The following is a 47,091-nucleotide window of genomic DNA, read 5'->3' on the forward strand; positions in this document are numbered from 1 at the left end:
CGCGCTCGGCGCGGCCCGGCGCAGCCTGCGCTGCCAGCTGTTCGCCTCCGCCTGTTACGTCGGCGGTGGGCTCGGCGGGGCGGCCGTCGCCGGCACGGTCGGCTCGGCCTGGGGCGTCGCCGCCGCGACCGTCAGCGGCTCCGCCGTGTGGTGGCTGCAGCTGCGGTCCGCCCTGCGCGAGCACCACCACAACCCCCTCCCCGAAGTGAGGACCTCATGACCGCCCAACCCAGGCTGAGCATCGGCCTGCCCGTGTACAACGGCGAGGAGTACCTCGCCGAGTCGCTCGACGCCCTGCTCGGCCAGACCTACGAGGACTTCGAGCTGGTCATCTCCGACAACGCCTCCACCGACGGCACCCAGGACATCTGCCGCAAGTACGCCGCGCAGGATTCACGCATCCGGTACCTCCGGCTGCCCCGGAACATCGGCGCCACGCCGAACCACAACCGTGTGTTCGCCGAGTGCCGCGGCGAGCTGTTCAAGTGGGCCTCGCACGACGACCTTTACGCCCGCGACCTGCTGCAGCGCTGCGTTCAGGCGCTGGACGAGCGGCCGGACGTGATCCTCGCGCACACCGACCAGGCGGTCATCGACGGCGACGGTCAGGTGAAGGTCCCGTACGAGTACACGCTCGCCACCGACTCGCCGCACCCGCCGGAGCGCTTCCGCAGCATGCTGTTCGAGCCCGGCGGTGACGACTTCTACGGGGTGATCCGGGCCGACGCGCTGCGCCGGGTGAAACCGATGGACAGCTACCACCACGCGGACCGCACGTTCGTCGCCGAGATCACCCTGCACGGGCCCTTCCATCAGGTGCCGGAGCTGCTGTACTTCCGCCGCGACCACCCCACCCGCGCCGAGCGGGCGAACCCTTCCAAGCGCTCCCGGTGCGTCAACCTGGACCCGCGCCGGGCAGGCCCGCTGCACCCGACGCCCCGGCTGCTCGCCGAGTACATCTGGGGCTTCGCCTCGGCGATCCGGCGGGCGCCGTTGTCCCCGGCCGACCGGCGCGCGTGCTACCGCCACCTGGCCGCGTGGATGACCAGCCGGGTCCGGCCGGGCGCCGGCGAGCGGGTCGAGGACCGCGCCCCGGTCGACCCGGCCCTGCTCACGGTCTCCGTCGACGCCCTCGTCGCCGGCCGTGAGGGGAGGCAGGCATGACGTCCGCGGACGAAACTCCGGTGCGCGTCGGGGTGTTCGGCCTGCTCGGCTCCGGCAACCTCGGCAACGACGGGTCGCTCGAGGCCGTCCTCGGGTACCTCCGCGCCGAGCACCCGGAGGCGGTCGTGGACGCGCTGTGCGGCGGGCCCGAGGCTGTGACGACCCGGTTCGGGATCCCCGCCACGCGGCTGCACTGGAATCGCGCGGAGTACCGGACCGCGTCACGTGCGGGCGCGATCGCGGCGAAGGGTCTGGGCAAACTCGTCGACGTCTTCCGCACCGCCGCCTGGGTGCGCCGGCACGACGTGGTGATCGTGCCGGGCATGGGCGTCCTGGAAGCCACACTGCCGCTGCGGCCGTGGGGCTTCCCGTACGCGCTGTTCCTGCTCTGCGCGAGCGGCCGGCTGCTGCGTACCCGGGTCGCGCTGGTCAGCGTCGGCGCCGCCGAGATCGGCAACCGGCCCACTCGGGCCCTGGTGCGCTGGTCGGCGCGGCTGGCCACGTACCGGTCGTACCGGGACGCCCAGTCCCGTGACGCGATGCGGGCGATGGGCGTGGACACCGCGCGCGACGAGGTCTACCCGGACCTCGCGTTCGCCCTGCCGACGCCGCGGGAATGGGGTATCCCCTGCTCGGAGCTTGTCGGAGAGCTTGGGGAAGCGCCCTCGGGCCCGCCGGGCGCGGTCTGCGTCGGCGTCATGGACTTCCACGGCGGCAACGACGACCGCGCCCGGGCCGAGGAGATATACCGGCGCTACCTCGACGGGACGATCCGGTTCGTCCGCACGCTGGTCGAGGAGGGCAGGCCGGTCCGGCTGCTCACCGGCGACGAGTGCGATGCGTCGGTGGTCGCCGCGATCCTCGACGCGGTGGACTCACCGCTGGTCACCGCTGCCGAGCCGTCCTCACTGGCCGACCTGATGAAGGAGATGGCGGCTGCCGACACCGTGGTGGCGATCCGGTACCACAACCTGATCTGCGCGCTGAAGACCGGCACGCCGGTGCTCGCCCTCAGCTATGCGGCGAAGAGCGACGCGCTCATGGACCGGATGGGGCTGGGCGCGTACTGCCACCCGGCGCGCGAGGTCGACGCCGACCGGCTGCTCGAGCAGTTCCGGGCGCTGGAGAAGCGATCGGCCGAGCTGCGGCAGACCCTCACCGAGCGGAACCTGGCCGCCGCCCGGCAACTCAAGCACCAGTTCACCGCCTTGACCGCGGCCCTGTTCCCGGCGGCCGACCACGCCCACGCCTTGCAGGAGGCTCCATGAATGCGCCCGGAATGAAAGCGACCGAAGTCCCGGCGATCGTCGGCGCGTACCTCTTCGAGCCGACGCCGTACGCCGACGAGCGCGGCTTCTTCTGCCGCACCTTCGACGCCGACGTGGTCCGCTCGGTGGGCCTCGACCCGGACACCTTCGTCCAGGACAGCGTGTCCCGCTCGGTCCGGGGCGTGCTGCGCGGCCTGCACCTGCGCTCCGGCTCGGGCGAGGCCAAGCTGGTGCGGTGCTCGTACGGGAGGATCTTCGACGTCGTCGTGGATCTGCGGACGGACTCGCCGACCTACCGCAACCGGGCCTTCTTCGAGCTGTCCGACGAGACGCAGACGACCCTGTACATCCCGGCGGGGTGCGCACACGGCTTCCAGGCGCTGACCGAATCCGCCGACACCTCGTACCGGATAGACCGCCCGCACGATCCGGCCGAGGACGTGACGATCGCCTTCGACGACCCGGAGCTCGCCATCCCCTGGCCGCTGCCGGTCACATCGATGTCCCAGCGGGACCGGGAGGCGCCGAGCCTCGCCGAGGTCCTGAAGCAGAAAGAGAGCTGAAGTCAGCGTGGAGACCGAAGAGTTCCTCCTGCCCCGGTCGCGGATCGCGAACGAGCGGCTGCACGCCATGATCCCCGGGGGCGCGCACACCTACGCCAAGGGCGACGACCAGTACCCCGAGAACCTGGCCCCGGTCATCAGCCACGGCCGCGGTGCCCACGTGTGGGACATCGACGGCAACCGCTACATCGAGTACGGGTCCGGCCTGCGGTCGGTCAGCCTCGGCCACGCCCACCCACGCGTGATCGAGGCGGTGCGGCGGGAACTCGACCGCGGCAGCAACTTCGTCCGGCCGTCCATGGTGGAGGTCGAGGCCGCGGAACGCTTCCTGGCCACGGTGCCGACCGCCGAGATGGTGAAGTTCGCGAAGAACGGCTCCGACGCCACCACCGCCGCGGTGCGCCTCGCCCGCGCCGCCACCGGGCGCCCGCGGGTGGCCATCTGCGCCGACCATCCGTTCTTCTCCGTCGACGACTGGTTCATCGGCACCACACCGATGTCCGCCGGTGTTCCGGCGGCGACCAACGAACTCACCGTGGCGTTCCCTTACGGGGACCTGGCCGCCACGGAGGAGCTGCTCACCCGGTACCAGGACGAGGTCGCCTGTCTGATCCTCGAACCTGCCAGCCACACCGAGCCACCGCCCAGGTACCTCGCCGGCCTGCGCGAGCTGGCCGACCGGCACGGCTGCGTACTGATCTTCGATGAGATGATCACCGGCTTCCGCTGGTCCGAGGCGGGCGCTCAGGGCCTGTACGGTGTCGTGCCCGACCTCTCCACGTTCGGCAAGGCGCTGGGCAACGGGTTCGCCGTCTCCGCGCTGGCCGGGCGCCGCGAGCTGATGGAGCGGGGCGGGCTGCGTCACTCCGGCGACCGGGTGTTCCTGCTGTCCACCACGCACGGTGCGGAAACGCACTCGCTGGCCGCCGCGATGGCCGTGCAAACCACCTACGTCGAGGAGGGCGTCACCGCGCGGCTGCACGCCCTCGGCGACCGGTTGGCCGCCGGTGTCCGCGACGCCGCGGCGAGCATGGGCGTCGGCGACCACGTAGTCGTCCGGGGCCGGGCCAGCAACCTGGTCTTCGCCACCCTCGACGAGAACCGGCAGCCGTCGCAGCAATACCGCACCCTGTTCCTGCGCCAACTCCTCGCGGGTGGGGTGCTGGCCCCGTCGTTCGTGGTGAGCAGCGCGCTCGACGACGCCGACATCGACCACACCGTCGACGTGGTGGCCCAGGCATGTGCGGTATACCGGAAGGCACTGGACACCGCTGACCCCACCCCCTGGCTGGCCGGACGGCCGGTGAAGCCCGTTTTCCGCCGCTTGGCGTGACGTGACGTGACGTGACGTCAGCGACGCTGCCGCTGACCGGCGTCGGCCGTCCGATCGACCAGCCAGTCGGCCATCCGGTCGACCAGCCACGCGGTCGCCGGTATCACCGCCAGCGCGGTGCACCAGCCGCCGAGGACGTCGGTCGGATAGTGCGCGCCCAGGCCGACCTGCGCCCAGCCCATGGCGGCGCCGCCAACCAGCGCCGCGGCGAGCACGAGCAACGTGCCGGCCGTCCTGCCGAGGCCGAACCGGCCGGTCGCGAGCAGCGCCACCATGAGGGCGAGCGCGGTGAGGAAGGCGGTGTGCCCGCTCGGGTAGGACAGGTTGCCGTCGCCGTGGATGGTGCGTCCTGCCAGGTGCTTGAGCAGCGTCGCCGTCCCCACGGTCATGCCGGCACCGGCAACGACGAGCACTGCCGCGCGAGGACGCCGAAGCAGCAGGCAGCCCGTCACGGCGGCCACGACCAGCGTCGCCGCTCCCACGGGCTCCCCCAAGAAGTCCATGGCCAGAGCGACGTACCGCCACGGCGGCCGCAGACTGTCCGCCGTCGGCTGGATGATCCACCTGTCCACCACGCCGGGCTCGCTGTGGCCGGCGTACAGGACCCCGAGCGCGACGACCACCAGCGCGGCGAGGGCCGTGATCAGCCCGAGCCACGGGCGCAGCGACGGGGGCAGCACCGCGGGCCCCGGTCGGCCGGTCACACGCCCACCGCGCCCGGTCGACCTGCGGTAGCTTGCCATGAAGGGCAGATGGTGTTCCGGATCTTGACTTCTTGAGGCAGGGTTAGGCTGCGGCCCTTCATCCGACCGGTGGGCAGCCATGAATCAGCGCCTTCCTGTTTCCCCTGCGGCAGGCACTCTTGAAGACTGCCCAGCCGGCTTTCGGTGACCTTCTTGTCTGCCATGCGCAGCAGTGGTTTGTGTGCCAGTTCCCGTGGGACCACGAGCCGGTCAACGACCGGCGGATCGACCTGCTGATGCCCGCGCCGGCGACCGCGCCCCACGACGGCGGGGCGTTGTTTCCGGACGGCTCCGGTGACCGTAAGTCCGGGCACGCCACGGCCTATGTGTCCCGTCCGTACCTCGGCTCCCGCGGGCCGGTCGGAAACGGCATTGTCGCGGCCACCACCGCCCGGGCCGATGAGCGCGTGCACTACCCGCCACACACCGTGCACTACCCGCCGCACACCGTGCCCTACCAGCCGGCTCCGACCCTGCCCCAAGGTCCTACCAATCCGGCGTTTCGCACCAAGGGCCAACTGGCTGCCCACCTGGTGGCCCGGGCCCGCGCCGCGCGCATCGCGTTTCGGGCTCTGGTCGCCGACTGCCTCTACGGCCCCAGCAAAAGCCCGCACTTCATCGCCGAACTCGACCGCGCCGCGACCCCCTACGTGGTGGCGGACGAGCCGAACACCCCGCTCATGACCAAGACGGGGGAAAGCCCGCACACCGTCGCAGACCATCCGGCAGATGCGATGCACCTCCCCCTCCCGTCGGGGCCGTTGACGCCATGCCACCCGCCGCTACCGCGATGCCGTGCCCCCGACAACTGCCCGCTGCCGCCCGCCGACATGGCCGGGATCGTCAGATGTACGGGCTGCGCGGCTGGACCGAGCAAGATCGCAAACACGTCGAGCGCGAACTGGCCTGGGCCGACTCGACTTCCAGGTCCGCTCCGGCCAAGCGATCCAACGCCACTGGACGCTGGTCGACGTAGCCTTCGGCTTCTTCTGGCGCCAACTCCCCACCAACGAGCCCCCGTCGTGTCGGACTTGGCCCGCGCGGGCGCCGTCAGCATGTCCATCACCCTGGCCAAGGGCATCGGAATCAGTCTCCACTTGCCACCCTAACCAACATCCGGTCGCGGCAAACCGCCGTCGGACAGTCCGCGTGTCAACACTCCGCGAATTTTGGTTCTGGATCGCCTTTCCGTGCCCGAAAGCGGGCCGCTGCACCCCCTCACCTCAGACGAGGAGGGCATGGCCGCTACCGTGTTCGGGCATATCGCCTCCCATTACGACCAGGTCCACCTCACCTCCCACGCCTCGCGGCCCACTGCCCTCGGCTCCTGCACCCAGTCGTCCCTGGCAGCCGTCGGCGACGCCAGCGGGGCGGTACACCTCTGGTCTCTGACCGAGTACCGCCCAATGCCGAAATCCCGCCGCCTCCATACGGTCCCGGTTACGGCCGTCGCCTGCCTGCGACTAGCCGAAGAAGATCTCACCTTCGTCATCAGCGCCGCTTTCGACGGATCGATCCGCATGTGGGAAACCTCCCAAGACCCGATGGAATCACCCGTCGACCAACGGCCGGCCCTCGTTACGGCCCTCGCCGCCGCCGACACCCCCGCCGGCCCGCTGCTCGCCGCCGCATGGAACGATGCCGAGATCCACGTCTGGCACCTCACGAGCGGGAACGTCCGGACTCTGCCGATGCTCTACCGCTGCAGTGCCCTGACGCTCTCCTCTGCCGGACAGCTGACCGTCGGCGGCCCAGACGGCGTCCACGCAACGCGACTTGACCTCGAACGCCTCTGGGACTGATCACAACCCCTCAAATCACCGAGAGGCAGTTTCGTCCCCGGATTTCTGTTTGGCTGCGGAGCGATGCCGTGGATGGTTGTGGGGTGTTGGTCCACGTAGAGGCAGTACACCAGGTTCCATCGGGGCCCATGAGGGCCCGCGTTCACTCGGCGGCGGGCACTGCTGTGGTGCTCTGGCGGGGCGCCCGGAGGAGGTGGGCCGCGAGCACCATGACGAGTGGACCCTCGGTGAGGGCTTCGTCTGAGAAGGCAACACTCGGGCGACGGTGACGCCCGTCACAGGACGTCCATGTCACAACTCGCCGAGCTGCCCCGTCAAAGGTGTGTAACCGCCAGACAACGGCAATGGAGCGCATCATGGAAGCACGTCTGAACCCCTTCACCAACCCGGTCCTGGGCAAGGTCTTCAAGCACATCATCGCCGCAGGCAAGGTGCTTGAGGGCTCGACCTTGCCGGCCTCGACGCAGGAACTGGTGAAGCTCCGCGCCAGCCAGATCAATGGCTGCGGCTTCTGCACAGACATGCACTTCAAGGACGCCGTGCACGCCGGAGAGTCCGCGGAGCGCCTCAACTTGGTCGCGGCTTGGCGGGAGGCCACGGTGTTCACCGAGGCCGAGCGCGCGGCGCTGGAGCTGGCGGAGGAGGCCACTCGCATCGCTGATGCGGCCGGCGGCGTCCCGGACGAGGTCTGGGCGAACGCCGCCAAGCACTACGACGAGGACCAGCTCGCCGCCCTGGTGGGTGTCATCACCGTCATCAACGCCTTCAACCGCGGGAACGTCATGCTCCAGATGCCCGCCGGCGACTACCAGCCCGGCCAGTTCGGATAACCAGGAGTGCCGTCTGAGGCGACCGGGTCTGCCCCGGACCCGGTCGGCAGCCGGCAGGCGGCTGCGCCCCAGCCGCGCAGAACAACTGCCGCGGTTTCGGTACCTTCACCCCGCCCGCAGAGCCGTTCGCGAGCGCCGCCGACAGCCGGTCCAGGCCGTCCGTCATCCGCCGCTTCAGGCCGGCGACGAACGCGGGGTGCCGGTGAGAACCGTGTCACCAGCCGCAAACGGCGGTGTTCAGTCCTCTGACCTGGAGAGCCGGGGCAGTTCTGCCGTGTTGGTCGCCTCAGTGAGCGCGAGGCGGCCACCCTTGAGTTCGGGCACGTACTTGTAGATGGTGTTGCGGGAGACGCCGAGGAGCTTCGCGATGGAGGCGACGGTGTTCTCCGGGCGGGCGAGTAGGTCGCGGACGTGGCGGATCTGCTCAGTCATGGCCGGCGGGCGGCCGAGCCGGGCGCCGCGGGCCCGCGCGGCGGCCAGGCCCTCGTTGGTGCCCTGGATGATGAGTTCACGGATGAACTCCGCGAGCGCGGAACCTCAGTCGGTGGCCTTGTGACCTCTCGCTGTGAAGGTTGAGCGTTCCTCATCGAAGGCTGGTGACGGCAGTTCTTCTCACCGATGGTTAAGCGCGCAGGTCAGAGCGTTGTGTCGAACGCCGTGGCGAGGCGGCCGCTACGGCTCCAGCACCATGCGCCGGCCGTGTCGCCACTTTCTGAAGGGGCCGCACACTCCTCTGACCTGCGGCGCGCCCGTCACTCAACGTTCGGCGAGAACGCTCAGGCTTCGCTGCGAGAGGTCACCTTGGCGGCGGGGTCCGGCGTGCTGTGTCGAGTGAACGCCCACAGCACGAGCCCGAGGCAGCTGAACGCGGCACCCAGTGCGCATACGGCGCCCCAGCCGGCCACCGTGTAGAGGGAGGTCGCGGCGATGGCGCCGGTGGCGCTGCCGATCGAGTAGAAGACCATGTATCCGCCGATCAGCCGGCTGCCCGCGTCCGGGTGCAGCGCGTAGATCAGGGTCTGGTTGGTGACATGGACCGCCTGCACGGCGAGGTCGAGAAGGATCACCCCGACGACCAGGGCCCAGAGCGAGCTGCGGGTGAAGGCCAAGGGCAGCCACGAGGCGGCGAGCAGTGCCAGGGCGATGCCGGTGGTCCGCCGGGAGAGTCCGCGGTCGTTCAGGCGGCCCGCCACGGTCGCGGCCAGGGCGCCGGCGACACCGATCAGCCCCAGTGCCCCGATCGCGCTGTGGGGCAGGAAGTACGGGGCCTGACTGAGCGGCAGCGCGACGCTGCTCCACAGGGTGCTGAAGGCGGCGAAGATCAGCAGACCGAACAGGGCCCGGAGCCGCAGCAGTCGTTCCCGTGCGAACAGGGTGATCGTGGAGCGCAGGAGCTGTCCGTAGCGCAGGGTTGTCGGCGGAGCGTCACTGTGGCGCGGCAGCACTCGGTACAGGACCAGGGCGAGCAGAGCGGTGAGCGAGGCCGAGGCGAGGTAGACGGAGCGCCAGCCCGCGAGATCGGCCATGAGGCCGGATGCGGTGCGGGCGAGCAGGATTCCGATGACCACGCCGCTGGTGACCAGACCAACCACCCGTCCGCGCCCGGCGGGAGGGGCCAGTGATGCCGCGAAGGCCACCAGCGTCTGCGTGACGACCGCGAGAAGCCCCGTCGCGGCCATGCCCGCGAGCAGGATCGCCGCCGTGTGGGCGGCGGCTACCACGGCCAGCGCCACCACCAGGAGCAGCAACTGGGCCACGATCAGCCGTCTGCGGTCGGCCACGTCGCCCAGCGGCACGAGGAAGAAGAGTCCCAGCCCGTATCCGACGTGCGTGAGGGTGACCACGCTGCCGATGAGTGCCGGGCTCATGGCGAGGTCGTGGCCCATGGTCACCAGGAGCGGCTGGGAGAAGTAGACGTTGGCCACCGCGGCCCCGCAGGCGACGGCGAACAGTATGACGACGCCACGGGACAGGACGAACGCGGAACCTTCCCCGCCTCGGGCCTCGGTCCGTCGTGTCACAGCCTCACCGTTGCCGGGCATCAGCACTCCTCCGCATATCTGGTTTCATCTTGCTACCAATGGCGACGCGGCGACGGTAACCTTTTTGGTAGCATGTTGCAACCGTCGTGAGAGTGAGGGACGCCATGGTGACCAGGACGCGCTTCGACGACAGTGAATGTCCCGTCGCCCGGTCGGTGGACGCGATCGGCGACTGGTGGTCCCTGCTGATCGTGCGGGACGCCTTCGACGGAAGCCGGCGTTTCGGGGAGTTCCAGCGCAGCCTCGGCGTGGCGAAGAACATCCTCACCGCGCGTCTGCGCACCTTGGTCGCCGGCGGTGTCCTCGAATCCGTCCCCGCCTCGGATGGCAGCGCCTACCGCGAGTACGTACTGACTCCGAAGGGCAAGGCGCTCTTCCCCGTCATCGTGGCACTGCGGCAGTGGGGCGAACAGAACTTCTTCGCCCCCGGCGAACCACACTCACAGTTGGTCGACCGCCAACAGGGACATCGCCTCCGCGCACTGGAAGTGCTGTCTGCGGACGGGCGACGGCTGAACCCCGACGACACCACCGTCCACAAGATCTCCACCCAGTGAACTGAGCCGGAGACCCGGCGCCGACACGCCGCTCTGCCGATGATTCCGAGGCCGGGTGGGATGAACGGCGCGAAGGGTTGCGGCGCGTGCTGCGGAAAGCGTCCGGGGCCACCGGCCACCGGCCACCGGCCAGTCGCCTCGCTCATTGCCCTGTGCTGGCCGGGGTTCGGGCCGGTGCTTACCGCTCGGAAGGGCTGACGGCCCACACGTCCTCAGCCGGTGCCCGATCGCCTGCGGTGCGGGGGCCGGGCACCGTTGCCACTGCGAGATCGAGGCGGGCGGCCATGTCGAGGTTCACCTCGCCGTACGGCCGTACATGGGACCAGAACAGCGGGGTCAGGCCGCGCAGGTCGGCGGGGGTGAGCAGGTCGGCCCACTCCGGCTCGTCCAGGATGTCTTGGAGCATCAGGGTGTTCACGTAGACCAGGGCCGACTGCAAGATTCTGAGGCAGAGTACGAACATCTCCTGCTCGTCGCGCCGGTTCGAGGCGATCTCCCCGCCCTTGCCGTAGGCGATCACGGAGTTCGCGCCGTTGGAGGACTCCATCACGTTCTGGCCCTCCTCGATCTCCCGCTGGAGGTCCCGCAGCCGCAGGTAGCGGGCCATGAAGGTGGTCTTCTGCGCGCGGCCGACCTCCAGCGTCGCCGCGTAGGTGGGGTGGGAGGCGTTGCGGGTCAAGCGCCGCAGGATCGCCTCGGTGGACGCGGTGCGCGCGCGGATCGCGATCGCATACTTGATCATCTGGTCGTACTGCTGAGTGATGAGCTCCCAGCGGATCGGCCGGGTCAGCGCCGGAGTCAGTAAGCGTCCGGTTCGCCGACCACCGGCCGTTACAGCTTGACCTTGTTGATCCGCTTAATCCTGGGCAGCAGGTCGAAGTTCAGCAGTCTCGTGATGCCGAACCCGATTTCCGACTGGCCTTGCGAGTCGGTGTAGTTGGCTTCCACGACCATGGTGGTGCCGTGCCGCATGGCGCCTTCGATCATCGCGGCCCCTCGGACACGGTGCAGTTGATCAGCTGGGAGTGGATGGCCAGGGACTTCTTCTCCACATGCCAGTAGATGAGCACTCCTCGGCCTCCGTAGCGCGAGTGCCACTCGGTGAACAGGTTCTGATCGTAGGCGCGGACATGGGTGGAGTCGGAGGCGACTGCGGTCGAGCCGTGGCCCCACCACTCGGTGCTGCGGGCGGTGAAGGCGGCGTTCGCGATCTGGACGGCGATGGCGCGAGCGGCCTCGGCGGACAGATACCGCCGCCGTACGTACCGCAGCTCGTCCTCGGTGTGCCCATGGTCCCTGGACGCCACCGCCTTGATCCCGGAATTCGTGCCGTAGGCGTAGATGACCAGCAGCAGGCGTTCGGCCAGCACCTCCGCCGACAGGCTGCCGCCGGAGACGGAGGTGACCGCGTTAAGGGAGCCGGTCCGCAGCACCGCTTCCTTCAGCATGTCGATCAGGGGCACGATGCCCCACCGCCTCTGTACCTCGCCCTTGATCCTGCGCAGGTTGCGCGGCTCAGGCTGGAGCCGGATCGCCCCGGACTTCCGCTCGGCGATGTCCAGCCAGGACAGCTTGGGCATCTTGTCGTTGAGCAGGGTCAGTTTGGCTTCGGTCACTTTCAGCAGCAGCGTTTGGCCATGAGATTCAGCAGCAGTTGGCGACCGCGGATCTCGCGAATGTTCACGAGAAATGACGTCGGTCCGTTCGCACCTCGCTCAACGCGCCACGGACGGGCTCAGAGCAGCAGTGTGCACCCTTGTTGGCCTTGACGTTGGCCTTGACGTTGACCTTGACCTGTTGAAATGCCTCCCACACCATCGACTTGGGGATGTCAAACGACTTGACCTTGACCTGCGGCCTTGAACCGTTCATCTGGCTCCTCCCGGGAACTCCGGTTGACCACCAAACAAGATCGGGACAACCCGCCCCCTTTGCTCCAGCCCCATTACAGGGACTTCAGCGCTACTACGAGGCGGTCCGTCCCCCTGCCACGCATCGGTACTCCGCCCCTCACAGTTTCAGCTGCTTGGGGTTCTCCCTTATCGCCAAAAGGATCGCCCGCAGGTCCGTTCACGTTGGCGGCAAACCGCCTCGATGTCCAGTCCAACTTGCCCTCCGGTTCCGAAGTTGAGTCGGAGTCTCTTTCACAGAATCACCTGGTTCACGTCAACTCCCTTGCGGGCCGGGTACCAAGTCCCGTATCCGGCCAGTTATGCGGGAGACCACTGGAAGCCGTGGCAACTCTCCCGGTTTCCTGCTGCCTTTCGGCCGCCGGCGTTCGCTTTTTGAACCATCCTGTCCCACTGGGGATATCCGCCTCCCTCTCGGTTGGCCTACCAAGAACGGCGTATGCCGACTTGGACCCCAGCCGGGGTTTCCGTGTTCCGCACGTGTGAGATACGACCGGGGTGGGTGCCCTTTATATCCTGGGGGCGGTGGTGTCCTTCCGGGCGAACGGGAGTGGCCCGCCCGGCACCTGCCGTTTCGCAACGGCCAGCCCTACTGCCCTGCTGACACAACCCATCGCAGAGGTCCTCAGTCTCGAGACATCAACCAAGGGTTCAGTCACCTTCACCCGCCCGGCCTTCCCCTCGCCCGTAACTCCCGGATGGAACGGGAGCCCTCCGGCTTTCCCCCGAGCTCCGCACCCTGCCGTTACCAGCAACGCACGTCGGGGTGGGGACTGATCACATGGACACTGATCAGGACCTACACCATCGACATCGTCGAACCTCCAAAGGTGCAATCACTCACAACGTGCGACCTCACGTCGCACCACCGCCTTGAGGAGTGCCCTCCTCTGTAGGCGCAAGTCGGCCGCGGTCGATCACGCCAGCCTTCAACCATCCCGAGATCAGGTCCCTGGCGGGGAACTGGCCGAGCATGGTCATGAGGTGGTCGTGGTCGATGCGGTCGAATGCCGCCGATAGGTCCGCGTCCAGGACCCACAGACGTTTCGGGTTCTTGCCCTTCGCCGTCCGGAAGATCGCGGATATCGCGTCCTGGCAGCTGCGGCCGGGCCTAAAGCCATATGACCTCGGCTCGAACCGCGCTTCCTGCTCGGGCTCCAGCGCGTTCTTCACGCGGGCCTGGAGGACCCGGTCACGGATGACCGGGATGCCGAGCGGTCGCTGTTTCCCGTTGCTCTAGCGGATGAACACTCGTTTGACCGGCCTGGCCTTCCAGTGCTTCGACGACCGGTGGATCCCGGCCGCCAGCTCGCCCCTCGCCTTAGGGGTGAGGGCTCGCTCCCCGTCGATGCCAGCGGTCTTGCGACCACTGCTCTGCTGCGTTATCCGTTTCACGCTGACCAGCGTGTTGCTTCGGCTCCGCAGCATGAGCTTCTGCAAGTTGCGGACCTTCTTCCAGTCCTCTTCCTGCGTCGCCTTGAAGATCCTCTGCCTCAGCCGCCGTACGTTCTCTTCGCGAGTGGCCCAGTCGATCGACCTCGGTGTCGGGTCGATAGTGGGGTGCTGCTCACGGCAACCATCGCACTGGGGTCACCCGGCGGATGTGGATGAGCACGTCGAATGCATCGGCAAGGGAAGCAACGGCGAGGTGCTCGTCGGCGTCGCGGGACGGGTCGTAGACGCCGCTGATAACGCGGGCCTTCGCCGGTCCGTCCCAACGGCGACGCACCGCGTCGCGACGCAGGTCCAGCCAGTGGGCGGGCAGATCCGTCTCGCCGAGCCTCGCGTCGATCAGATCTCCGGCCGGCTCCGGGACCACGGCGACACCGAGGTCTCCGTGATGGAATCCGATCGCCACGGAGACGTACTGCGCGCCGTACCACTTGCGCAGCAGGCTGCCTTCGCTGGGCTGCGGACCACGCTCGGGAGCCAGCGGGCTGGTCACCGCGGTCGCCGAAGTGTGACCGATCCCATCCCAGTAGACTATCCGCAGACCGGTCCGACGCTGGTAGTCGCCGATGGCACCAGCCCATACGGCGACATCGTCCGTGGACAAGCCTCGCCCGGCGACGCTGCGTTCGTGGAAGTCGACGATCATACGCATCCGCGCCAGGATGCCGTCGGCGTGGTCGGCGTCGAGCAACGGCCGGATCAGCGCGAGCGCTTCGCGGGCATGGTCGGCGAACGGGCGCCCCGGGTGGATTCCCCGGGCGCGCTGCACGTGCTCATCGGTGTGGTGAGCTGTCCGGATCGGTGCCAGGTGGGACGCCACCTCCGCCAGCCGTTCCGGGGCCGACCCACGTACGTGATCCAGGACGGCGTCGTAGTCCTCGGGCTGCGCCTGCACGGGTTTCACACCGAAGATCCGGATGGGGTCGTTCGGGTGCTCCCGGTTGAACGCCCGGATCCACTCCAATGTCGCGGCCATCTCGACGGTGCGCCAGGGGCGCCAGGCGCCGTCGAGGGCGGATGCGGCATCACCCTCGCCTGCGTGCACGTACCTGTCGAGGTCAGCGGCGACGCCGGCGCTGTCCTGTATGGCCAGCGCCCGGAACCCGTGGCGCTGGACCAGCCTGCGGAAGAGTTGGTCCCGTACCCCGAAGGTTTCCCGGGAGAATCGGGTGGACTCCCCGATGCCGACGATCGTTGTCGCAGCGGCGATCTTCTCGGCAAGCTCATCGAGCGTGGCGTCGGACAGCAGGCCGATGTCGGCTTGCTGCGGAGCGGACGATCCGGTGTGTGAAGGAAAGGAGCCATGGGGAGCGGCGGTGTTGTTTGTCATGCCTCCCAGGCTCCTACCTAAAGTTCGGTTGAGGTCAAGGAGGTTGGTGTGGCCGAGCCTCCAGGTTGGCCCGCGGGGTGTCGGGCGTCACGCCTGCCTGGAGCCAACCACGACGCTCAGGCGGGCCAACTCAGCCGCGAAGGGCCAGCTCAAGCGGTCAGTCACAGACGTGCCGGCGCTGGATCCCGCGCTGCCAGGAGAACCAGCGCATCGGATGAGTGCCCATCAAGGGCTTGAGCATCAGCTCCCGCACCGAACATGAGACGCTCTCCCCGCTGGACTTCCAGGACGCCGCTCATCGACCAGGCCAGCCCTCACCGAGCTCCACCCCCGCCCGGCTCCTGTTAACCGGCTCAGGGCGAAGCAAGTCTTCCCAGAAGTCCTGGTGTGACGACAACGGCACGGCCGGACTCAGGTCGGCCGGGGGAGCTGCCCCGCAATGACCTTCGCTCTGTTCCACGCCTTCAGGAGCGCAGCCACCTCTGTCTCCAGAGCCCAGTCTTCGGAACTGATGCCAACGAGGTTGACAATTGACCGCTTGGTGCCAAAAATCTTGGCGATTCGGTTCCAACTAGCGTGTCACACGCGGCGAGGAAGCCCAGGTCACTGCAGCCGACTGGTTCCAACTGCCGTGTCACGTCGTCACAGCCGCCCAGGGGTGTCGGGTGTGGCTTTGAGGACCTGCCCGGTCGATCAAGTTCGTAGCCAGATGGCGAGAGCCGCTGCAGTGGCGGTGCCGAGAACGACGTAGCCGCGCTTGTCGTAGCGCGTGGCGACCGCGTGGGACTGCTTCAGGCGGTTGATCGCCCGTTCGACGGTGTTGCGTTTCTTGTAGCGGTCCTCGTCGAAACCGGGTGGCCGTCCGCCGCGTGAGCCTCTGGGCAGGCGGGCGGCCTGGCTGTCGGTCTTCTCAGGGATGGTGTGGTGAATGCCCCGCCGTCGAAGGTACTCGCGGAGGGGGCCGTTGCTGTAAGCCTTGTCGGCCGCGACGCTGTCGGGTTTCTTGCGGGGCCGGCCCAGCCCGAGCCGGGGGCCCCGGACCTTCTCCAGCACCGGCACGAACTGGGTGCAGTCTGCCCGCTGACCCGGCGTGACGATCAGGGACAGCGGGCGGCAGCGTCCGTCGGCGCTCAGGTGGATCTTGCTGCTGAAGCCGCCGCGCGAGCGGCCCAGGCCCTCACCTCGCTCACCACCTCCACCAGCCGGCCGGCCAGGCTCTGCCACGGTGTCTCATCCTGGTGTTCTGCCGCCTCGTCCCCCTGTGGCGCGGCGGGCGCGGACGGCGGGTCGGTACGTGCACCGGCCGCGTGCTGATGCGCCCGCACGATAGTGGAGTCCACTGAGACGTCCTCGTCGATCTCACCCGCCGCGTCGGCCACGGCCTGAACCTGCTGCAGCAGCCGTTCCCAGGTGCCGTCGGCCGACCCAGAGCCGATGGCGCTCGTAGACCGTCTTCCACGGCCCGAACCGCTTCGGCAGATCGCGCCACGGTACTCCGGTCCGCACCCGGTGCAGAATCCCGTCGATCACCTGCCTGTGATCACGTCACCGCCCACACCGCCCGTTGCTCACCGGCAGGAACGGCCGCAGCCGTTCCCGCTCCGTATCCGACAGATTGCCGCGTTCGTCCCGCCGCACGCTCAGGACAACGGTCCGACCAGGCGACAGTCACATGACCGATCGGACAACTCTTGGCTCAGGGGCCGACGTATTCGTACACACCCCCGTGAGGGTGCCGCAGCACCGCTCGGTGACCGTTGGGGGTGGGTTGCGCCGGCATCAGCACGGTGGCACCGGCTGCAACCCCTTCCTCGACGGCAGCGGCCAGATCTGCGACCGCCAGAGTGGCACTCACTCCGGCGACCCTCTGCACTGCCTCGTCCGGACCGCAGAACAGAAGGAAGGGCCCGACACTCGCCAGATGCACACCGGCGAAGTTGAAGCGGTCGGCCGTCTGGCCGGTCAGCCGCTCGTAGAAAGGGATGGCCGCTTCCAGGTCGTCAACGCGCTGTCGTGCAATCACCGAGTCGATCTTCATCGGCATGCTGGAGCACCTCGTCAGGGTTAGGGGCTGTGTTCAACACTGTCGCGTTTATCGCAATCATCGTTTCGATCCCGGGGTGGCTGGCGCCGGACGACGCCAGCCACCCCGGGCCTACGAACGCTCAGCCATCGCCACGGCTTTGCCANATCGCCACGGCTTTGCCAGGCTGCGCGCTGGCGCAGCGAGATCCGGTTGCCGTCCGGATCCACTGCCTCGATGCGGACCCCGAACCCGTAGTCCTCCGGTTCGGGCTGGTCGAAGGTCACGCCGCGGTCGCGGAGCACCTTGAAGTCTGCCCGCAGGTCGTCCGATTCGAGGAAGAGCGGACCGGGGGTGACGCCCGGCTGCCGCTCGGCCGGCTGGTCCGAGGCGGCGGCGTGAGGCCAGAGCATGATCTCGATCGGACTGCCGGGGACGCCTACGGTGAGGAAGCGTCCGTCGGGGCCCGGGTAGTCGACGCGCTTCTCCAGGCCGAGCTGTTCCGTGTAGAACCTCAGCGCGCGGTCCTGGTCGGTGATATAGAGCGTCACGTACATGATGTTTGTCAGCATCGTGTTGTCCTTCCCTCTGTCGGTCTGCGTTACTTCACTGACGGGCCCCGACGGGAGAACGTGACGGATGGACGGAGAAATCTTTCCGAACGACGGCTTCGAGGATTACCGGGCCCACCTCGCAGGCGGTCGCGAACCGGCTGCTGGGGTCGCAGACCAAGGCCGATGACGCCATCCAGCAGACCTGACTGCGCTCCACCGCCCTGGTCACCTGGCTTCGCACATGATCGGCCGGACAGCTCCTAGTTTCTAGAGCCTGTCTGTTGGATCACTTGGTCCAGAGGAAGATTGCTGCGATGTACAGCGCGGGCGATGTACAGGGCGGCTTGGTAGATGCGGACGGTCTTGTCGAAGCCCGGTGGCTGCCGCCGGGGCGCCTGCTCCGCCTGGATATCCCGCGCCGACCGGCTGTAGCGTCGGACCTTATGAGTTGGCTGCCTGACGACTTCGTCCACCCCGTCCACGTGCCCGTGCCCGACACCGCGGTTCACCTGCGGCCGATCCGGGAGGCGGACACCGCGCTCGACTACCCCGCCGTGATGGGCTCCCGAGAGCGCTTGTGGGAGATCTTCGGCCCGGCCTGGGCTTGGCCCAAGGAGACGATGACCTATGAAGAGGACCGCATCGACTTGCTGCGGCACGAGAAGGAGATAGCCGCGCACCAGTCGTTCAACTACGCGCTGCTGGACGAGGAGGAGACGGCGATCCTCGGCTGCGTCTACATCGACCCGCCCGAGCGCACCGGCTCCGACGGAGAGGTCTCCTGGTGGGTGGTGGACGACCTCGCCGGCGGCGAGGTGGAGCGCGCGCTCGAAGCGCTGGTGCCGCAGTGGATCGCCGCCGACTGGCCCTTCCAGCAGCCCCGTTATCTGGGCCGCGACATTACCTGGCAGGACTGGCTCGCGCTGCCGCGCGCCTCGTGACACGTCCGAGGTGGTGCCTGGATCGTGTCTTTAAAGATCGTCTGATCGTTGTGTGGATGTGCCGTTGACGGATGCCCAGTGGGCGTGGATCGAGCCATTGCTCCCTGACCGGTCGCCGCGTCGCGGCGGCCGGTGGCGCGATCACCGGCAGGCGATCGACGCGATCGCATGGAAGTACCAGGCCGGCGCGCAATGGCGGCGCCTTCCGCCGGAGTACGGGTCCTGGAAGGGCGTTTACACCCGGCTGCGCAACCGGGCGATCGACGGGACTTGGCAGAAGGTGTTCACCGCGTTGGTGTCCCGAGGAGATACCGGGGGCCAGCTCGATTGGGTGTTGGCCGTGGACTCCACCATCGTTCGCGCTCGGGTGTCGGTGCGGCTGATGTTGAGGCAGGCCGGGTTGCAGCGGGAGTGGTCGGGGTGGACCGGCCGGCGCCGAGGGGGCGGCTGCGGTCCGGGTTGCACAGGGCGGTGAACGCCTCGTGATTGCAGGTCAGGAAGGCTCTGGGGTCTTCCTAGGCATGGAGGCGGGGGTAGCGACCAAGGCCCGCAGCTCGCGCTCGCCGATGTAGGTCCCGGCGTAGCGAAGGGAGAACTCGGCAGCAGCGGCGCGGTAGCGGTCGGCGGCAGGTCAGGTGGCCCTCTCCACCGGCGGCGATTCGCTCGCTGGCCTCGGTCAGCATCGAGTCTGCCGCGGGGGGACGGTGAGCATGGTCCGGTAGGTGGCGGCGTCCTCGGATTCACCGACGCGTTGGCCGTCGGCCTCGACCCAGGCATGGGCGGCGAAGGGCGGTGTGCGCACTCCGGTGCACCAGGTCGGCCATGCGCCGCGCAGACGACACAACAGGGCGGTTGCCAGGGAACGTTGAAGGCAGTATCGGCCGGAGCACAGGACGCTGACGGCTGTTACATCCTGGCGGGCCTGGAGAGTGGTGGTGTAGTCGGCGGGCCCGACTCCACGCCGTGCCACGCGCAGGACGGCTTGCAACCGCTTGGGCGGAAGATGGGCCAGCAGCCGTGCCGCGGCTACCGCCGAGCAGGCGGCGATACGGCGACGTAGCGGAGGCCGAATCCCGTCGGTGTCGAGGACCTGGTTCACCGGGCGTCCGCCGTCAGCCCGGCGCGGGTGAGGTGGTCGATCAGGGCCGCGACGTCGGCCGCGGCACGCTCGCCGGTGACGGGGCGGGCGGCGGCGAGCCTCTCGGAGACCTGTTGAGGGGTGGCACCGCCCAGGAGGGCCCGAAGGACGGTCGCGCCGGTAGCGTTGAGCTGCCAGTAGCGACCGTTGCATTCGTCGAGCAGGACCATGCCGTCCTCGGTGGAACAGCTGGAGACATCAGAGCGCAGCCGTATCAACGGGGTCCTCCTCCTGGGGGTGGCGGGCGGTGAGGTGGGCGGGGACGGGATGGGCCGCCAGGTCGCGCAGCCACGCCTCGGTGCCCAGGGTGTTCTCCAGTTCAGGTGCACCGCCCCCGCTCTGCAGTCCGGGGTTGAGCAGTACACGTCGCAGCTCGTTCTCGTCGGCGATGCCGGCGGCGACCAGGTGCGAGGTGTCAGCCCAGTCGGCGAGCTGGCGGCGGTGGGCCTTCAGTCCGTGGTACCAGTCGGGGCCACAGTGGTCCTTGGTGGTGCGGGCCAGGAGGTACGGGGGGACCAGGCCGTCCATGGCCGCGGCCAGCAACGGCTTGTAGGACCGGGGACCGCCCGCCTCCTCGGGCCGGACCGCCAGGCAGGCGTTCATCACCGAGTCGTCGCAGAACGGGCTGTCCACCGGCAGGTCCATCGAGGTTTCGGCGTCGTGGAGCAGTCCTGCGATCCGTCCGGCTTCGCGCATCTGGTGGATCCAGGCGTGCTGGCCGAAGTCGGCTGCCAATGGCCGTGTCTGGCCGGCGGCGGAGAGCAACAGCGCAGCGAGCTGGTCAGCGGCCTGCTCGCTCGCCCACACGGGAAGCACTGGCCGCGCCCCCCACGTCTGGGGCTCGGTCGCGTCCACTACGGGCTTCCGTAACCGGGCTCCGGCCGTGGTGAGCCAGGACGGGTAGGGGGCCGCGCCCAGCAACATGCGCGCCGTTGCCCCGAGCGGCCACCGCGAGCGCGCCTTGAAACCCGCCGCATGCCGCAGTGCCGTGCGCGGACTGCGGCGTAGCAGGGCGTGGACGTAGGCGGAGGGGGGCACCACCGTGTGGTCGCCACCGTATCCCGAGAGACGGAGCACGGCTCCCCGGGCACGCATCTCGCGGGCCGTATGCTGCCGCCGGGCCAGGTCGCGCAGCGTCGCCGCGGGCTCCTGCCCGGGATCGCGCCGCTCGTCCAGACCGGTGAAGCAGGCGGGCAGTTCGGCCGAGGGGAAGACCAGGGCTTCGACGCGGGGCAGGTGCTTCGCCGCGTACGCGGCGTAGTGGTGGTCCTGGTTGCCAGGCGCTTTCCAGTGCAGGGTCGAGGTGACCAGCGACGCTCCGGCCTCAGCGGCCAGGAAGCACAGAGAGGTCGAGTCCATGCCACCGGACAGATCTGCTCCGAGCACCTGCCCGGGACGCACACGCAGTGCCACCGCATCGCGCAGGACCTCGCGTAGGCGCAATGCCCCTTCGGCGAGGGGAAGTTCAGCAGGCGGTGGCTGCCACCACGCGGCCGTACGACAGGCCCCGTCGGGCTCCAGGTTCAGTGCCTCGCCCGGCGGGACGGTCTCCACTCCGGTCCACATCGCGGCGTCGGCCAGTGGGTGCGGCAGATGCGGGGCGGCGAGGCGAGCGGAGAGCTGGGCGATGTCCGGTTCGTTGCCCGTGAGCCAGGCCAGCGTGCTCGCCCGGTCCGCGCACACTGTCACCCCTGCTACTGCCGCCCGGTAGAGGCGGCGGGCCCCGGAGGCACTACCGCGTACATATCCACGCCCGTTCAGCGACGCGGCCACATGAAAACTGCCCTGCACGCCGTGCAGCGCCGCCTCCAGGTCCGCGACCATACCCACGCTCTTCAGCCGAGTCATCAGATCGGCGGCGGTGGTCGAGGACGTACCAACGACGGCCAGCAGCCGCTCACCCGCCGACACCGTGGCCATCTCCTCCGCCGCCCACGAACCCAGCAGCCAGGCCCGCCCCGACGGATACAACACTGCCCCGGTGGCCCGCTCCCGCAGCCGCGCTGACAAGCCCGACGGCAACGGCCGGTCCGGGAGCACCACAAACCAGCATGCCGGCGAAACACTCACCACGCAGTCAACCCCTCCGATACAAGACACCCGCCCGAACTTCGCTCGCCACAACGAACACCGCTCCCCGGCGGCCCTCAAAAGACGGGACCGCCGGGGAGCGACGGGGCCGGCCTGCACTGCACGAGGGCCACGCAGGGGCAGCCGTACATCAGGTCAGGCCAAGAACCAGAAGCCGCCGCCCTCGGGCCAGTTGCCGAAATTGCCGCCCTGGGTGAGATCGGCGAAGTCCCCGGCCTCGACCAGCACCGGGGCCTCGTACACGTCATCGGTCTCGATGTTCAGCGTCTCGATCAAGGTAAGTGCCCTCCAGATCAGCGCGGGTGGACGATCCCCCTTACCCACAGTGACCCACAGGCCAGACCCGCCACGCCATAGCGCCCTAAGATATCCACCCATTCGGAGTACACCGAGCCATCCAAACCTCAACTACGAGTTAAAGTGGCGCACTTGTTAAAGTGACGCACTTGATAAATGCGCCCCCTGCCCCTGCCACGCCCGGCTGATCCGGCCTTCCCCTTCCGCCCTGATGCTCGATGAGGCTGTGGTTGCGCGCCGCCGCGGCCGTAATCTGCGCCCACTCCTCCCGAGCGCGAGTACGGGTACAGGTGCGGGTACAGGTGCCGTACCCCAACAGCCCACGGAAGAACGGTCATTGGCCTGATCGCCTTCCCCCGTACCGCCGTCAACCCCCCACTCAACCCCCACTCAACCCCTGATCTACGGCTTCCGGGATTTCCGGGGCTTCTGGGACGACTGGCTCACCGCTTCCACGCTCGTACTGCCGCTCACTCTGGCGTGCTTCTACACCCTCACCATCCCGGCGGCCCTGGCCGTCTCCGCCGTCCTGCAGGCAGCCTCGGATTGCCGAACGCCCAGGGAGTGGTTCCATGGAATTAGGTGTTGTGTTACGGCGCGGGCCCGAGGGCTGGAGACGCCGTCGAGCCGCGGTACCCGGGGCGCGCGGCGTCCGAAATCTGGCCGATCGTGCCCGCGAGCATCTCGGCAAAGGAGGCGACCATGACGCGCACGATGTTCGACGCGGTCACGCCCAGCAAAATCCCGTCCACCGCGACGATGGTGGCTGGGTACGCCGATGGCAAGTTCGCCAACATGAACAAGATGGCGGCGCGGTTCCCGCACGCGAAGCGGGTGTCGATCGCGATCAGCCGCAAGACCAGGGCGCAGGTCCTGGACGTGGAGCCCGGCTGTGCCGATCCGGACGGCGCGGTCTTCTGGTGCACCCACACCATGGCCGACACACCCAACAAGGAGCTGACCGTCTACTGCAACACCTCCACATTGCCCACGGTGCGTGAGAAGTTTCGCCGGAGCGGGGTCACCGAGCCGAACTACTGGGTGGCGCATTTCGACGGCGTGGCCCAGATCCCGGGCGGCGCCATCGCCAAGCAGTTCGAGAACACCCCTGGATTTGACAGGTCGGTCGTGGCGGATTTCTGGCCCGGCGTGGACGGGCCGAGCACCGAGCACGGGGAGCAGCCGACGACCAAGCCGCAGTTCGAGCCGTTCCCCGGTGCGTCGTTCTTCCACACCGGACAGAAATCGCCGATCATCGCCGCGATGCACAAGCGGCTCGTCGCCGAAGGCTGCGATCGATACGAGTCCACCAGTAACACCGACGTGTGGGGCTCGGGCGATGTGAAGTCCTACGCCGCCTGGCAGCACAAACTCCACTTCTCGGGCAGTGATGCCGACGGCGTCCCCGGCAAGTCCAGTTGGGACCGGCTGCGCGTCCCCAACGTCTGACTGACCTCGCCTGAAGAGCGGGCGAAGGCGTCCTTGTTCCCGCGGCTCACAGCCCATGCCGGGCGAGGAACATCTCCACCAACCCCAGCCATTCCTCAGGTCGTTCGGCCACAAGCCTGGTCCCCAGCTACCCGCCTCCACCCCCGTAACCCAATTCACTCCAAGTTTCAACTTTCTCGCGTGTCTCCCTTGCGGCCGCCGACCCCGCGAAGGATCCTCGTGTGCACGGCGTTCGGGGGAGCGGCGGACGGATGAGCACCGGGGGATGGCGTGCTACGAGTGCACTTCGCCGCGCAGGATCTGCTCCGTACGAGAGTGGCCGACGGGGCCGACCCGCTCTGGGAGACCGTGCTGAGCCTGCACAGCCTGCGCGAGGGCCGGGCCGAGCCGGCGCTCGCCGCCTGGCGGCAGCATGCGGTGCGGCACGGTCCCGGACCGTTGCGCACCTTGCTCCCGTTGGTGCCGCAGCACGGCTACTTCCCGGACTTTCTCACCCCGTTCGAGGCCTCGAACGGGGTCGCGCCCGGCCTGGAGGCCGTGATGAGCACCCCACGGAAGTAGCTGCGCGCCGAGCTGACCCTGCTGGCCGGCGGTCCCTGAGGCGCGGCACGAGACCTTCATGGTCGAAGTGCATCTGGCCGCGCCTCCGGGCGCGGTCTTCGAAGCCTTCGCCGACACACCGGTCCGGCGCCAGTGGTTCAGACTGCCCGGTCGCCAAGTGTCGTACCACCACGACTTCAACGGTGAACGGAGGGGAGACGGCGTCCAGCGTCTTCACGGTTCCAGGAGCACCCCCGGAACGGCTCGCCTACGAAGCCCGGTACCTCGACCTCACGTCGGGGTCGAGGATCGTGTACGCGTACACCTCCCGCGTGGACGACGTGCCGCGCTGGACCTCACTGGTGACCGTCGAACTGCATCCAGAGGCCGACGGCACCCACCTGAGGTGGACCGAGCAAGCAGCCTTCCTCACCCCTTCCGCGGAGCCCGAGCACGACTTCCCCCACCTGCGCGGCGCCACCCGCTTGCGGTTGAACGGCCTCGCGGCGGCTTTGCGGGGGCGTGTTCCCTGTACAGAGCGGAACCATCAGTGACCTGCGTCAGAGATTCGTCGGCTGTATGTGGCCTCTTTGTCGTGGATCTCGTCGTGCGCTCAGGCGCGGGGTTGGGCCGTTTTGTGGTGCGGGCCTTGTCGAAACAAAGCCGTAGTCGCCCTCGCCTGCCTCAGGATCTGGCTCTCCTGACATTGCGGACACGACCTACGGCGACTGCGCGCGGGGCCGGGCAGGAACATCGGGCCCGGCCCCGCCGCGTGTCGCGCACCTCGACGCCCATATGTTCCCGCCGTCGGCGCGATACGTACTCGATGTAAAGGGGGGCCAGGATGCTGCGGCAGTGATCGACTGCGAGGATCCGTGAGTCCGGCGGGTCGTACTGGTGGTGTCCCCCCTTCGAAATGTGGCGCGCGGAGCTCGCACAATAGGGACGACCTTTTGGGGCGGTGCCTCCCTTTCGGTGCCTGACCGCTGCTGGTGCCCGCTGATCGGCGGTACGGCCGTCTGCTGGCGGGTCAGCTGACCCAGATGCCGTCGGATGAGAGCCGGCGTGCGAGGCGCCCGCCCGCGTCGCTGATCGGGCTGGACCAGGACACGTCGGCGACCTGGCACCCGAAGCCGTCGGCGAGTGTCTGCACGAGCGTGGCGCCGACGCGCTGGCGCCGGTAGGCATCCGCCACCCAGATCAGGATGATGCGCGGGCGCAGGGCGTCGTCCTGGTCGCCGTACCGCGACCCGTCGATCAGATCCCAGCGGCGGTGCTGGCTGATGTCGGGGGCGGCCAGGTAGCCGATGACGTACCCGTTCGCCTTCAGGCTCTTGGCTCGGCGAGTCATGCACCTCACCGAAGAGATCGCCGACCTCACGGCCCGGGTCACCACCGCGATCGACGCTTGCGCACCCAAGCTGTTGAACATCTACGGAGTCGGCCCGGACACTGCCGCCGCGCTGCTGACGGCTGCCGGCGACAACCCCGGCCGGCTGGGCAGCGAAGCGTCCTTTGCCGCCCTCTGCGGCGTCAGTCCTGTGAGGCGTCCTCAGGCAAGACCCACCGCCGCAGGCTCAACCGCGGCGGCTACCGCCAGGCCAACTCCGCGCTCTACACCATCGTGCTGGCCCGCCTGCGCTGGGACACCCGTACCCGCAGCTACGTGGAACGACGCGTCACAGAAGGCAAGACACGCCGTGAAGTCATCCGTTGCCTCAAACGCTACGTCGCCCGGGAGATCTACCAGGCCATCATCCCGGACAGAAACAACTCACCACTAACAGTGGTCAGTTGACATCCATAGGGGCGTCAAGAGAGCGTACGTATTTCAAGGCACTGTCACCGTCGCAGCGATACATCTGTGGCTACGAACGTGACCCACCGGACAAATCCCTAGCGCGTCCACATCCACATCTCCTCCATCATCGAGGTGTAGTCCTCGGTGTGGCGGACGCGGAAGACGGACATCTCAAGCCCGTTTCGAAGCCTGCGGCCACAGTGTTCAAGGACCAGTCCTCCCAGAGCCCCCCAGTTGGTGAGGTGGGGTTCTTCGTCCAGGTAGAGGTCTTCGCGGTCTTCATCAGTCAGATCGGCCAGGTCGATGCCGAGAGCGTTCAGGATGGTGTGGGGGTCGCCGTCGACGTGCCACGGGGTTTCGTAAGCGGGGAACCCGGATGCAAAGAGCGTCAGACCGTCGGGAAGACAGATCACGTCCTCCGTGTGCGTCTCGCCGAAGTCGGGCGCAGCGGACCCCACGATCAGGGCACTGGGGTAGCGCTCGTGGAGGGCTGTGACCTCATTCAGGACCGGAGTCATGCCGGCGTCGTAAGTGGCGAGGGCCGGATCGGATATGCAGGTCACGTTGCCCCAGCAGCCGATGGTGATCAGACCCAGGTCTGAGAGCGTCTCCGCATGCAGAGCCTCGGACGCAGGCATGGGAGGAAGTTCTTCCAGCACCGCGTCGACCGTAGGGAAGGCTTCAACGAACGCGCGTGCCCGCCCGTGGTCGTGAGGCGACAACTCGGCGGTGCTCTCGGGCAGCGGCGGGTCCAGGAGGGTGATGATGTATTCGTCGGAGTTCGAACTGCGGACGGCTGTCTCGGGCGGGTGCGTCCAGAAAGAGATGTCGGTCATGACAGGCACCGTAGCGACGACGACTGACACCGGTGCGAGCCCTGTCCATTGACGTCGCGTCCCGTGCTTGTTCCTCCGGTGCGAGCCGGGCAGGAACCATCGGACAAGCCTTAGTCAACCGCGAGCTTCGCGTGGTCGGTGTCCGGGAGCCAGTCGCGCTGGGGGGCGTAGTCGAGCCAGCGCCGGGAGCGGCCGGTTTCGGTGAAGCCGCGCAGCAGGGTGTCGAGCTGCGGATGGCGGGCGGATTCGCGCCAGGCCAGCGACCAGGCGTACAGCGGGGTCGGTTCGACGAGCGGGATGGCGCGCAGGCCCGCGTGGTCGGGGAGCGGCGCGTCGGCGGGGAAGAGGGTGAAGCTCCCGGCGTCGCCGCGAAGGTGCTGGACGAGGTGGTCCAGGCCCAGGTTGGGGCCGTCCTGCCGTCGGGTGAGGGCGAAGTGGTCGGCGAAGCGGCGGAGAAAGTCCAGGCGGCTCAGTTCGGCCGGGCACCACAGGGTGCTGCCGCGCAGGTCGGCCGGGCGCAGCGCGTTCGCGCCGGCCAGCGGATGGGACGGGCCGACCAGCGCGTCGACGGGCTCCAGCCGCACCAGCCGCTGAGTGAGGCCCGCATCGCGGCCGTCGGGTAGCGGGTGCACCCGGCCGAAGCCCAGGTCGCTCTCGCCGCGCAGCAACGCCTGCGCGACCGAGGGCCAGTCGCGTCCCGGGCCGGGCTCCAGCCGCACCGGCCCGAGCGCCTGCACGGCCTGGGCGACGGTGCGCATCGGAGCGTAGAGGTGCCCCCAGGTGTCGATCCGTACGACCGAACCGGCGCCGCCCACGGCCGCGATCGCGCGCTCGCCCGCCGCCAGCGCCTCATGCGCGGCCGGCAGAAACCGTTCGCCCGCCTCGGTCAGCCGGACGCCGCCCTCGCGCTCGAACAGCCGGGCTGCCACCAGCTCCTCCAGCCGTGCGATGCGCTTGGACAGCGCCTGCTGACTGGTGTTCAGCTCTTCGGCCGCGCGTCCGAAATGCAGCGTCCCGGCGGTCGTGGTGAACGTGCGGACCAGGGCGAGGTCAAGATCCATGCCGCTGACCTTATGCGACAACCGCACGTTGTCGGCCGGGCGACTTCGTTGTTGGCCGGGCCGCCCCGCCACCCGGTCAGATGGTCCTCGACGCCGCACCAGGCGCCGCACCGGGGGAGGGCCCCGGAGGCCAACGAGGAGGGGAACCACGATGAAGGCCCTGATACCGACAGGAGATCCCGCCGAGCCGGTCGTGCTCGCCGACGTCCCCGAGCCGACCCCACGCCCCCATGAGGCGCTGGTTAAGGTCGAGGCGTTCTCGGTCAACCGGGGCGAGACGTTCAAGTTGGAGAAGCCCGTGCCCGGCGAGCGCCCCGGCAAGGACATCGCCGGGCTGGTGGTGCAGCCGGCCGCCGACGGAAGCGGACCGGCCGGGATCACCCGGGTCGTGGGCCACCCCATGGCGGGCGGCTGGGCGGAATACGTGGCGGTGCCGACGGACTCCCTCGCGGAACTACCGGACGGCGTCTCCGTGCTCCAGGGCGCGGCGTTGCCGCTGGCCGGGCTCACCGCATTGCGGCTGCTGCGCGCCGCGGGGCCCGTGCCGGGCCGCCGGGTCCTGCTGACCGGTGCGTCCGGCGGTGTGGGCCACTACGTGACGGAGCTTGCGGCCGCGGCGGGCGCACAGGTCACCGCCGTCACCCGGGACGCCGAACGAGGCGCCCGGCTGGCCGGACTCGGCGCCGCCGAAATCGTCCACGACGTCGCCGACGCCCGCGGCCCCTACGACGTCGTGCTGGAGTCGACCGGCGGCCCGGCCCTCCCGCTCGCACTGGCGCGGCTCGCCAGGCGCGGCACGCTCATCTGGTTCGGCCAGGCCAGCCGTACCCCTGCCACGCTCGACTTCTTCGACTTCTTCAGCGGCCCTGAGTCGGCCGTCATCCGCCATTTCCACTACCTCGACGCGGACTCCCGCCTCGACGACGACCTGGCGGCGCTGGTCCGGCTGACCGACGAGGGCCGTCTGCACCCGGAGATCGGCCGCGTCGCGGACTGGGCTGCCACCGCGACAACCCTGACCGACCTGCGCGACCGCCGCATCCGCGGGAAGGCCGTCCTCACCCTGTCCTGAACCCGTCCCTCGACCGGAAACCCCGCAGACCACACCAAGGAGCACGACCATGAGCAGCACCCCCGCCCCCCGGACCGTCGTCATCCGCTACGTCGAGGCCGTACGCGACGGCGACGCCGACGTGATCCACGACAGCTTCGCCGAGGACGCGACCTGGCACTACCCCGGCAGCCTGCCGGTCTCCAAGGTGTGGCACGGCCGCGACGCGATCATCAACGACTTCCTCGGTGGCATGGGGCCCGCCTTCGTCCCCGGCAGCCTGGAAATAGCCCTGGTCAGCACCCTCGCCGAGGGCGACCGCGTGGTCGCCGAATGGACCTCCAGGGCCACGACCGTGCACGGCAGCATCTACGACAACCGCTGCCTCGGCATCTTCACCGTCCGCGACGGCAAGATCACCTCCGTCATCGAATACGCCGACACCCACCACGTCGCCGCCACCCTCTTCCCGGACCACGACACCCCCCGGCCCGTCGGCGACGCGTAAGCCGCTCACCGCCGGATGGCCGGGATGCCGGCAGGCACTGCGGGGTCCGGCTGCCCGGGAAGTGGCTTTCAACGGGCGTGGCCTGCGGGGTGCCGGGTTCCGGGCCGGGCGCTCGTGGCCGCATGGCCGAGAGGACGCACCGACTGTGAGCGGTGCGGGGAAGCCGCCGTCCCGTGCGGCAATGGGCGTCACCGTGCGTCGGCCGCCGGACTGTTGCTCTCCCGTCACCCGGCCATGCGGTCCGGCACCATGGCTGTCGGCCGGACGGCCGGAGTCGGCGGAGCGGCGGGGAGCCGGAGGGCCGCCGCCCCTGAGGTTGCCAAGGCACAAGCGATCACGACGTAGACCGCCCGGTAGTCGCCGGTGACATCGGCGAGGCGTCCGGTCACCAAGGGGCCGGCGAAGCCGGCGATATTGCCGAGCGCGTTGATCCCGGCGATGGCGGTCGCCGCGTGGCGGCCGCCCAGGGCGCCGGTGCACCGGTTCCAGAAGGCGGGTGCCGCGGCCAGGCCCCCGGCGACCACCACGGTGAGGGCGGCCAGGGTGAGCAGGGGCAGATGGGAGATTGCGGCCACAGTGGCGGCGAGCGCGGCGGCCGCGACGGGCATGGCGATGAGCGATGCCCGGCGGTCCTTCCGGTCGCCGTGGCGGCTCCAGACGAGCATGACGGGCGCCCCGACGACGTACGGGAGGGCGGCGAGCACGGACACACCGAAGGTGTCCACGCCGGGGAAGAGACCGGCGAGGGCCTGCGGAAGGAAGAAGTGCAGCGAGTAGGCGGCGAAGCACACTCCCGCGTGCACCAGCCCGAAGTGCGCGACGCGGCCGAACACGGCGCGGTCCCCGACGGCGGGTGGCGCGTCCTTGGCCAGCTCGGCGGCCAGGGACTGCCGTTGACCGGCCGTCAGCCAGGCTGCCTGGCGTGGCGAGTCCGGCAGCAGGCGCAGTGCGGCGATCCCGAGTACGACGGCGGGGGCCGCCTCGACGAGGAACATCGCCCGCCAGCCGCTGAGGCCGAGGAGGCGGGAGTGCTCGACCAGCAGGCCGGAGAATGGCAGGCCGACGGCGGTGGCGAGCGGAATAGCCAGCAGGAACAGGGACAGAGCGCGGGTCCGCTCGCGGGCGGGGAACCAGGCGGTCAGGTAGGCGACGACACCGGGGAAGAAGCCTGCCTCGGCCAGTCCAAGGGAAAACCGAGCCAGGTACAGGCCGCGGGCGTCGGTGACGAACGCGGTGGCGGCCGAGCACAGACCCCACGCGGTGACCACACCTGCCAGCCAGCGGCGGGCGCCGAACCGGCCCAGGGCCGCGGCCGCCGGGACGTGGAAGATGACATACCCGACGAAGAAGATCCCCGCGGCCGTACCGTAGGCGGTGGCACTCAGATGCAGCTCGGCGTTCATGGCCAGCGCGGCGACGCCGATGTTGGCGCGGTCCAGGAAATTGACCACGTACAGCACGAACAGCAGCGGCAGCAGCCTCCTCGCCACCGTGTGCACCGCCTGCCGGCCGACCGCCCCGTCCGCGCTCGCTGCCATCGGTCGCCGCCTCCGCTCCTTGCGTCACCTGGTGCCGCGTTCCGTCTGTCGCTTACGTCCAACGACAGGAGCGGGTGCCGGGTGTGCGTTGCGAGGAGCGCAGGGTTCTCGGCAACCCGAACGGGTTGCGGGGGTGCCTCGTTCGGCCCAGCACGGTCTCCTGCAACGAGGGGCGCCGGCGCTAGTGCAACGTGCGCCCCGGCAATGAGACGGTCTTCCAACTGCGGGCGACCCACCCGGCCGCGAGCGTGGGCAGCGGATCTGCCTCGCCGTAGACGGTGACGAGGAAGTCGTACAGCTTCCGCGCGTGGTCGGGCCACTGGTCGCGCGGGTCGCGGTGCAGGGTGGCGAGCGTCGCCCGCGGGGAGCGGGCCAGCGCGGTGGTCACCGGCGCTCCCCCGTCGGGGGGGATTCGACCGGAGCGAGTCTCCATGTCTCGCGGTCGAACTCCGGGCGGTAGCCGGGGTGATCCTGCCACTCCCAGGCGATGCCGCGCAGCCGGCTCCAGGCCACGCACACCGCGAACTCGGTGCGGAGGCGTTCGAAGGGATCGGACGTCTGAGCACACCGCTCGAAGTGGACGCGGGCGGAGGCGAGGCCGAGGACCTGGTGGTGCAGGCCGCGCAGCGCGCGGGAGGTGTCGTCGAAGCTGGGCCCACGGCCGGAGGCGAGCGGCTCGACCCGGGCCCGGACGAAGTCGGCGAGGCGGAGGAAGACGTCCAGCGTGAGCGCCGGCTGCTCAGCTTGCTCCGATCCGGGCACAGCGGATGATTCACCTGTTTTCAGGGCCTTCTGATCCCGCGTCAGCGTCAGCATGCGCACAGCCGCGGGGTGAGGAAGGCGAGCCGGTGCGGACCGGCTACCTCACAAGTGAAGGAGACCGTATCGGGTCGGTGTTGGTGCGTTGGGTCGGGCCGTGGGGGAGAGGAGGCCGCGAGAAGAAGCCCGCGAACCGTTACGCATCAGGCCACGGTTCGCGGGCTTGTCCAAGCCCTCGTCCGGCCGCTGACACCGTAGCCGCGCCGGACCGGCCGGCCCGCGCCGCAGACCACTGGCCCGGTGCCGTACTTGGAGGCGACCCGAGTATGCCGGGGGAGGGGATCCCGGCCGAGCGCGCGGTGGGCTGTGCGATCGTCCAATGCATAGGTAATGAGTGGGGAATGGTGTTGTCATGTTCAGTCAACGCGCGTAGCGCCCGGGACGGGCCCGCGGTTTGCTGAAGTGTCTCTCCAACCCCCACACTTCTGGAGACCTTCATGCGCCGTGCCGTCCTAGGTTCCTCCGCCGCAGCTCTCGCCTTCGTCGGCCTGGCCGCAGCTCCCGCACTCGCCGAACCGCCCGCCCCGCCCAGCCAGTCGACTGCCCGGACCGAACTCGCCGCCCTCACCGTCGCCACCCCGCACTCCATGGACGGCTACGCCCGCAACAAGTTCGAGATATGGGCCAAGCAGCCCGACGGCTGTACCACCCGCCAGGACGTCCTCGCCCGCGACGGCAAAGACGTCGTCGACGAGTCCGGCAAGTGCCAGCCGGCAAGCGGAAAGTGGTACTCCGTCTACGACGACACCACCGTCACCAACGTCGCCCAGGCCACCATCGACCATCTGGTCCCCCTCGCCGAAGCCTGGCGCTCCGGTGCCAACACCTGGACCGCGGACCAGCGCAAAGCCTTCGGCAACGACCTCAAAGACCCCCAGCTCGTCGTCGCCTCCGAGTCCTCCAACAGCTCCAAGAGTGACAGCGGCCCGGCCGACTGGAAGCCGACCAACCATGCCTTCTGGTGCACCTACGCCGAGGACTACACCCACGTGAAGTCCGTCTTCAAACTCACCACCACCGACAGCGAGAAGTCAGCCCTGGCCTCCATGCTCGACACCTGCACCAACTAACCCGCGCGGAACGCGCCTGCGCGTTTTGGTTGGCATGCGCGAGGCACACGCACTGCAGTCCCCGGCTGGCTACCCCCGTCCAGCCGGGGACTGGTGCCTTCGGCGTCGGATGGCTCAAGCCGGTGCCGTTCCTGCGGACCGTGACAACTACGCCACCCACAAGACACCGGCCATCAAACAGTGGCTGCTAGCCCACCCCCGCTTCCACCTGCACTTCACGCCGACGGGATCGTCCTGGCTGAACTTGGTGGAGCGGTGGTTCGCCGAGCTCACGCAGAAGAAACTCCGTCGCGGCGTCCACCGCTCCGTCCAGGCCCTCGAACGCGACATCCGATCATGGCTTGCCAACTGGAACGAACACCCGCGACCGTGCGTCTGGACCAAGACCGCCGACGAAATCCTCGACAAGGTCGCCGCCTACTGCCACCGAATCTCCGACTCAGGTCACCAGGAGCTGTCCGGACGATCACGTGACTGACGCGGCGCTCGCTCGTCGTACCGCGAGCGGTCGTGATCAACCGAGAGGCATGCATGCCTCTTCCGGGTTGCCCGCCAGCGTCACCAAAACTATCTGCGCCCTGGCCTGACGCTGGGGTACGGTCCGCCGGTGATCGATGAAGACGGGTACTTCGGAAACCGTGTAGCAGAGCGCTACGACCAGTCCTCAAGTCCTCAGTTCCAGAAGGACGTTGTCGAGCAGACCGTGGACCTTCTCGCGGAGTTCGCTGGTGCCGGAAGGGCACTGGAGCTGGGGATCGGCACAGGCCGCATCGCGCTGCCGCTCGCACGCCGGGGCGTTCCAGTCCACGGGATCGAGCTGTCGCGAGCGATGGTGGCCCGTATGCGCGCTAAGCCTGGGGGCGAGCGGATTGGTGTCTCGATCGGCGACTTCGCCACCACTACGGTGGACACGAAGACAGACGGACCCTTCTCTCTCGCCTACCTGGTCTTCAACACGATCATGAATCTGACCAGCCAGGAGGCCCAGGTCGCCTGCTTCCGCAACGTTGCCGAGCACCTCGCGCCCGGAGGTTGCTTCGTCATCGAGGTGATGGTTCCGGAACTGCGCAAGATCCCGGCGGGGCAGAACATCGTCCCGTTCCACACCAGTCCGACCGGGTGGGCCTACACCGTCTACGACACTGTCACCCAGGACGCGACCTGCCACTACATCGAGGTGTCGCAGGATGGCCGCGGCGAGGCCCGCACGGTGCCCTTCCGTTACGTTTGGCCCGCCGAGCTGGACCTCATGGCGCAGCTCGCCGGCCTGCGCCTGCGCGACCGCTGGGACGGCTGGACGCGCAAGCCCTTCACCGAGGACAGCACCCAGCACGTCTCGGTCTGGGAGAAGCCGACCAGCTGACGGTGCACAGTCGCGAGTACCACGAAGCTCGGGACCGACCGATTATGTGCGGAGCCGGATCACGACGGCTGCCACTGTGACGGTTCCGAGAAAGGCGTAGCCGCGCTTGTCGTATCGGGTTACCACGGCGCGGGAGTTCTTCAGCCTGTTGACGGCACGTTCGACGGTATTGCGCTTCTTGTGCCGCTCCTCGTTGAAGCCCGGCGGTCGTCCGCCGCGTGAGCCTCTGCGCAGGCGGGCGGCCTGGCTGTCGGTCTTCTCAGGGATGGTGTGCCGGATGCCCCGCCGCCGCAGGTACTCGCGGCAAGGGCCGTTGCTGTAGCCCTTGTCGGCCGCGACGCTGTCGGGCTTCTTACGGGGTCTGCCCGGGCCAAGGCGGCGGACCCGGATCTTCTCCAGCACCGGCACGAAGTGGGTGCAGTCTGCCCGCTGACCTGCGGTGACGAACAGAGGCAGCGGGCGGCAGCGTCCGTCGGCACTCAGGTGAATCTTGCTGGTGAAGCCGCCGCGCGAGCGGCCCGGGCCCTCACCTCCCGCACCACCTCCACCAGCTGGCCGACCAGGCTCTGCCACGGAGACTCGTCTTGATGTTCTGCCGCCTCGCCCCCCTTGACCCGGCGGGCAGCGGCGGCGGGTCTGGACGGGCACCGGCCGCGTGCTGCTGCGCGCACGATAGTGGGAACCGGCCGAGAGCCTGCCCGTACCGTCCTCAGCCTCGCTCAGATCAGACGCCTGATCACCCGCCTCACCGCCCGACAACCCACACCCGTCGACCACATCCTGCACTGGTCACGCGGGCGCCGAAAGCGACAACACCAGGCCCGCATCAGTCACTACACACGACGCGGACACAGCCCACAGAACTGCCCAGTCATCAGCACAAACACCGTTGCAATACGAGCCCGGAGACGGCGACCAACCATATGTCACCGCCCGGCACATGCAGCGCCGCGCGGATTGCGCTGCAGATTCTTGACCTTGATGTGGTTACGCGGTGGCGCGGGCGGCCGGGGCCATCGGGGTGAGCGCGGCGCGCAGCGCGGCGTTGAACCGGTCGGGGAGCTCCTGGTGTGGCATATGGCCGGCGCCGGCGATCACGCTGACCGCGGCGCCGGGCGTAAGGGCGGCGCAGGTCCGGGCCACCTCCAGGGGGATCGCGGTGTCCAGCTCACCGTGGATGTAGTGGATCGGCACCTGCAGCCCGGGCAGCGTCGGGCGCGGGTCGTAGCCGTCGGCGGTGGCCTGGTGCTCGTCGATGTAGACGCCGGAGTCCAGGATCTGGCGGACCGTCCAGTCGATGAGCGCGGGCGCGGTGCCCGGCGCGTACCACCCCGGCACCCAGCCGGCGACGGTACCGGCCCGGTCGCGGCGCAGACCGGCCACGAGCTCCGCCTGAGCCCGAGCCTGCGTCGACGGCCAGTACCCCGGCGCGCCCACAGGAACCACGCCTGCGATCAACTCAGGTCGCCGCACCCCCAGTTCAGTGGCGAAAGACCCGCCGATCGACGAGCCGATGACCACCGGCCGGTCCAGCCGCAGCGCGCCGATCAGCGCCACCAGGTCGCTGACCACCCCGGCGATGGTGTTGCCCCGGACGGGGCGGGCCGACCGCCCGCAGCCCCGCCAGTCGACGGTGACGACCCGGTGGTCCCGGGTGAAATCGGGCAGCTGGGCACCCCAGGTCCGGCCACTGGTGCCCCAGCCGTGCAGGAACAGCAGCGCCGGGCCGGCCCCCTCGTCCTCGTAGTGGAGCGTGGTGTCGTTGACGTCCAGACTGGGCATGTTTCTCCTCTGCCTCGTGGGCCCTTGCGGGCCGCGCGGTTCGTGATGTCCCCAGCCAACCGCGATCACCTCCGCCGGCCAATGAGCGATCCGCGCCTACACTGATCGCGAACGGTGATCAATGCTGGTCGCCGGCGGACAGGGGGACCAGGGGCATGGAGCTGCGTCAGCTGCGCTACTTCCTCACCGTGGCGGAGGAACTGCACTTCGGCCGTGCCGCCGAGCGGTTGCACATCGTGCAGTCCGCGGTCAGCCAGCAGCTCCGCCGGCTCGAACGCGAACTGGGTACCGAGCTGTTCGCCCGCTCCACCCGCGTCGTCCGGCTCACCGAGGCCGGCAACCGGCTCCTCCCGTACGCCAGGGAGATGCTCGCCCTCCAGGCACGCGCCCGGGAGGCCATCGACGAACTGCGCTCCGAACAGGCCGCGACGGTGCGCCTCGGCACCAGCTCCGGGCTGGGTGCCTGGCTGGACGCCGTACTCACCGCGTTCACCCGACATACCGACCACGCCCAGTTGGAGCTCGTCACCAGCAGTACCGAGGAACGTCTGGCGCAGGTGCGGGCCGGTGACCTGGACGCCGCCCTGCTGCGCGGTGAACGGACCGACCCCGGGCTGGAGTTCCTGCCGCTGTGGCAGGACGCGCTGATGGTGGCGCTGCCCGCGGGCCACGAGCTTGCCGCGCGGGAGACCGTCGAACTGGCCCGGCTCGCGGAACTACCGCTGCGGCTCTCCCCCCGCTCCCGCAACCGCGCACTCCACGACCTGGTGATGCACTCCTGCCGGGCCGCCGGCTACACGCCCGTCCTGGGCCCGGAGTTCACCAACGACCAGGACACTCTCGCCGCCATCGGCCACGGCAAACCGTCCTGGACGGTCTTCTACGCCCCGCACGCCGATCAGCTCCCCGTTCCCGGCGTGGTGTTCCGCCCCCTGAGCGACCCGGCGCCCGTCATGCAGACCTACCTTGCGGTGCGGAACGGTCCGCCTCGGGCCGCGCTGCGTGCCCTGATCGAAGCCTGTTACGAGGCCGTCGAGGGGGCTCGGGCGTAGGGCCTGGCTCGCCGCTTGCCCGCCCGGTTTGCCTCCGCCTGTGCGGAGAGCACTTCCGGATGTACAAGCACGAGCATCCGGAGTTCGGCTCACCTCCGCCTGCGCGGAGAGCAGTGAACCAGCGGTGTCCTGACCTCGGCCCAGGGCGGAGCCCCGTGGGCCTGATCACTGTCACGGGTGGGTGGGGCCACGTCCCTCAAGGACGGAGCCCCACCATCACCGTGGCTGGGTGACGTCAGACGGCCGCGTAGGTGCCCCGCCCGGGACGTGTCACCAGCTTCTGTTGCTTGGCCACACGGTCGAGGGTGTTGCGGACAGATTCGATCTGTCCTGGCGTGGCCTCCCGCCCCAGGGCCGCGTTGATCTCTCGAGCGCGCATCGGCACGCTGGAATTCTTGAGCACATCCAGTGCGGCATCGATGAGGCTTCCCGCGCCCTTGGCGGCCGGCTGGGCGGTAGCGGCTCGTTTCGAAGCCACCTTCTTCGCCTTCGGCTTTGCGGGCGCAGCAGTCTTCTTCGCCGCAGTCTTCTTACCAGTGCGCTTCTTGGCAGGGCTGGCCTCGGCGCGCGCAGACGCTGCGGCACGCGGCTTTGGCACAGCAGATGCCGCACGCTCTGGTTCAACGACTGTCTCGGGAGCGGCGGGGATATCGGGCCTGGGGGAGTCCTGGCCGGCGCTGTCACCTGCCGCTTCCAGAGGTGCAGGCTCCGCGAGTGAGGGGGCCGTTGTGACCGTGGTGAGGGGTGAGGACTGTCTGTGAGGAGCAGCGGTGCCGGTCAGGACGCGCAGGTGTTCCAGGGCGTGGCGGGCAGAAGTAACGCGCTGGACCACGTCTTCGAGTTGGCCGCGCAACCGCCTTTCCTGTTCCTCGAGTTCAGGCAGTGCGCTTTCGAGGTTTTCGATGGTCTGGTGGAGAAGGGAGTCAGTCATGCGCTTTCCTAACCTGTCAGCGATGAGCGTGATCGCCAGTCACCGTACCGCTCCTCCGGCCGCAAGACAGGGGGGAAGGCGGCGCAGCCCCATCGGCATCGCACTGCCCGACTGGCGCTGGCAGCGCGTAACGCATGCGGCGGCGGTCGCTCAAGTTGCCCGCCCGTGCGTGTTGACGATTGACGAGTGGCAGACGCATCAGGCGAAGTCAGCGCGCGGGTGCAGTGCCCGAGGCTGGCCGCTGCTGCCCGTCACCACTGACGATTTTTCGGCTCTCGCAGGCCTCGCCAGTATTGCGGGCGTACTCACTGCCGAGTCCGACAGGCATCTGCGGAGTGTTCCCCGAGCAGGCAAACCCGCGATCGTCATCTGATTTCCGAAGTGCCCTCACGGCCGCAGAGTCAGCCTTGGCCAGCCCTGGTCTGCCGAATGCGCTGATTTCACCTCTCGCTGAGGCTACTCCTGCGCGTGCAGTAGGCATTAGAAGCCGTATCTCAACCGATCACGGAACGTGCGGGTCGAACAGGTTTCCCACCGAAGTGATCTTCCCGGCGGGGAGCGTCGCATTGGTGACCGGGGCGACCAGCAGCATCGGTGCGGCACCGCAGCGAAGCTGCTGGTCGCCGGCCGGGACCGGGCGCGGGGTGAGGCGGTAGTCGGTTCCCTTCGCAGCCGTGGGGGGGCTGAGGCCGACCCTGGGTCGGCATGTCCCGGCCGACTACACGCCGGGTCCCCGGATTCGCTCTTCAGCCCGTGGCAGGGGAAATGCACCACCAGTGTGTCACTGGTCCGACGGTCGGAGAAGAAATCATCGATGCGCGTCAATATGACGTGGGACGGTTCATTTCTCACCACGTCCACATCGAAGGCCCCGATCCCTGGATCGCCCAGGACCCCGGCGAGGGCCACGGCGTCCTGCGCCGGCGCCACGAGCTTCTTGAGCCCTTCGTCCTGGTAGCTGTCGTTGGCGATGATCAGTGCATGCCGGGATTCGCCCATGACTATGCCCCTGGCGTGGAATGACGACTGATGAACAGGTCGAACGCCTCCGTCACCTACTCCGGTGTCGCCTCGGAGATCTCCAGTACGTCGTCGTCCATCGCCAAGCGCACCGATGGACGCGAATCCCGGCACCGGCTCCACCACTCACGGATGGCGGAAGCTACCTGGCGCAGCGCGGTAGTGGAACTGCCGAGGGTCACCAACAGAGCCCCGACCTGGGCGACGTCCACGGCCCGCGCGCCGGGCGGAACCTCTGTACCGGGGACTGCCGTCACATCGTCCACATCAAGGTGGAGCAGCTCGTCGCGCAGATAGCCGGTCAGCTTCGCCACGCGCTCGGCTTCCGCCCCTTCCTCGGAAAGAAGAATTTTCAATCGACTTTCCATCACTGCAGCCCCTCGTACTCATCGGGCGGCGCAGAGTCGGACCATTGGTTGCTCCACGTCTTCCTTTACAGTCGTCTTCCGCGGCGGGGTTGCAATCGACGAAGGTCGTTTCTCCGGATCTACGGTGAGGCCGAAGCAGCGGCCGCTGTTTTACGAATTAACCGTGTTCGACATCAACTTGCAGTTGGTGCGAGACGGACTGAAGGCAGGCGCCTCGTGAGATCGCCGCCACTATCAACGACTTGCACGCGGACCAGCCGGGTCTGGCGATGACGGACGGCTACCAAGAAGAGTGGACGGATACGCTCCTGGCGTGCCCAGAGCGCGACACCGAGCGGGGCACCCGAGACCAGCCAGCACGCAAGAGGCGGCCCGCCTCAACTGCCGGAAGATTCAGCGACCTTACGGTAGGAATCCATGAGCGGGCAAGCCTCGGTCAAATCGGAATGACAGCGTACGGGCATGCCTTTCAGTATCGACGCCCCGTCATTCTCCGGACTGACGGGACATTGTCATGCCTTCAGGCACCCCATCACGGCGAGGCGTACCGCATCACCGACGACTGACCTTCCCTTCAGCCTTGCCGTTGACGACCTTGGAACCCGCACAGATGCTGAGCTGCTGTGCGCTTGCGATCCGGAACTCAAAGGCAATGGGTATACACCCAGGTCAGAGGCTCGCAGGGTGCTGAGCCTCCGGCCCGCGGCGCATTGGCCGCACCTTCGCCCTGTTCGCTTCGTGATCTTCACGAGCGGCTCTTACGCGCGTGATGCCAACGGAACAGGGCCTTGAAGGTTGGTGAGAATGTGATCATCGCCGGCCTTGATGTGATCCACATCGGTGGCCAGCTCGGTGTTAGCCTCGCCCGCGGCCGGCGCGGTGGTCGGCACTGATCTGGTCCTCGACAGTGGATCTTCGGCCTGACGGTTCGTAGGCCGGCCCGCAGCAGGGCCTAGCACTCCGATTGCCTCATTTCTGGCACTGTCATACGGTCGAAGTAACTGATTACGCCTCGCAAAGCCGCCTCGCTCTCAACGGAGGCGCGGCTAAGTGGTGCCCTGATCCGTTATGTTTATACGTGTCAATTAGGGGGCGCTCGCAGCCGGGATTTCGGTCCTCATCCGCAAGCGTAGATATCACATTCCGGCAACATCTCCTCCCCGAGAATTCCGGCCGACGCCCGGTCCTGGATCCGACACCGTAATGCGCCATGTGGACATGGCTCCTGATCAACAAGTTGGAAGGGCGTAGGCAATGAGAATGAACCTGACCGAGCTGCGAGCCCTCGCCACACAGGTGGGGTTCACCGGCAGCGACATCAACATCGCGGCGGCCGTCGCCATGGCGGAGTCCGCGGGCGACCCGGATGCGGAAGGGGACAAGGGTCTGGCCGACCACAAGTGGGGGTCGTCCTGGGGTCTCTTCCAGATACGCTCCCTTAGGCACCCTGAACAGTTCACCCCACCGGACACACTCAGGGTCGCCGGGAAGCTCAGGGAACCGCTCTACAATACCAAGACGGCAAAGGCCATCAAGGACGCACACGGCTGGAGCCAATGGTCCACGTTCACGAACGGGGCCTACCAGCAGCACATGGATGGCGGGCCCGCCAAGTTCGAGCCGTTCCCTGGTGCTTCGTTCTTCCACACCGGACAGAAATCGCCGATCATCGCCGCAATGCACCAGCGGCTCGTCGCCGAAGGCTGCGACCGGTACCAGTCGAGCGCCAACGCCGACGTATGGGGTCCCGGCGATGTGAAGTCCTACGCCGCCTGGCAGCGGAAGCTCGGCTTTGCCGTCGAGGGTGTCCTAGTGTCACTCCGTTTGCAGGAGGCTCATACCAGGCCACGGTGACAGGAGCAACGGGGCCGTCGGCGCAAAGTTCGCCGGGAACACGCACGACAACGCCGCGGGCGTTGCCCTGCTGGACCTGGTCGCCGAGCACGCCGACGGCACCGTCCGCAAGGCGCTGGTTCGACCAGGGCTTCAACAACCAGGTCGCCATGCACGGCATCCGCGACCGTTGAACGCAACCCGCAGGGCAAGGAGTTTGTCCCGCACCCGGTCGAGACCAACGCAGTTTGGTGCCAACTCAGTCGGAGAGGCAGATGCAATGGGCGTCGGGGCTGACGACATCCACTCAGCTCAATTCCGGACAGTCGACAGTCTGATGGATGTTCGCAATTTCGGGGGAAGTTGTACTGTGGTGCGACAACTGGCATCGGGTTCTCGACCCCGGGCACTGCAGAGGTCTGGACCACGGCGTGCCGCATGACCCCCGGGAGTCGGCCTGTTTCCCGGCGTAACGCCGCCGATGCTGACTTTGTGCTGACTTGCTGACCATGAAATGCCCCCTGACCTGCAATGATGCCTTGCCGTGTCTCTTCGGCTTCCACTGGTATCGCGATTTGCGACTGCTTTGCAAGCGGCGTTTTGACCAGGGTTTGCAGGTAGGTCAGCATGCTGTGCAGATTTGCCGGTGCGCATGTGTGATCAGGTGTGGGCGGGTGCGGCAGTCTTCATGCTGACCTCATGCTGACTTTCCTGACGGTATGTCAGGGCGTGCTGTCTGAGGTGGCGGTGTGAGGGCCGAAGGGGCTCCAGCCGGCGCTGACCGACGACCAGGCGCCCAACACCGACCTGCTCCTGACCGGACCGGAGGCGCTCAGCCACGACGACATCGCCACGATCATCACAGAGGTCACCGGCCGGCCCGTGGCCCACCGCCAGCTGACGTATGAACAGATACGTGACCGTCTCACGGCGCTGATGCCGCCGGAGTTCGCCGCGATGCTCGCACGCATGGACCGCACCATCACCGAGGGAGCCGAGGACCGCACCACCGACACCGTCCAGCGCCTCACCGGCCGCCCGCCGCACAGCTTCCGCGCAGTCGCCGAACGCGAGATGGCACGAAGCAGCTGACGCTCGGCCCCGGGTCCGGCCCACCGGGCTGCCGATCGGCCGTGCTCGCCGTCGGGTACGACTGTCAGTGCCCCCCGCGGCCCCTCGCGGGGCCGTTCCACCGGCGGCGTCACCTCGCCGCATGGTCGGCAGAAACAACCCTTCCGGGGGTGCGGCGGTCCTACCAGACGTCGTGCCCAGAGGGGCAAGGTCTGCCGACTTGTACTGGTAAATCGACTCGAAAGGGCGTACTCCATGGTGCTCGATCCCAACTTCCGCCTGGACGTTCCGGAGGGTTTCGACGATTCGGATACTGAGACTGGGGTGCATCCCATCGCCAGGAAGCTGTTCCTCGGCGCAACTGCCGCGGAAGCTTTCAGGAAGGCCCATGAGTGGCTGCGGGAACAAAGCGCCCGCCTGGCAGACGTGTCGTGGACTGTCTTGGACGGCGAGGACGAGCCCTACACGCTGAGCATCTATTTCACGTTCGAGCTGGACCCTGAAGACACCTGACTGCGACGGTGCAGTTTCGTTTCGCTCAGCCGGTCGCTGGTCTGAGAAGCCATCCGCTTTCCGAGCGTGACCCTTTGGTTCTGGGTGGGTGGGCATGAACTCCTGTCGTTGGCGGGATGGATGGGCATGGTTCGTTCGCTCGTCTCGCGTGTGGAGGTGGGTGGTGCAATCGGTGCTCGGTCTGCTGGAGGCCCAGGAGAAGAAGGTCCACGAAGAGGTGGCGTATTACTTGATCGTTTGCGCTAGGAGGTCCTCATGCGGTACGCGCATGGAGGTGGGCTGACGCCCAAGGAGGCGGTGCAGCCCCGGCCGTGTGGTTGGGCGTCAATTGCCGGCCAGCCGGCCAGCAGCTTCGGGATTGAGGCGGCTGCTGAAACGGGGGCCTGGGCCGGAAAAGATCGTCCGCAAGCTTCAGGGATGGTGGAGACTTTGGGACAATTCTCCGCGATGTGATCAGGAGCCCCCAGTGGACGACATGGAATTCGCCGAAGCTCTGGAGACAGTCCTGCGGGACCTCCAGGCGCAGTGCGCGGTGCAGCCGCACATACGTGCGGACGACAGGTTTGGGATCATGCTCTGGGCCCCGGACGGTTCAGGCCAGGGCCTGACTTCACCACTGGGTGGCACCGCCGCACAGCGGCTGGTGCACCTGGCAGATCAGGTCCAGGACTGGGCGGTGGAGGCACTATGGTCCGAAGGCGCATCGGCGGTCTGGCCACAGTGCCCGACACACCCGGACACGCATCCGCTGACGGCGACAGTCCGCACGGACACGGCGGTGTGGGTATGCCCGAAGAGGGGAACGGCAGTGGCGCGGATCGGGGAACTGTAGACACAATAGAGCGGGCGGGCCTGCGGCCGGCGACAACCGGGGCCAGCCGTGCAGCGGCTGTGGCCCCGGGTGCTGTACGTGGGTGGCGTCGCTCAGCCCGAACCGGGCACGGGCATCTGCTTGAGCCCACTACGCACCGCATTCTGAAACGATCAGTTAGGCCTGGGCGGTTCCAAGGGCGTTGCGCAGGAACGCCGTTGCCTGGTCGATGGCTCCGCGGGCGGCTTTGGAGTGACTCAGCGAGTTGAGCATCATGAAGTCGTGGACCGTGCCGTCGTAGCGCACCGTGGTCACCGGAACGTCGGCTGCTCGGAGCTTGGCGGCGTACGCCTCGCCCTCATCGCGCAGCACGTAGGCCTCGTCGACGATCAGCAGGGCGGGCGGCAGGCCGGAGAGCTGCTCGATGGTGGCGTGGTTGGGAGACGCGGTGATCTCCGCGCGTTGGTTCGGGTCGGTCGTGTAGGCGTCCCAGAACCATTCCATCAGCTTGCGGCTCAGGTAGTAGCCGGTGGCGAATTGGTCGTAGGAACCGGTGTTCATGGCCGCATCTGTGACCGGGTAGTACATCGACTGCTGTATGAACGTGACGTCACCGCGCTCCTTGGCCATGAGGGCGAGTGCGGCGGTCATGTTCCCGCCGACCGATTCCCCGACCACTACCATGCGTTGTGCATCCAGCCCCTTGAACGCCCCCTCGCGGACGATCCACTGCGCGGTGGCGTAGCCCTGCTCGATGGCCACAGGGTAGTGCGCCTCGGGCGACGGCGTGTACTCCACGAAGGCCACTGCCGCACGGGCGCCGACCGCCAACTCGCGCACCAGGCGGTCGTGGGTACCGGCATTGCCCAGCACCCAGCCACCGCCGTGCATGTACAACACGACGGGCAGCGTTCCGGTAGCGCCCTGCGGCTTGACGATGCGTACCCGTACATCGCCCACCGCTGCCGGAACCGAAACCCACTCCTCGTCGACCGGCAGCTTGTCGACCGGCGCGGCCTGGAGGTCGTCGAGCACCTTGCGCGCTGCGGTCGGATCCAGCTCGTACAGGAACGGATGTTGCGAGGTTGTGTCGGCGAGCTCCTGTGCCTCGGGCTCGAGGATGATTGAGGCGGTTTGACCAGCCATGGGAATGCTCCCTGGGAAATCCGAGAAGCGCATCATAAAGAGCGCGGGGCGCTGAAGAGCGCCGCGCTACGCTCGGGCTGCGGGGCGGTCGGCAGAGCCTCCGCTCTTGTGCAAGCCCCTGCTGGGTATATATGTCCATTGTAATTGCCCGTCCTCCGCAGATGCATTCCAAGGAACCGCCTCATCCGTCCGCCGGGTGCTCGGCTCGGTGACGACACGGCCTCCTCGGTGACAGGCTCACCGACGAGCGGATACGCCGACCGACCGTCACTGGTGGGACCGCGTGTGATCCAAGGGTGAATGCTTCAACGCCCCGGCCCGTCCATCACCGGTCGTGGTCCCGATCTGCTGCGCACGGGGTCACGTACTGGAGCGAGACGGGGTCTGCGGTCTTTTGCCGCAGGCGGCGCCACGCACCTTGAAGGACCGCACGCGTTGCCTTCACCCTCAGGAGCGGAAAGCCACATGCTCACTCTGGGGCACTGGTGCGACGCCCCACAGCTCATCGCGGTCAGTCCCGGCTGTCAGTGGCGGGTCAAGTGCCTGGGCGGGGAGCTCGTAGGTGCCGGCGCCGGGCCAGCTCTTCGTCGTCGACCAGAGTGAGCATGGGCTGATCCGGTGCGCACATCATGGTGACGAGGAAGCGGCTCCGGGAGTCCGTCCGGTTGTTTCCGTCCTGGTAGTGGATGACATCGCCGCCCGGCTCCCAGAACGTCTCCCCGGCCTTGATCACCCGCTCCGGCTCGCCTTCCAGCTCGAAGAGCATCTCCCCCTCCAGCATGTAGCCGAAGGCAGGTCCCGAGTGCCGGTGCGGAGGGGTGCCGGGGTCGCCGGGAGGGAACTCGACGAGAACCGTCATCGCCTCCGCCCCCTCCGGAACGAACGGCGGTTTCGCCGACTGCAGCACGGTGAGCGCCGTCTTCCATGCTTCCGAGCGCGGTTGGCTCCCTGCGCTGCCTGCCGCCTGTCCGTTGTTCGACATGGCGAGGTCTCCAGGGGGCCGGGTCAGGTGAGCCAGTCGGTGTAGTGGGTGGGGGCGATGCGTGCGTCGCCCTTGGTGGTGAGCACATCGCCGTGGACGGCGGCGAACATGCCGGCGGTGTCGTCGGTGACGACCGTGCGGCCGTCGGGTCGGGCGTTGAGGGTGATCCGGCCGAGTTCGTCGAGGGGATGGACGTCGGGCCCGCCGATGTTGAGGGTTGCGTTCAGAGGGGTACCTGCGGCGACTTCGGCGACGGTGTCGGAGACGTCCTGGGCGGCGATCGGCTGGAGTGGGGTGGTGGGCAGGCGGACGGTGTCGCCCTCGGTGGTCCAGGACATGAAGGCGTTGATGAACTCCATGAACTGGGTGGCGTGGACGATCGAATAGGGGATCGGCCCGGCCTTGAGGATGTCTTCCTGCAAGACCTTGGCGCGGTAATAGGCGAGGTCGGGCACCTGGTCCGCGCCGACGATCGAGAGGATGACGAAGTGCCCCACCCCGGCTTTGTGGCCGGCGGCCAGGAGGTTGTCCATCGAGGTCTGGAAGAAGGCGGGAGAGGCATCGTCGAAGGTCGGGGAATTCGTCAGATTGACGATACAGTCCGCTCCGGCCACCGCCTCCTCCACGCCCTGGCCGGTGATCACGTCGACACCTGTGGACGGCGAGTGCGGCACGGCCTCGTGCCCGGCGGCGTTCAGCTTCTTCACGACCTGCGATCCGATCAGACCGGTACCGCCGATGACTGCGAACTTCATGGGTCACCTTTCGTCGTGCACCGATAGGTCATGCGTCCAGATTGCGGCGATACCGTGCACAGCGCACGCTGGCCTGTGCGCTCAGCCCGAGCACGCCGGTGATGAGGAGGGCCGGCTTGGCAGGGTCGGACGCGATCCCGGCCACGATCGGCACGGCCGATCAACGTCATAGCCCTGGGCCGACGCACATGCAGGCCGTGGGCGGATGCATGGTTGGTCATCGGTATCAGTCGATGGCCTTCAAGTCGCCCAGTGCGTCACCGAGGTTGAGTTCGGTGCGGCCACGGGTCTGGAAGCCCCGCTTGAACAGCTCTGCCGTGCGTTGCTGCGTGGCCTCACCCCGTACGAGCTGCTGGAACAGGGCGGCATCCGCGCGTACATCGGCCGGAGTCGGCAGGCTGATGGCGTTGATGGCTGCTTTGGCCGCGATCAGCGCATCGCGGGGGAAGCCCCCTATGCGCGCGGCAATGCCGGCTACGAACTCGTCCAGCTCGTCGTCGGGTACCGCGCGGTTGATCCATCCGTAGCGTTCGGCAAGTTCGGCATCGAAGTCGGCCGACGTCAGTACGGCTTCGAGCGCTCGGTCCCGGCCCAGCAGCCGGGTGAGGTGCTGGATCGCTCCCGCGCCGGGCGGTGTGCCGATGCCGACTTCGGGCTGGCCCAGGACAGTGTTCTCCCGGGAGGCGAAGCGCATGTCGCAGGCGAGGAGGAACTCGCTGCCCGCCCCCCGTGCACGGCCGCGCAGCTTGGCGA

The 47,091-nt window shown here is 68.2% G+C and carries 52 protein-coding genes and 7 pseudogenes; 26 read left to right on the forward strand and 33 right to left on the reverse strand.

Annotation, left to right across the window (positions count from 1 at the left end; translation table 11 throughout):
• From DY245_RS31875 to DY245_RS31895, 5 genes and pseudogenes are all read left to right on the forward strand, one after another.
• A pseudogene (locus DY245_RS31875) lies at positions 1-220 on the forward strand (hypothetical protein); the annotation flags it as partial.
• Positions 217-1,164 carry a glycosyltransferase family 2 protein gene (locus tag DY245_RS31880; RefSeq protein WP_128510675.1) on the forward strand — a complete coding sequence of 316 codons (948 nt, stop codon included), beginning with the start codon at positions 217-219 and terminating at the stop codon, positions 1,162-1,164. The pseudogene DY245_RS31875 and the gene DY245_RS31880, both read left to right, overlap by 4 nt.
• Positions 1,161-2,432 (forward strand): polysaccharide pyruvyl transferase family protein, encoded by a 1,272-nt coding sequence (locus DY245_RS31885; protein WP_128510676.1) that lies wholly within the window; start codon positions 1,161-1,163, stop codon positions 2,430-2,432. Before DY245_RS31880 ends, DY245_RS31885 begins: the two co-directional genes overlap by 4 nt.
• 11 nt (positions 2,433-2,443) lie before the next feature.
• Entirely contained in the window at positions 2,444-2,995 is a 552-nt protein-coding gene (rfbC, locus tag DY245_RS31890) for a dTDP-4-dehydrorhamnose 3,5-epimerase (protein ID WP_128510711.1), read from the forward strand.
• A gap of 7 nt (positions 2,996-3,002) precedes the next feature.
• Entirely contained in the window at positions 3,003-4,328 is a 1,326-nt protein-coding gene (locus DY245_RS31895; protein ID WP_128510677.1) for a glutamate-1-semialdehyde 2,1-aminomutase, read from the forward strand.
• Between the two features lie 17 nt (positions 4,329-4,345).
• Here the strand turns inward: DY245_RS31895 and DY245_RS31900 are convergent, their stop codons facing one another.
• A complete protein-coding gene (locus DY245_RS31900; protein ID WP_128510678.1) occupies positions 4,346-5,032 on the reverse strand; it encodes a phosphatase PAP2 family protein in 687 nt (228 codons plus the stop codon).
• A 158-nt stretch (positions 5,033-5,190) separates the two neighbouring features.
• Between DY245_RS31900 and DY245_RS31905 the strand changes: the two genes are divergently transcribed.
• From DY245_RS31905 to DY245_RS31915, 3 genes are all read left to right on the forward strand, one after another.
• Positions 5,191-6,180, forward strand: a complete 990-nt coding sequence (locus DY245_RS31905) for a transposase (protein WP_181923965.1) — start codon at positions 5,191-5,193, stop codon at positions 6,178-6,180.
• Positions 6,181-6,309: 129 nt separating this feature from the next.
• Positions 6,310-6,873 (forward strand): WD40 repeat domain-containing protein, encoded by a 564-nt coding sequence (locus DY245_RS31910; protein WP_128510680.1) that lies wholly within the window; start codon positions 6,310-6,312, stop codon positions 6,871-6,873.
• 356 nt (positions 6,874-7,229) lie between these two features.
• Positions 7,230-7,703 carry a carboxymuconolactone decarboxylase family protein gene (locus DY245_RS31915; RefSeq protein ID WP_128510681.1) on the forward strand — a complete coding sequence of 158 codons (474 nt, stop codon included), beginning with the start codon at positions 7,230-7,232 and terminating at the stop codon, positions 7,701-7,703.
• A gap of 237 nt (positions 7,704-7,940) precedes the next feature.
• Here the strand turns inward: DY245_RS31915 and DY245_RS31920 are convergent, their stop codons facing one another.
• Positions 7,941-8,219: a helix-turn-helix domain-containing protein gene (locus DY245_RS31920; RefSeq protein WP_342354233.1), complete on the reverse strand. Its 279-nt coding sequence runs from the start codon at positions 8,217-8,219 to the stop codon at positions 7,941-7,943.
• 260 nt (positions 8,220-8,479) lie between these two features.
• Positions 8,480-9,745: an MFS transporter gene (locus DY245_RS31925; RefSeq protein ID WP_181923966.1), complete on the reverse strand. Its 1,266-nt coding sequence runs from the start codon at positions 9,743-9,745 to the stop codon at positions 8,480-8,482.
• Between the two features lie 104 nt (positions 9,746-9,849).
• Between DY245_RS31925 and DY245_RS31930 the strand changes: the two genes are divergently transcribed.
• Positions 9,850-10,302, forward strand: coding sequence for a winged helix-turn-helix transcriptional regulator (locus DY245_RS31930; RefSeq protein ID WP_128510682.1), 453 nt, complete (start codon positions 9,850-9,852; stop codon positions 10,300-10,302).
• A 178-nt stretch (positions 10,303-10,480) separates the two neighbouring features.
• Here DY245_RS31930 and DY245_RS47660 read toward each other — a convergent pair whose 3' ends face one another.
• The 9 genes and pseudogenes from DY245_RS47660 to DY245_RS31975 all read right to left on the reverse strand — a co-directional run.
• Positions 10,481-11,104 (reverse strand): Tn3 family transposase, encoded by a 624-nt coding sequence (locus tag DY245_RS47660; RefSeq protein WP_128510683.1) that lies wholly within the window; start codon positions 11,102-11,104, stop codon positions 10,481-10,483.
• A gap of 29 nt (positions 11,105-11,133) precedes the next feature.
• Complete coding sequence (locus DY245_RS47665) at positions 11,134-11,289, reverse strand: Tn3 family transposase (protein WP_128510684.1); 156 nt, start codon at positions 11,287-11,289, stop codon at positions 11,134-11,136.
• Complete coding sequence (locus DY245_RS47670; RefSeq protein ID WP_128510685.1) at positions 11,286-11,918, reverse strand: Tn3 family transposase; 633 nt, start codon at positions 11,916-11,918, stop codon at positions 11,286-11,288. The genes DY245_RS47665 and DY245_RS47670 overlap by 4 nt, the downstream gene beginning before the upstream one ends.
• 64 nt (positions 11,919-11,982) lie before the next feature.
• Positions 11,983-12,174: a hypothetical protein gene (locus DY245_RS31950; protein WP_128510686.1), complete on the reverse strand. Its 192-nt coding sequence runs from the start codon at positions 12,172-12,174 to the stop codon at positions 11,983-11,985.
• 905 nt (positions 12,175-13,079) lie between these two features.
• Positions 13,080-13,766 (reverse strand): annotated as a pseudogene (locus DY245_RS31955) (reverse transcriptase N-terminal domain-containing protein); the annotation flags it as partial.
• Between the two features lie 13 nt (positions 13,767-13,779).
• A complete protein-coding gene (locus tag DY245_RS31960; protein ID WP_128510687.1) occupies positions 13,780-14,994 on the reverse strand; it encodes an erythromycin esterase family protein in 1,215 nt (404 codons plus the stop codon).
• 693 nt (positions 14,995-15,687) lie between these two features.
• Positions 15,688-16,632 (reverse strand): annotated as a pseudogene (locus DY245_RS31965) (IS5 family transposase).
• 58 nt (positions 16,633-16,690) lie between these two features.
• Positions 16,691-17,038, reverse strand: a complete 348-nt coding sequence (locus DY245_RS31970) for a VOC family protein (protein WP_244943399.1) — start codon at positions 17,036-17,038, stop codon at positions 16,691-16,693.
• 146 nt (positions 17,039-17,184) lie between these two features.
• Positions 17,185-17,589 (reverse strand): annotated as a pseudogene (locus DY245_RS31975) (VOC family protein); the annotation flags it as partial.
• 425 nt (positions 17,590-18,014) lie between these two features.
• On the opposite strand from DY245_RS31975, the gene DY245_RS31980 reads away from it, so the two are divergent.
• A complete protein-coding gene (locus DY245_RS31980; protein ID WP_128510688.1) occupies positions 18,015-18,512 on the forward strand; it encodes a GNAT family N-acetyltransferase in 498 nt (165 codons plus the stop codon).
• A 52-nt stretch (positions 18,513-18,564) separates the two neighbouring features.
• Positions 18,565-18,987 carry a transposase gene (locus DY245_RS31985; RefSeq protein ID WP_128510689.1) on the forward strand — a complete coding sequence of 141 codons (423 nt, stop codon included), beginning with the start codon at positions 18,565-18,567 and terminating at the stop codon, positions 18,985-18,987.
• A 201-nt stretch (positions 18,988-19,188) separates the two neighbouring features.
• Here the strand turns inward: DY245_RS31985 and DY245_RS31990 are convergent, their stop codons facing one another.
• The 4 genes from DY245_RS31990 to DY245_RS44825 form a co-directional block, all read right to left on the reverse strand.
• Positions 19,189-19,611, reverse strand: coding sequence for a lasso peptide biosynthesis B2 protein (locus DY245_RS31990; protein ID WP_128510690.1), 423 nt, complete (start codon positions 19,609-19,611; stop codon positions 19,189-19,191).
• A complete protein-coding gene (locus tag DY245_RS31995; protein ID WP_342354232.1) occupies positions 19,608-19,868 on the reverse strand; it encodes a lasso peptide biosynthesis PqqD family chaperone in 261 nt (86 codons plus the stop codon). Before DY245_RS31995 ends, DY245_RS31990 begins: the two co-directional genes overlap by 4 nt.
• Positions 19,849-21,720, reverse strand: a complete 1,872-nt coding sequence (locus DY245_RS32000) for an asparagine synthase-related protein (protein WP_128510691.1) — start codon at positions 21,718-21,720, stop codon at positions 19,849-19,851. Before DY245_RS32000 ends, DY245_RS31995 begins: the two co-directional genes overlap by 20 nt.
• Positions 21,721-21,876: 156 nt before the next feature.
• Positions 21,877-22,017: a lasso RiPP family leader peptide-containing protein gene (locus DY245_RS44825; RefSeq protein WP_181923967.1), complete on the reverse strand. Its 141-nt coding sequence runs from the start codon at positions 22,015-22,017 to the stop codon at positions 21,877-21,879.
• A gap of 723 nt (positions 22,018-22,740) precedes the next feature.
• Between DY245_RS44825 and DY245_RS44830 the strand changes: the two genes are divergently transcribed.
• The 3 genes from DY245_RS44830 (at position 22,741) to DY245_RS45445 (ending at position 24,581) form a co-directional block, all read left to right on the forward strand.
• Entirely contained in the window at positions 22,741-23,487 is a 747-nt protein-coding gene (locus DY245_RS44830) for a peptidoglycan-binding protein (RefSeq protein WP_181923968.1), read from the forward strand.
• A 270-nt stretch (positions 23,488-23,757) separates the two neighbouring features.
• Positions 23,758-24,048: a hypothetical protein gene (locus DY245_RS32015; RefSeq protein ID WP_244943400.1), complete on the forward strand. Its 291-nt coding sequence runs from the start codon at positions 23,758-23,760 to the stop codon at positions 24,046-24,048.
• A 311-nt stretch (positions 24,049-24,359) separates the two neighbouring features.
• On the forward strand, positions 24,360-24,581 hold the full coding sequence (locus DY245_RS45445) for an SRPBCC family protein (RefSeq protein ID WP_220377973.1): 222 nt from the start codon (positions 24,360-24,362) through the stop codon (positions 24,579-24,581).
• A gap of 476 nt (positions 24,582-25,057) precedes the next feature.
• Here the strand turns inward: DY245_RS45445 and DY245_RS32025 are convergent, their stop codons facing one another.
• Positions 25,058-25,378: a GNAT family protein gene (locus DY245_RS32025; RefSeq protein ID WP_128510693.1), complete on the reverse strand. Its 321-nt coding sequence runs from the start codon at positions 25,376-25,378 to the stop codon at positions 25,058-25,060.
• Here DY245_RS32025 and DY245_RS32030 point away from each other — a divergent pair.
• Positions 25,356-25,825, forward strand: a pseudogene (locus DY245_RS32030) (transposase); the annotation flags it as partial. The gene DY245_RS32025 and the pseudogene DY245_RS32030 sit on opposite strands and share 23 nt — an antisense overlap.
• Before the next feature lie 98 nt (positions 25,826-25,923).
• Here DY245_RS32030 and DY245_RS32035 read toward each other — a convergent pair.
• Positions 25,924-26,664 (reverse strand): DUF6333 family protein, encoded by a 741-nt coding sequence (locus DY245_RS32035; protein ID WP_128510694.1) that lies wholly within the window; start codon positions 26,662-26,664, stop codon positions 25,924-25,926.
• A 110-nt stretch (positions 26,665-26,774) separates the two neighbouring features.
• Positions 26,775-27,725: a LysR family transcriptional regulator gene (locus DY245_RS32040; RefSeq protein ID WP_128510695.1), complete on the reverse strand. Its 951-nt coding sequence runs from the start codon at positions 27,723-27,725 to the stop codon at positions 26,775-26,777.
• Between the two features lie 151 nt (positions 27,726-27,876).
• On the opposite strand from DY245_RS32040, the gene DY245_RS32045 reads away from it, so the two are divergent.
• Positions 27,877-28,797: a zinc-binding dehydrogenase gene (locus tag DY245_RS32045; protein WP_128510696.1), complete on the forward strand. Its 921-nt coding sequence runs from the start codon at positions 27,877-27,879 to the stop codon at positions 28,795-28,797.
• A 49-nt stretch (positions 28,798-28,846) separates the two neighbouring features.
• A complete protein-coding gene (locus DY245_RS32050) occupies positions 28,847-29,284 on the forward strand; it encodes a nuclear transport factor 2 family protein (protein WP_128510697.1) in 438 nt (145 codons plus the stop codon).
• Positions 29,285-29,508: 224 nt separating this feature from the next.
• On the opposite strand, the gene DY245_RS32055 is transcribed toward DY245_RS32050, so the two are convergent.
• The 3 genes from DY245_RS32055 to DY245_RS32065 all read right to left on the reverse strand — a co-directional run bounded on the left by DY245_RS32055 (position 29,509) and on the right by DY245_RS32065 (position 31,584).
• Positions 29,509-30,822: an MFS transporter gene (locus DY245_RS32055; protein WP_128510698.1), complete on the reverse strand. Its 1,314-nt coding sequence runs from the start codon at positions 30,820-30,822 to the stop codon at positions 29,509-29,511.
• Between the two features lie 181 nt (positions 30,823-31,003).
• Entirely contained in the window at positions 31,004-31,210 is a 207-nt protein-coding gene (locus DY245_RS32060) for a hypothetical protein (RefSeq protein WP_244943401.1), read from the reverse strand.
• A complete protein-coding gene (locus DY245_RS32065; protein WP_128510699.1) occupies positions 31,207-31,584 on the reverse strand; it encodes a hypothetical protein in 378 nt (125 codons plus the stop codon). The genes DY245_RS32060 and DY245_RS32065 overlap by 4 nt, the downstream gene beginning before the upstream one ends.
• Positions 31,585-32,078: 494 nt before the next feature.
• Between DY245_RS32065 and DY245_RS32070 the strand changes: the two genes are divergently transcribed.
• The 3 genes and pseudogenes from DY245_RS32070 (at position 32,079) to DY245_RS32080 (ending at position 34,074) form a co-directional block, all read left to right on the forward strand.
• A complete protein-coding gene (locus DY245_RS32070; protein ID WP_128510700.1) occupies positions 32,079-32,711 on the forward strand; it encodes a GmrSD restriction endonuclease domain-containing protein in 633 nt (210 codons plus the stop codon).
• 142 nt (positions 32,712-32,853) lie between these two features.
• A pseudogene (locus DY245_RS32075) lies at positions 32,854-33,189 on the forward strand (transposase); the annotation flags it as partial.
• A gap of 129 nt (positions 33,190-33,318) precedes the next feature.
• Complete coding sequence (locus tag DY245_RS32080) at positions 33,319-34,074, forward strand: class I SAM-dependent DNA methyltransferase (protein WP_128510701.1); 756 nt, start codon at positions 33,319-33,321, stop codon at positions 34,072-34,074.
• 42 nt (positions 34,075-34,116) lie between these two features.
• Here the strand turns inward: DY245_RS32080 and DY245_RS32085 are convergent, their stop codons facing one another.
• Together DY245_RS32085 and DY245_RS32095 are read right to left on the reverse strand one after the other, a co-directional pair.
• Positions 34,117-34,860 carry an IS5 family transposase gene (locus DY245_RS32085; RefSeq protein WP_128510702.1) on the reverse strand — a complete coding sequence of 248 codons (744 nt, stop codon included), beginning with the start codon at positions 34,858-34,860 and terminating at the stop codon, positions 34,117-34,119.
• 201 nt (positions 34,861-35,061) lie between these two features.
• Positions 35,062-35,856: an alpha/beta fold hydrolase gene (locus DY245_RS32095; protein ID WP_128510703.1), complete on the reverse strand. Its 795-nt coding sequence runs from the start codon at positions 35,854-35,856 to the stop codon at positions 35,062-35,064.
• A gap of 155 nt (positions 35,857-36,011) precedes the next feature.
• Here DY245_RS32095 and DY245_RS32100 point away from each other — a divergent pair, with 155 nt between their 5' ends.
• A complete protein-coding gene (locus tag DY245_RS32100; RefSeq protein ID WP_128510704.1) occupies positions 36,012-36,908 on the forward strand; it encodes a LysR family transcriptional regulator in 897 nt (298 codons plus the stop codon).
• A 235-nt stretch (positions 36,909-37,143) separates the two neighbouring features.
• Here the strand turns inward: DY245_RS32100 and DY245_RS32105 are convergent, their stop codons facing one another.
• Complete coding sequence (locus DY245_RS32105; RefSeq protein ID WP_128510705.1) at positions 37,144-37,839, reverse strand: Rok-like winged helix domain-containing protein; 696 nt, start codon at positions 37,837-37,839, stop codon at positions 37,144-37,146.
• A 22-nt stretch (positions 37,840-37,861) separates the two neighbouring features.
• Here DY245_RS32105 and DY245_RS44010 point away from each other — a divergent pair, with 22 nt between their 5' ends.
• On the forward strand, positions 37,862-38,212 hold the full coding sequence (locus DY245_RS44010) for a hypothetical protein (protein WP_147318383.1): 351 nt from the start codon (positions 37,862-37,864) through the stop codon (positions 38,210-38,212).
• Between the two features lie 107 nt (positions 38,213-38,319).
• On the opposite strand, the gene DY245_RS48490 is transcribed toward DY245_RS44010, so the two are convergent.
• From DY245_RS48490 to DY245_RS48495, 3 genes are all read right to left on the reverse strand, one after another.
• The gene (locus DY245_RS48490) at positions 38,320-38,838 is read right to left on the reverse strand and encodes a caspase family protein (protein ID WP_128510706.1); all 519 of its coding nucleotides are present in this window, start codon (positions 38,836-38,838) and stop codon (positions 38,320-38,322) included.
• 56 nt (positions 38,839-38,894) lie between these two features.
• Positions 38,895-39,215 carry a hypothetical protein gene (locus DY245_RS32115; protein WP_220377974.1) on the reverse strand — a complete coding sequence of 107 codons (321 nt, stop codon included), beginning with the start codon at positions 39,213-39,215 and terminating at the stop codon, positions 38,895-38,897.
• Positions 39,216-39,985: 770 nt separating this feature from the next.
• A complete protein-coding gene (locus DY245_RS48495) occupies positions 39,986-40,117 on the reverse strand; it encodes a hypothetical protein (RefSeq protein WP_280525019.1) in 132 nt (43 codons plus the stop codon).
• 370 nt (positions 40,118-40,487) lie between these two features.
• On the opposite strand from DY245_RS48495, the gene DY245_RS32125 reads away from it, so the two are divergent.
• The 4 genes and pseudogenes from DY245_RS32125 (at position 40,488) to DY245_RS32145 (ending at position 43,476) form a co-directional block, all read left to right on the forward strand.
• Complete coding sequence (locus tag DY245_RS32125; RefSeq protein ID WP_128510707.1) at positions 40,488-41,081, forward strand: peptidoglycan-binding protein; 594 nt, start codon at positions 40,488-40,490, stop codon at positions 41,079-41,081.
• A 753-nt stretch (positions 41,082-41,834) separates the two neighbouring features.
• Positions 41,835-42,152 (forward strand): annotated as a pseudogene (locus DY245_RS32135) (ergot alkaloid biosynthesis protein); the annotation flags it as partial.
• 234 nt (positions 42,153-42,386) lie between these two features.
• Positions 42,387-42,644: a hypothetical protein gene (locus DY245_RS32140; RefSeq protein ID WP_128510708.1), complete on the forward strand. Its 258-nt coding sequence runs from the start codon at positions 42,387-42,389 to the stop codon at positions 42,642-42,644.
• Positions 42,645-43,119: 475 nt separating this feature from the next.
• Positions 43,120-43,476, forward strand: coding sequence for a hypothetical protein (locus DY245_RS32145; RefSeq protein ID WP_128510717.1), 357 nt, complete (start codon positions 43,120-43,122; stop codon positions 43,474-43,476).
• Positions 43,477-43,632: 156 nt separating this feature from the next.
• Here DY245_RS32145 and DY245_RS32150 read toward each other — a convergent pair whose 3' ends face one another.
• The 5 genes from DY245_RS32150 to DY245_RS32165 form a co-directional block, all read right to left on the reverse strand.
• A complete protein-coding gene (locus DY245_RS32150; protein ID WP_128510718.1) occupies positions 43,633-44,601 on the reverse strand; it encodes an alpha/beta hydrolase in 969 nt (322 codons plus the stop codon).
• A 535-nt stretch (positions 44,602-45,136) separates the two neighbouring features.
• Entirely contained in the window at positions 45,137-45,583 is a 447-nt protein-coding gene (locus tag DY245_RS32155) for a cupin domain-containing protein (protein ID WP_128510709.1), read from the reverse strand.
• A gap of 23 nt (positions 45,584-45,606) precedes the next feature.
• A complete protein-coding gene (locus DY245_RS32160; protein WP_128510710.1) occupies positions 45,607-46,338 on the reverse strand; it encodes an SDR family oxidoreductase in 732 nt (243 codons plus the stop codon).
• Positions 46,339-46,366: 28 nt separating this feature from the next.
• Complete coding sequence (locus DY245_RS47680) at positions 46,367-46,492, reverse strand: hypothetical protein (RefSeq protein WP_280525020.1); 126 nt, start codon at positions 46,490-46,492, stop codon at positions 46,367-46,369.
• Positions 46,493-46,564: 72 nt separating this feature from the next.
• Positions 46,565-47,091, reverse strand: a 527-nt coding sequence (locus DY245_RS32165) for an enoyl-CoA hydratase/isomerase family protein (protein ID WP_147318384.1), incomplete at its 5' end; no start/stop codon positions are given.

The organism is Streptomyces inhibens (assembly GCF_003389455.1).
In the GTDB taxonomy this organism is placed as follows: Bacteria; Actinomycetota; Actinomycetes; order Streptomycetales; family Streptomycetaceae; genus Streptomyces; species Streptomyces inhibens.

Excerpts from the sequence above, each read along its gene's own strand:
- DY245_RS31960 (WP_128510687.1), bottom strand. The coding sequence starts at position 14,994 with ATGACAAACAACACCGCCGCTCCCCATGGCTCCTTTCCTTCACACACC.
- DY245_RS31950 (WP_128510686.1), bottom strand. The coding sequence starts at position 12,174 with ATGAACGGTTCAAGGCCGCAGGTCAAGGTCAAGTCGTTTGACATCCCC.
- DY245_RS32145 (WP_128510717.1), top strand. The coding sequence starts at position 43,120 with ATGGAATTCGCCGAAGCTCTGGAGACAGTCCTGCGGGACCTCCAGGCG.
- DY245_RS31930 (WP_128510682.1), top strand. The coding sequence starts at position 9,850 with ATGGTGACCAGGACGCGCTTCGACGACAGTGAATGTCCCGTCGCCCGG.
- DY245_RS31880 (WP_128510675.1), top strand. The coding sequence starts at position 217 with ATGACCGCCCAACCCAGGCTGAGCATCGGCCTGCCCGTGTACAACGGC.
- DY245_RS31925 (WP_181923966.1), bottom strand. The coding sequence starts at position 9,745 with ATGCCCGGCAACGGTGAGGCTGTGACACGACGGACCGAGGCCCGAGGC.
- DY245_RS32150 (WP_128510718.1), bottom strand. The coding sequence starts at position 44,601 with ATGGCTGGTCAAACCGCCTCAATCATCCTCGAGCCCGAGGCACAGGAG.
- DY245_RS48490 (WP_128510706.1), bottom strand. The coding sequence starts at position 38,838 with ATGGGCGAATCCCGGCATGCACTGATCATCGCCAACGACAGCTACCAG.
- DY245_RS32055 (WP_128510698.1), bottom strand. The coding sequence starts at position 30,822 with ATGGCAGCGAGCGCGGACGGGGCGGTCGGCCGGCAGGCGGTGCACACG.
- DY245_RS32070 (WP_128510700.1), top strand. The coding sequence starts at position 32,079 with ATGCGCCGTGCCGTCCTAGGTTCCTCCGCCGCAGCTCTCGCCTTCGTC.
- DY245_RS32155 (WP_128510709.1), bottom strand. The coding sequence starts at position 45,583 with ATGTCGAACAACGGACAGGCGGCAGGCAGCGCAGGGAGCCAACCGCGC.
- DY245_RS32105 (WP_128510705.1), bottom strand. The coding sequence starts at position 37,839 with ATGACTGACTCCCTTCTCCACCAGACCATCGAAAACCTCGAAAGCGCA.
- DY245_RS31910 (WP_128510680.1), top strand. The coding sequence starts at position 6,310 with ATGGCCGCTACCGTGTTCGGGCATATCGCCTCCCATTACGACCAGGTC.
- DY245_RS31980 (WP_128510688.1), top strand. The coding sequence starts at position 18,015 with ATGAGTTGGCTGCCTGACGACTTCGTCCACCCCGTCCACGTGCCCGTG.
- DY245_RS32095 (WP_128510703.1), bottom strand. The coding sequence starts at position 35,856 with ATGCCCAGTCTGGACGTCAACGACACCACGCTCCACTACGAGGACGAG.
- DY245_RS32160 (WP_128510710.1), bottom strand. The coding sequence starts at position 46,338 with ATGAAGTTCGCAGTCATCGGCGGTACCGGTCTGATCGGATCGCAGGTC.
- DY245_RS44010 (WP_147318383.1), top strand. The coding sequence starts at position 37,862 with ATGAGCGTGATCGCCAGTCACCGTACCGCTCCTCCGGCCGCAAGACAG.
- DY245_RS32025 (WP_128510693.1), bottom strand. The coding sequence starts at position 25,378 with ATGACTCGCCGAGCCAAGAGCCTGAAGGCGAACGGGTACGTCATCGGC.
- DY245_RS32050 (WP_128510697.1), top strand. The coding sequence starts at position 28,847 with ATGAGCAGCACCCCCGCCCCCCGGACCGTCGTCATCCGCTACGTCGAG.
- DY245_RS32140 (WP_128510708.1), top strand. The coding sequence starts at position 42,387 with ATGGTGCTCGATCCCAACTTCCGCCTGGACGTTCCGGAGGGTTTCGAC.
- DY245_RS32125 (WP_128510707.1), top strand. The coding sequence starts at position 40,488 with ATGAACCTGACCGAGCTGCGAGCCCTCGCCACACAGGTGGGGTTCACC.
- rfbC (WP_128510711.1), top strand. The coding sequence starts at position 2,444 with ATGAAAGCGACCGAAGTCCCGGCGATCGTCGGCGCGTACCTCTTCGAG.
- DY245_RS31915 (WP_128510681.1), top strand. The coding sequence starts at position 7,230 with ATGGAAGCACGTCTGAACCCCTTCACCAACCCGGTCCTGGGCAAGGTC.
- DY245_RS31970 (WP_244943399.1), bottom strand. The coding sequence starts at position 17,038 with ATGCCGATGAAGATCGACTCGGTGATTGCACGACAGCGCGTTGACGAC.
- DY245_RS32100 (WP_128510704.1), top strand. The coding sequence starts at position 36,012 with ATGGAGCTGCGTCAGCTGCGCTACTTCCTCACCGTGGCGGAGGAACTG.
- DY245_RS31885 (WP_128510676.1), top strand. The coding sequence starts at position 1,161 with ATGACGTCCGCGGACGAAACTCCGGTGCGCGTCGGGGTGTTCGGCCTG.
- DY245_RS44830 (WP_181923968.1), top strand. The coding sequence starts at position 22,741 with ATGACGCGCACGATGTTCGACGCGGTCACGCCCAGCAAAATCCCGTCC.
- DY245_RS32045 (WP_128510696.1), top strand. The coding sequence starts at position 27,877 with ATGAAGGCCCTGATACCGACAGGAGATCCCGCCGAGCCGGTCGTGCTC.
- DY245_RS32035 (WP_128510694.1), bottom strand. The coding sequence starts at position 26,664 with ATGACCGACATCTCTTTCTGGACGCACCCGCCCGAGACAGCCGTCCGC.
- DY245_RS47665 (WP_128510684.1), bottom strand. The coding sequence starts at position 11,289 with ATGATCGAAGGCGCCATGCGGCACGGCACCACCATGGTCGTGGAAGCC.
- DY245_RS32040 (WP_128510695.1), bottom strand. The coding sequence starts at position 27,725 with ATGGATCTTGACCTCGCCCTGGTCCGCACGTTCACCACGACCGCCGGG.